A 57,671-nucleotide genomic window follows, 5' to 3' on the forward strand; every position below is an offset into this window, starting at 1 on the left:
TCTCGGCGTAGAGCCAGACGCCTTCGTCTGCCAGGTCGTCGCGGGCGACGCCGGTGACGGTGGCGTAGCGCAGGTTCATGGCCTGGACGGAGCGGGCGACCTTGGTGGGTTCGAACATGTCCACGGGGGAGGGTTTGCCGGTGTCGATCTGGCAGAAATCGCAGCGGCGGGTGCATTCGGAGCCGCCGATCAGGAAGGTCGCTTCCTTGTCTTCCCAGCACTCGAAGATGTTCGGGCAGCCGGCTTCCTCGCAGACGGTGTGCAGGCCTTCTTTTTTCACGAGGTTCTTCAGGCCCACGAATTCCGGTCCCATCTGGACCTTGGCCTTGATCCACTCGGGCTTGCGTTCGACCGGGACGGCTTTGTTGCGCTGTTCAACGCGCAGCAGCTTACGGCCTTCAGGTGCCAGGGTCACTGGAGTGCTCCTTCGGGGCTGGATACGAGTGCTTCTTCGTGCTTGCGGAACTCTTCCACGAAGCGCTCAGCAATGTCGGCCGGATTGATGGTCCTGCCGGTCTCAATGGACATGGTGGTGACGCTGGCGTCGGTGATGCCGCACGCGATGATCTGTGCGTAGGGCGCGAGGTCGTTGCTGCAGTTGATGGCCACGCCGTGCATGGTGACGCCGTCCAGGACGCGAATGCCGATTGCGGCGATCTTGCGGTCCGGACCCTTTTCGTCGGCGAGGACCCAGACGCCTGCCCGGCCTTTGACCCGCGTGGCCTTGATCCCGTAGTCCTCCATGATCGCGATCATGACGGCTTCGAGACGCTCGACGTAGTCACGGATCCCGGCACGGTTCTTCAACTTGAGGATGGGGTAGGCAATGAGCTGGCCCGGTCCGTGCCAGGTCAATTTGCCGCCACGGTCCACCGGAACGACGGGAGTGCCGTCAAACGGGCGCTCGTGGTCCTCCGTGAGCTTGCCTGCCGTGTAGACCGCGGCGTGCTCAAGGAGCAGGACGGTGCTGGGTTTCTCGCCGGCAACAACCTTGTTGTGGAGTTCGCGCTGGATATCCCAGCCCTGCATGTAGTCAACGAAATCCGGGGCAAGACCCAGCTGTGAAAACTCAAGAGTCATGGGGACAAGCTTAGACCCCGCCGGGCGCAGGCCATGATTTTGTGGCCAAGCTCTCAGTCGTACTCGGCCGGGTTGCGGGGCTCCGGTCCCTGGCCTGTGGATAACTTCTGCGGCAATCCGCGATTTCCGGTATTTGTTGAGGCATGGAGACTTTTTCGCCAGGCGGGAGCGGCCAAGACCAAGACGGGGCCGTGCCCTCCCAGGGGACCGAACCTTCCGAACCCGTGATCCCGGGTTTTCTTCCGGTCCGTGAGCTGGGCCGCGGAGGGAGCGCCACGGTGTGGCTCGCAACGGAGCAGCGGTCGGGAAACAATTTCGCCGTGAAATGCCTCGACCGGAAACCGCCGATTGTGGATTCATGCGAGTCCAAGTCATCCCTGCTCCGTGAAGTGCAGCTTCTGTCCAGGCTGGACCACGAGCACCTCGTGAAGGTCCGTGGCGTCGTTGAGTTGGCAGGATCCTTTGGCGGCGGCTTGGGCGTGGTCATGGACTACGCCCCCGGGGGATCGCTTGCGCAGTTGGTGTCCAGCAGGGGGCGTCTTGGCGTGGGCGAGACGGTGACTATCCTGACGCCCCTGGCGCAGGCCTTGGCCTATCTGCATCGCCAAGGCATGACACACTCCGATGTTTCGCCCGGAAATGTCCTCTTCACCGCCCAAGGGAAGCCGCTCCTCTCGGACATGGGCATTTCCCGCGTGGTGGGGGACGCCTCGGGGGTCCCAGACTCCGGAACCCCCGGATTCGTGGATCCTGATCCGATTATCCCGGGGACCGCGGAACTCCAGCCGCAACGCGACACCTACGCCCTCGCCGCCCTTGGCTGGTATTGCCTCACCGGCTCCGCGCCTGACACTGCGGCCCGCCGGCCGCCGCTGACATTGCTCGTGCCCGCGGTCCCCACAGCCCTTGCCGTCGCCATCGAGGCCGGGCTCCATCCCGACGGGGAGCAGCGGCCTTCTGCGGCCGAATTGGGTGTTGCCATCTACAGGAGCGCAGCGCCGGAAGCCGTGGACCTTTCTGCGTCGGTGCATGCGACGGTTGTTCCTGAACTGATGACCCGGCGTCGGGCTTCTGATCGCCGCTCGAAGCGCGCCCGCATCGCGGTGCTTTTCAGCCGCTCCCGCCCGCCGGGGGTGGGACACAGGCACCGGCGGGCGGTAGCTCCGGCTTCCGCCCGACGGCGGGTGGCGTCTCTTGTGCTCGCCCTCGGGATAGTTGTGGGCGCCGGATCAGGAGCCGCAGTGTGGTGGGCTGGCACAGTGTGGTGGGCCGGCGATCTGGGACCGGGAGCAGGGTCGCCGACGCCTGGCCCGGCGTCGACGACTGGCCAGGAAGACCGGAGCGCAAACGAACCGCGCAATACCCGGCAGGGAACCGTCCTTGACGGGATTCCCACGGCGGTACTGGGCCAGATCCGATCCGAAAACCCCGAGGAAGCCATCAGGGGGCTGTCTGCGATCCGGGACACAGCGTTGAGTTCCGGCAAGTTCGAGCTGCTGGACCTCGTCAATGTACAGGGCTCAGCGGCTGCCGCCTCGGATGGAAAGCTCAGGGACGAATTGATCGGCGCCGGCTTGGTTCTCGCGGGCTTTTCCACCATCTTGACGAGCGTGAGAGTGGAAGGCGTTCCCGGCCCGGACCGGGCGACGGTTGCTGTCACGGTGGCAACCTCGGCTTATGAAGAACGGGACGCCGCGGGGACGGTCGTCCGGGCGCGTCCCCCGGGCAAGCCACAGGAACTCAGGCTGGTCCTCCAGCGCGGCGGGGACTCGTGGCGGATCACGGAGATCCTGGCCAAGCAGCCTTAGGGGCTCATTTGCCGCCGTTTGCCACCCATCGGGCGGCGTCCGCCAGCGCGGGGTGCTGCCAGGCAAAGCCTGAGTCCATCAGCCTTGCCGGTTCCATGCGCTGGTTGGCAAGGACAAGTTCCTCTGCCAGATGGCTCCCAAGGGCGAGGCGCAGGGCCGGGGCGGGTACGCGCAGGAACGCCGGCCGGTGCAGGGCAGCCGCCAGTTGCGCAACGATCGCGTTGACATCCGCGCTTTCGGGGGCGCACACGTTGACGGGACCTTCAAGCGACGAGTTAAGCAGGTATTCGAAGGCGGAAACTTCATCCACCAGGGAAATCCACGGCCAATATTGCCGGCCGTTTCCCAACGGTCCGCCCACACCCATCTTCAGCAACGGAAGGAGCGGCCCCAACGCTCCGCCATCAGGGCTGAGGACCACCCCGGTACGCGGCGTCACCACCCGTACGCCGGCAGGTGCCGTATGGGCGGCGGCCTCCCAATCGACGCACAGGGTGGCCAGCATGCCTTTGCCTGGCCCTGCGTCCTCCCGGAGCAGGCCGGCGCGGGACGAACCGTAGTAACCCGACGCCGACTGGCTCAGGAACGTTCCGGGCGGAGTGCCCAGCCGTCCCATGGCCGCCGTGAGCGTTTTTGTTGTCCGCAAGCGTGAGTCGATGATGTCCCGCACGCGCGCCTTGCTCCAGCGGCGCTCCCCGATGCCTGCCCCGGAGAGGTTGACCACGGCGCCTGCGCCGTCGAGTACCGCCTCATCCAGTTGGCCCGCGGCCGGATCCCAAAATGCCTCATTTGCCCCTGCAGGCGGACGGCGGACCAACCGCACGACGTCGTGCCCGCTGCCGAGGAGACGCGCGGAAAGCGCGGTTCCAATGAATCCTGAAGCACCCGATATCACGATTCGCATGCCTCATCTCATCATGGCGAGCGTCACTTCGGCATTACGGCAGGCCTCAAAAGGCTCGCTTCACCTTTGACTATGATCGAACAATGACCTCCTCCAGCTACTTCCGTTTCCCGCATTTGCACGGTGATTTGATCACTTTCGTGGCCGAAGACGACGTTTGGATTGCGCCCGTGGCCGGAGGCCGCGCGTGGCGGATTTCGGCCCAGCAGCTCCCTGCACGCAATCCCCGCTTCACCCCGGACGGCAAGCGGCTCGTCTGGACGACGATCGTGGGGGCCGCTCCCGAGGTGGTGACAGCGAATGTCGACGGCGGCGGGTACCGGCAGTTGAGCTACTTCGGCCACAGCACCACCCGGGTCAAGGGATTCACCTCCGCAGGCGACGTTGTGGTCACCACGGCCTTCGAACAAGCCGAGGGGCGGCACACGCACGCCTACGCCTTGCCGCTCGACGGCGGCCCCGCCGTTGAGCTTCCCTTCGGCCCCGTCGAATCAGTGGCATTCGGCCCGGAAGTGGGGGACGAGCGTCCCGTGGTCCTTGCCAGCGTGCTTTCCCGCGAGCCTGCCTGGTGGAAGCGGTACCGCGGCGGCACTGCCGGAAAACTGTGGATCGACGCCGACGGGAACGGCGAGTTCGCCCGCTTGGTTCCCGCGCTCGACGGGAACCTCGCGGACCCGCTGTGGGTAGGCGGACGGATCGCCTTCCTTTCGGACCACGAGGGCTACGCGAATCTCTACTCGCTGCAGCCGGACGGTTCGGACCTGCGCCGGCACACCGATCACGAGGACTTCTACGTCCGGCACGCTGCGAGCGACGGCAAGCGGGTCATCTTCGAATCGGCGGGTGAGTTGTGGATCCTGCCGACGCTCGAGGCCGACGCCGAAGCGGTACGGCTGGACGTCAGCCTGGGCTCGGCATCCCAGTCGCGCCGGCCCGCACCCCTCAAAGTCGCCGCCCATCTCGGCGAAGTCTTCCCCAACGCCACCGGTTCGGCCAGTGCGGTGGAATCCCACGGAACCATCCACTGGCTGCGCCACAAAGACGGACCGTCCCGCGTGGTCGAAGCGACTCCCGGCGTGCGGGCAAGGCTTCCCCGGCCCCTCATTGACGGTCGCATCGCCTATGTAGCAGACCACGACGGCGTCGATTCCATCTATATCAAGAGGATTGCCCCGCGTTTCTCACGGCCGGCCGTCGAGGCGCCAGTCAAGGACGCAGTACCGGCGCCACACGAAGCTGAAGAAGCCGCGGCCGGACAACTGCCCCGCCCGGTCTCGGCATCAGCCATTGCGGGACAGCCCGCGACGTCCGAGGTTCGGGTGCCGCAGCCGCACACGGAGATCGCTACGGCGTCCGCGGATGGTGAGGCCGCCCCTGTCAGCACCACAAGTGGCGGGGCCGAAGAATCACAGATCGATTTCCTGCGGATCGATTTTCCCAGGGCGGCCCGTCCAAGCGCCCTCGAAGCCAGTCCCGATGGCCGGTGGCTTGCCGTGGGTACCGCGTTCGGAGACGTCTACCTGGCCGACACTGCCAGCGGCACCTTGTCGCCGCTTGTCAGCGTGGGGGATGGCAGCATCGACAGCCTCGCATGGTCGCCGGACTCGCAATGGCTCGCATGGTCCGAGCCTGTGACATCCTTTGGCTCGCGGAGCAAGTTGCGCATGGTCAACATCGCCAGCCCGGAAGACATCGTGGATGTCACCGACGGCCGCTTCTGCGACGAATCGCCGGCATTCACTCCCGACGGCAAATTCCTGGCGTTCCTCTCGAACCGCAGCTTTGATCCCGTCTACGACGGCCATGCCTTCGACTTGTCGTTCCCCAGCCCCATCAAGCCGTACCTCGTGGCACTCGCCGCAGCCACTCCATCTCCCTTCGGCCCGGTAGTGGATCTGCTGGACGAGGATGAAGACGCACCACCCGCACAGACGAACGGCGCGAAGGACGGTGTGGGAGATGGTGCCGGGGCGACCGTCAGGGTCCATGTGGACCGTGAAGGGCTGCCCTTGCGCGTCATCGGCGTCCCCGTGCCGCAGGGCAACTACTCGGCGCTTTCGGCTTCCAGCGGCGCATTGCTGTGGCTCGACACCCCGCTCTCAGGTGTCACGGGAGACGGCCGCGGCAAGGTGCAGGACAAGGCACCCGCTCCGGCTTTGGTCCGCTACGAGCTTTCGAAGCAGAAGCAGGCCACATTAGCCTCCGCGGTTGAGCGTTACCGACTGTCCGGAGACGGCAAGAAACTGGTCTTCGTGAACGACAAGCAGGTTATCGCCGTACCGTCCGATACCAAGGTTGAAGAAGAATCGGGCGAGCTCGTCAAGGTTGAGCTGAACCGGATCCGGGTAGTCATGGATCCTTTGGCGGTGTGGGGGCAGGCCTTCGACGAAGCGTGGCGGCTGCAGCGGGACTTCTTCTGGACGGAAGACATGGCGGGCCAGGACTGGGATTCGGTGCACGCACGGTACCGGCCCGTCGTCGAACGCCTCGGCTCGCACGACGACTTGGTGGACCTTCTGTGGGAACTGCACGGTGAGCTGGGCACTTCCCACGCTTACGTGCGTCCGGCGGCCGTGGGCGAACCCGGGAGCAATGGACAGGGCCGGCTCGGCGCCGACCTCAAGCTCACGGAGGCCGGCTGGGAGATCACGCGGATCCTCGCCGGAGACTCTTCCGACCCCCTCGCCAACTCGCCGCTGACGCGGCCGGGATCCGACGCGAAGGTGGGCGACGTTGTCCTGGCGATCGACGGCGTCGGGCTCTCCGCAGACCGTACTCCCGCCAAACAACTGGTGGGCGCAGCGGGCCGGACCGTGGAACTCACGCTCCTGAATGGCGCTGGGCACGGCGAGGCGGCTGGCCAGCAGCGGCGGATCGCTGTTGTTCCGGTAAAGGACGAGGAACGCTTGCGGTACCAGGAATGGGTGCACGCCAACAGGCGCACTGTGCGCGAGGCCTCGGACGGAAAGTTCGGCTATCTGCATGTTCCGGACATGATGGCCAACGGCTGGGCGCAGCTTCACAGGGATCTTGATACCGAGACCGCGCTGGACGGCTTGATTGTCGACGTACGCCGGAACCGTGGCGGCCACACCTCCCAGCTCGTGGCTGAACTGATCGGCCGCAAGGTCACCGGCTGGAGCATGCCCCGCGGCGAAAAGCCGCGTACTTATCCGCATCACGCTCCGCGCGGCCCCGTCATTATCCTCGCCGACGAATTCGCCGGCTCGGACGGTGACATCATCACGCAGGTGTCCAAACTCCGCGGCATCGGCCCGGTCATCGGCACCCGGACCTGGGGCGGCGTCGTGGGCATCGACAACCGTTTCGCCTTGGCTGACGGCACCGGCGTGACCCAGCCTCGCTATGCCACGTGGTTCTCCGGTGGCATCGGGTGGAGCGTGGAGAACTTCGGGGTTGAGCCTGACATCGAAGTGGTGTTCCCGCCCCACGCCTATGCGGCCGGCACCGATCCCCAGTTGGAGTACGGGATCGGGGCCCTCAAGGAAATGGTGCAGGAGCTACCCACAGACCGGCCACCCCTGCGTGCAGGCTACCGCAAGCTCCGCCCGGCTGCGTTGCCCGCGCGGCCGCAAAAGGGCTAGCCGGAGGCCCACAAGACGAAGTCCCCGCCCTTCCGGAAGGAAAGGCGGGGACTCGCTTTTTGGACAGGTTTCGGACGTGGTGCCGCTAGGAAGCGAGCGTGGCATCCAGCGTGATCGGCGTTGCCCGGAGTGCCTGGGATACCGGGCAGTTGACCTTGGCGTCTTCGGCGAGGCGCTGGAACTCTTCTTCGGAGACACCCGGGATGCGTGCGCTCACGGTCAGGTGGATGCCCGTGATGCCTTCGCCTGGCTGGAAGGTGACATCGGCCTTGGTGTTGACCTCTTCCGGCGTGAAGCCTGCGCCTGCGACGCCGTTGCTGAAGGCCATCGAGTAGCATGCCGAGTGTGCGGCAGCAATCAGCTCTTCGGGGCTCGTCTTGCCCTCTGCGGACTCCGCGCGGGCCTTCCAGGTGACGTTGAAGGTTCCGAGCCCGGAGCTGTCCAGCGTGGTGTTGCCGGCGCCTTCGATCAGGTTGCCGTTCCATACGGTGTGTGCGGTGCGTGTTGTTGCCATGTCCACTCCTCAGCGTCGTTGCGAATTGGCATCCGGATACCGGATGCCACCGGGTTCAATCCTAGGGAGTCGACGGCGGCGGCGCACCGCTTGTCCGCTCTCAGAGGATTGTGACTGCCACGGTTCAAGCGGTAACGGCTTAAGCGGCAACGGCCGCCCGGACGAAAGGTCCAGGCGGCCGCTCAGTTTGCTCCAGCCAGCGATTATCCGGGATTACTGCCAGATCGTGGCGATGGCGATGTTGATCAAAGCCAGGCCGCCGACGCCGTGGGCCAATCCCGTAGAGACCGGTTCGCCCTTCTTGACCTTGCGTGAGCCAATGACGGCGAGAACGGCCACGGCGAGGCCGATCGCGAACTTGATGCCGAGCTTGAAGTAGTTGGGATCGGCATTGGGCAGCATGGGCAGGATTCCCATCATGGCAACACCGGTGATCAGCTGCACGAAGGCGCCATCGCGCTGACGCGGGTGAACGGTCGGCTGCTTCATGGTGGCGATCCAAAAACCCACGATCATGGCTGCGCCGACGATGTGCAAGAACAGCAGGACGTTGAAGAGGATAGTCATGGCTCCAGCTTAGCCAGAATCTTCTACGTGCCGTAGCAAAGCCACGGAGCAATATCCTGGCATGAAAAACGGGAAGGCCCCGGCGGTTTCCCGTCGGGACCTTCCCGTCGTCGTGATCCGCACCGTCAGGAGGTACGGGTCGCTATATGTTCGCTGGAATCAGAGGCCCAGGTCGGCTTCGAACGCGCCTTCCTCAAGGCGGGCCTTGAGGGTCTGGAGGAAGCGGCCGGCGTCAGCACCGTCAACCAGGCGGTGGTCGTACGTCAGGGACAGGTACATCATGGAGCGGATGGCGATCGAGTCATCGCCGTTCGCGTCGGCAACCACGACCGGTCGCTTGACGATGGCACCGGTGCCGAGGATACCCACCTGCGGCTGGTTGATGATCGGCGTGTCGAACAGTGCGCCGACAGAACCGATGTTGGTGATGCTGAAGGTACCGCCGGACAACTCGTCCGGACCGATCTTCCCCTGGCGGGTACGGCCGGCGACGTCGGCGATCTTGCCGGCCAGGCCGGCAAGGTTCAGGTTGCCTGCGTCGGAAATGACCGGGACCAGCAGGCCCTTGTCGGTGTCCACCGCGATCGCGAGGTGTTCCGCGTTGTGGTAAGTGATTTCCTGCTTGCCTTCGTCGTACGCGGCGTTCAGCTTGGGGTGCTGCTTCAGGGCTTCGGCCACGGCCTTGGCGATGAACGGCAGGAAGGTCAGCTTGACGCCGTTCTGGGCCTCGAAGGAGCCCTTGGCCTTGAGGCGGAGCTTGGCGATCTTGGTCATGTCGACCTCGTGCACCTGGGTCAGCTGCGTTGAGGTTTCGAGGGACTCGCGCATGCGGCGGGCGATGACCTGGCGGATGCGGGGAGCCTTCTCCACGGTTCCGCGGAGCGAGGAGGCCGCCACGGGGGCGGCAGCAGGCTTGCTCGCGGCTGCGGGAGCTGCCGGGGCGGGTGCGGCGGCTGCTGCTTTCATTGCGTCGGCCGCGGCGAGCACGTCCTGCTTCCGGATACGGCCACCGACGCCGGTGCCCGCCACGGTGGTGATGTCGACACCGTTCTGGTTGGCAAGCTTCCGGACGAGCGGGGTGACGTAGCCCGACTCGGTCGAAGACGCTGTGGGTGCGGCAGCCGGCGCCGGAGCTGCGGGCGCCGCGGCAGCCGGTGCTGCTGCTGGTGCGGGGGCCGCCGGTGCCGGTACGGATTCAACAACCGGTGCCGCTGCGGCGGGTGCTGCTGCTACGGGTGCCGGTGCAGCCGCGGGTGCCGGTGCTGCCGCGGCGGGCGCCCCGGAGCCGATGACGGCAAGAACGGAGCCGACCTCGGCTGTGTCGTCCTCGTTGACGCGGATCTCGAGCAAAGTGCCGGCCACGGGGGAGGGGATCTCGGTGTCGACCTTGTCGGTGGAGACCTCGAGGAGCGGCTCGTCCACCTCGACGGTGTCGCCGACGGCCTTGAGCCAGCGGGTTACGGTGCCTTCGGTGACGCTTTCGCCCAGGGCGGGGAGAGTCACGTCGTGACCCGATGCCTCACCGGAAGCTGCGGCGGGGGCGGGGGCGTCTTCGGCTGCGGGAGCCGGCGCAGCTGCGGGAGCCGGTGCGGCTTCAGGGGCCGGTGCTGGTTCCGGAGCTGCCGGTGCTTCTTCCACCGGTGCGGCTGCAGGCGCGGCAGCGCCGTTGCTGCCGCTGCCGATCCGAACCAGGGGAGCGCCGACTTCGGCTGTCTCGTCTTCAGCTACGAGGATTTCTTCGATGATGCCGGCAATAGGAGACGGGATTTCAGTGTCTACTTTGTCGGTGGAAACTTCGAGCAGGGGCTCGTCGACTTCCACTCGGTCACCAACCTGCTTGAGCCAGCGAGTGACGGTGCCTTCGGTGACGCTTTCACCAAGGGCGGGCAAGTTAACGGATTCAGACATGTCGTCCCCGTTCTCCTTATTGATCTTTAGTGCGGATGAGTGTTGCCTGCTGGGGTCCTGCGCCCGCAGTTCGTGCGGGCGCAGGACCGGGTGTCTTGCGTAAAGACTTAGCCGTGGAGCGGCTTGCCTGCCAGCGCGAGGTGGACTTCGCCCAGGGTCTCGTTCTGCGTCGGGTGTGCGTGGATGAACTGGGCCACGTCCTCCGGGTGTGCTTCCCAGTTGACGATCAGCTGTGCTTCGCCGATCTGCTCGCCCATGCGGGAACCGATCATGTGGATACCGACGACGGGACCGTCCTTCTGGCGGACGACCTTCACGATGCCGCCGGTGCCCAGGATGGAGCTCTTGCCGTTGCCGGCCAGGTTGTATTCCTGGGTCTGGACCTGGTCCTCGCCGAACTTCTCCTTGGCGCCCTTTTCGGTGTAGCCAACGGTGGCGATTTCAGGTTCGCAGAAGGTGACCTTCGGGATGTTCACGTCTTCGACGACCACCGGGTTCAGGCCGGCGATCTCTTCGGCGACGAAGATGCCCTGCTGGTACCCGCGATGGGCCAGCTGAACGCCCGGGACGATGTCGCCGACGGCGTAGACGTTGCCGACGCCGGTGTGCAGGCGTTCGTTGGTGATGACGAAGCCGCGGTCGATGGTGACCCCTGCCTCTTCGTAACCAAGGTTGGCGGTGACGGGGCCACGGCCTACGGCAACCAGGAGAAGATCGGCTTCGAAGGTCTGGCCGTCGACCAAGGTGACCTTCACGCCGTTGTCGTCCTGCTCGACGCCCTGGAAGAAGACGCCGGTGCTGAACTTGATGCCGCGCTTCTTGAAGGCGCGCTCAAGGTTCTTGACGATGGCGGTGTCTTCGTTGGGAACGAGGGAGGGGAGGCCCTCGACGATGGTGACGTCGACGCCGAAGGACTTCCACACGGAAGCGAATTCGACGCCGATGACGCCGCCGCCGAGGACGATGACGCTCTTGGGGATGTAGTCCATGGTCAGCGCTTCATCGGACGTGATGACGCGGCCGCCGATTTCCAGGCCGGGGAGGGAACGGGAGTAGGAACCCGTGGCCAGGACGATGTTCTTGCCCTTGTAGGCTGTGCCGTTCACGACGACGGTGTCGGTGCCCTGCAGCTTGCCTTCGCCTTCGATGACCGTGATGCCCTTGGACTTGATGAGTCCCTGCAGGCCCTTGTACTTACCGGCGACGATTCCGTCCTTGTAAGAGTTCACGGCTGTGATGTCGATGCTGTCCAACGTGACGTTGACGCCGTACTTGGCGGAATCGCGTGCGTGGTCGGCCAGTTCGGCCGAGTGCAGCAGTGCCTTGGTGGGGATACACCCGTTGTGCAGGCAGGTGCCGCCGAGCTTTCCCTTCTCGACGAGACCAACGGTGAAACCAAGCTGAACGGCACGCAGAGCCGTGGCGTAGCCGCCGCTGCCGCCACCGAGTACCAGGATGTCGAATTCTTGCGCAGTTGCCTGATCGGCCACTAGGACGCTCCCTCGCGTGAGCGATGACACGCGACTACGCGTCATCTGGTCTTGGAACTTGTACTGCCGCGATTATGCCAGCACCGAAGTTCTCTTGCATTTGTGACTACCGTGGTTCACCTTAGCGAACCACTTATCCATGCTCCACCCTGCCGAGGCTTTTGTGGGGCGCTTGTGGCCAGACTCACGTCGGGCCGTGGGGCCGGTCATAAACCGGCCCCACTTGGGGACTTGCTTAGGCCGTCGCCAGCACGTCTTCGACGTAGGCGAGCAGCGTCCTGACGGTGCAGCCGGTGCCTTGCTTGGGCGTGTAGCCGTAGGGGCTGCCGTTGTTGAAGGACGGGCCGGCGATGTCGACGTGTGCCCAGGGGATCTGCTTGCCCTCGGCATCCTTGCCGACGAACTCTCGCAGGAACACGGCCGCGGTCATCATTCCGCCATGGCGTTCGCCGATGTTGGCGATGTCAGCAACCTGCGAGTCAAGGCTTGCCCGCAGTTCTTCCGGCAGCGGCATCGGCCAGATGAGCTCGCCCGCGCGGTCTGCCGCGGACTTGAGGGCGCCCGTGACGGCGTCGGAACCCATGACACCGGCAGTGCGGTCGCCGAGGGCGATCAGCTGGGCGCCTGTCAGAGTCGCGACGTCGATGATGGCATCCGGCTGCTCGAGGCTCGCCGCGACCAGTCCGTCCGCCATGACCAGGCGTCCCTCGGCATCGGTGTTAAGGACCTCGACCGTCTTGCCGCCGTACACGGTGAGGACGTCTGCCGGCCGCTGTGCAGCGCCGGACGGCATGTTCTCGGCGATGCAGAGCCATGCGGTCACCTTGACGGGCAACCCGAGTCCCGCGACTGCCAGGACAGTATTAAGTACGACGGCGGCGCCCGCCATGTCGCTCTTCATGTCGCCCATGCCGAGGGCCGGCTTGATGGAAATGCCGCCCGTGTCAAAAGTGATGCCCTTGCCGACAAGAGCGATCTTCTTGGTGGCCTTGGCCGGGGAATATTCCACCTTGACGAGGCGGGGCTGGCGGGTTGAACCCTTTCCAACGCCAAGGATTCCGCCGAAACCGTCCTTTTCGAGGCGCTTTTCGTCCCACACGGTTACCTTCACGGGCAAACCCTTGGAGAGTTCCTTGGCAGCTTCGGCAAAGGACTCCGGGTAAAGGTGGCTCGGAGGCTGGTTGACCAGGGTGCGGGTGGCGTTGACCGCGCGTCCGACGAGCAATGCCCGATCGAGCGCGGGCTGGACATCCTTGCCGTCAAATGCCGTGTGGATCAGGACCTTGCCGACCGGATCCTTGAGGCCATCCTTGCTGGAGCGGTGCTCCGTATAGGAATAGGAACCCAGCACAGCGCCTTCGGCGACGGCCGCGACGTCGGCGAGGGACGCCGTCGGGAGGGCCAGCGTCACGGACGACAAACCGGCCAATTGGCGGACGGCCGATCCTGCGGCCCGGCGCAGGGTTTCCTCTGGGAGGAGGGCGTCGTCGGCGACCTTGCCGACACCTGCCAGGACGAGGACGCCCGAACCGGTCTCCGGAAGACCCGGCAGACGGTGTACCTGATCGGCTGCTCCCGTGATGCCGAGGAGGCCCAATGAAGCCGCGAGGGTTTCCGCGGCCTTCGCCCCCAGCGGGTTCCCGAGCAGTACCGGTCCGCCTTCCCCCTGTCCGACGGCTATCACGAGTGCGTCGCTGGGCGACTTCTTCAGGTCCTTGGCGATAGTGCCAAGGGTGATGTCTGTAGTCTTCACCACGAGGATTTGTCCTCATCTCTCTCTGCATGGCTTGGCCGGGCTGCATGTTAGGCGCCCGGCCCTGGTACCCGTCCGTTTGTCCGCTTGTGACAACGTCCGTCGTTGCTTGGGTCCGCACACGGCGGCACGTCTCGATCGTAGTCTGTCTGCCGCGCCGGAAAGCAATTAAATGAGAGTTGCGGCACATTGGCCGACAGGAATGCGCGGCCCGTCCGGGGCGTTGTACCAATACATGGAGCGTGGCCGGCCGCCGAGGCATCTGCCGCGGTGTGCAGCCGCCTGCTCCTCCAAGAACTTGAAACTGCGAAAGGAACATGCCGTGTTTGAACGGATTTCCGGCTCACTCCTTGACCCTGAGTCGCTCTACGCGAGCAACATCGAGCTCTTCCACAGCCCGGAAATCAGGGGCCTCAACATGCTGATGGGCTTCACGGGATTCGCTGATGCCGGCCATGTGGTCCAGCAGATCAACCGGGAACTGCTGGATACGCTCGAAGTCGAAACGGTGGCTGTGTTCGACGCCGACCAGCTCATCGACTACCGCACGCGCCGTCCCCACATCAGCTTTGTCGAAGACCACCTTGAGGACTACAAAGCACCCCAACTGGCGCTTTACAAGCTGAATGACGGCTTGGGCGAGCCGTTCCTGTTGCTTGCCGGTTTTGAACCGGACCTCCAATGGGAGCGTTTCGCGCGCGCCGTCGTAGGGATCGTGGAGAAACTGGACGTCAACCTGGTGACCTGGATCCACTCCATTCCCATGCCGGTTCCGCACACCCGCCCGGTCGGCGTAACCGTGCACGGAAACCGCCCGGAACTCATCGAGGGCATTTCCACATGGAAGCCGACTGTCGAGGTTCCTTCGGCCATTGGCCACATCCTGGAACTGAGGCTCATCGAAGCCGGGCGGAAAGTGGCCGGGTACGTCATCCACGTTCCGCACTACCTCGCGGATGCCGAGTACCCGCCCGCTGCGGTGGCGGGACTGGAATACCTGGGGGCGGCCACGTCCCTGATGTTGCCGACGGACCGCCTTCGTGAGGCCGGCAGGGAAGTGGGCAGGCAGATCGCAGAACAAGTGGAAGCATCCGAGGACGTCCAACACGTGGTTTCAAAGCTGGAGTCCCGCTACGACGACAAGGCCGAGGGAACCGTGCGCCGTTCCCTGCTCGCCGACGAGAACGACGAACTGCCCAACGCCGAGGACCTGGGCGCGGCCGTTGAGGCGTATCTCGCACGTAAAGATGCGCGCCCATAAAGCAGCTTTAATGCAGCCCCGGGCATAATGGAAGGGTGAACGCACCCCGCGCCTGGCTCATTTGGACGATAGGGGTGCTTGCCTACCTCGTGGCAGTCGCCCAGCGCACATCCTTTGGTGTGTCCGGACTGGAGGCTACCGAACGGTTCCATGCCAGCGCGGCGGCTATTTCTTTCTTCACTGTGCTTCAGCTGCTGGTTTATGCGGGCCTCCAGATACCGGTCGGACTCTTGGTTGACCGGTTCGGCTCGCGCGCCATGATTGCCAGCGGTGCCGTGCTCATGGGCCTCGGCCAACTCCAGTTGGCTTATGCCGACGCTGTTCCGGCGGGCGTACTCGGCCGGGTTCTCGTAGGCGCCGGTGATGCGATGACCTTCGTCTCCGTGATCCGCCTTGTGCCGATCTGGTTCGCGCCGGCAAGGGTTCCGCTCGTCACACAGCTGACCGGAATGTCGGGCCAGCTCGGCCAGCTCATCAGTGTGGTGCCGTTCGCCCTGGTCCTTCATTCGGCCGGCTGGAATACGGCCTTCCTCGCGTTGAGCTCGTTGTCCGCGCTTGCGGTCGTCCTTGTCCTCGCCTTGCTCAGGGACGTTCCGCCGGGTCACCCGCCCCGGGAGAGCACCCAAGGGCTACGCGCCACAGGGGTGACCCTGGCCCGTGCATGGCGGCAGCCCGGGACGCGTCTGGGACTTTGGTGCCATTTCACTGTCCAGTTCAGCGGTAACGTCTTCGCCATGTCCTGGGGCTACCCGTTCCTGGTGTCGGCGCAGGGCCTGAACCCGGCCACCGTGTCAGCCCTGATGGGGCTGTTCGTCGTCACCAGCATTCTTGTGGGGCCCTTGTTTGGAACCTTCGTGGCCCGGCACCCGATGCGGCGCTCGGCCATGGTCCTCCTGATTACGGCGGCTACCGCCCTTGCCTGGGCTGCGGTCCTGCTGTTGCCGAGCAGGGCGCCCCTGTGGTTGCTTGGCTTGCTGGTGGTCGCCCTGGCCATCGGTGGTCCCGGGTCCATGATCGGATTCGATTTTGCCCGGACATTCAATCCTTCCCACAGGATCGGTACCGCCACGGGAATCGTCAACGTGGGCGGCTTCGTTGCGGCGCTCCTGACGATCTACTTGGTGGGGCTCATCCTCGACATTCTCCATACCAGCGGTTTCTCGGGCGGGGAGCTGTACGGCCTGGCGTCCTTCCGCATCGCATTGAGCGTGCAGTTCGTGTTCCTGCTCGTGGGTACGGTCTTGATCCTCATGACCCGCCGCAAAGTACGCCGCCAGATGGCGGCCCAGGGCGTACACGTCCCGCCGCTCCTCGTGTCGCTGGCGAACCAGCGCCGGCGCCGCGTGGCTTTGCGCCGCGAACGGCTCGCAAAGCAGCGAAGCTCCACGCCGTAGCCTGCTTCCGCGGTGTTCCTCCACAGGCACTGACGGACACCTTTGTCCACATACGGCAATTGAGGCCTGCCGTCGCCCGCTCTTGATGCCGATGCTGGATTCATGACAGCAGACAACCGTGTGACCATCTCCCGGCCCGAGGACATCCTCGGCTTCATTCCCCACGCCTTGGGACTTTGGCCGAAGGAGAGCCTCGTCGCGATCACAATGCGCGGGCAGACGCTTGGTGCCACCCTCCGTTTGGACCTTCCTCCCGAGAGATCCGAACGTGTGCTTGCCGGGTACTCACGGAGGATCGGTGAGTATCTGGAAGCGGACCCTGACGCAGACGGCGTGCTTTTGGCAATCTTCAGCGACGACGGTTGGGACGATGACGGCGTCATGCGCGGCCACTTGCGGCTCCTGGAGGCCCTGGACCCCGTCCTGGCCCACCGAGGCGTGGCGCTGCGGGATGCCTGGTTCATCGGCTCCGACTACTGGCGGAGCGCATTCTGCACCGACCTGGAATGCTGTCCTCTTCCCGGGCGTCCCGTGGACCAGATCCTGGACAGCCGGCTCAACGCGGAAATGGTGTTCAGGGGAAGCAACGTCAGGAAATCGCCCCGGTTGCTGGGGCCAGGGGACCAACCTGTCCATGATCCGGAGTTTATGCGAGTGGAAGCCGCCGTGCTTGAGGAGTTGCTCCGGCGGTGGCGGAGCCGGAAGGCATTCGCAGAAATGCTGGATGTGTGGACGTGGGTCCTCGATTCGAGCTGTCGAGGGGAGTTCGACGGCGAGGCTGCGGCGTTCCTCCGGGCGAGCCTGCGGGTCCCCGCCTGGCGGGACGCCGTGGTGGTCCTGGCTGCTGCCGGGAAAGCTGTCGCGTGCGGCGGCGCGGAAGCCTTCGGCTTCTTTGACCATGCGGACGATGGAGAGGGCGATGAAGAGGATGCCTTGGTCATTCCGCCGGGGCTCCGTTCCCCGTCGCCGGCGGTGGCCGGCAAGCCGACTGAGGCGGAGGATCTCAGTGTCTTGCGTTATGGAGACGTGCTGCTGGGGCTCTACCCGGAGAACCCTGACTGGAACCGGTTGACGAGCCTGGACCAGGTTCTGGCGAGCCTCTCCCGTCACGGCGGTGGGGAGGCACGCGCCGCTGCGCTCACGATCCGGGGATGGATTCAGTGGTGCCGGGGGAGCGGTTCGTTCGCCGACGAGCTCCTTTCGCATGCTGAAGGTGAACACCAGGGCTATCGGCTCGCGGAGCTGCTTGCCGAGGTGGTGAGGCGCGGAACGGTGTGCGGCTGGGCCAAAAGCAAGTCGTCCGCGTGGCGGAAGTTCGGCGGGGAGGTGGCGTGACCCGAAGCCTGGAGGTGACTCCGGAGCGTGCCAATGAGGGAAATCCGTGCGGTACGTAATTGTCCGCGCGGTAGCGGGATATCGACCCCCGGAATTCAAAACCGTGAGACAATGGTTGCCGAGACCCGGTTGGGTCCGTGTTTCAAGTGCCGTAAACGTCCCCTGAATTCAGGGAACATTAAGGCGCCGTCGGGAGTTTTACCTAAAGACTCTGCGGTCGGCGATGGCACTTGATGTTACAGCGGACTTGACAGGGTCATAGTGGTGTTGCCCCCATGGTGATTCCACAGACCGCCGCTAGAAAGGTTTTCTGTGACCCCGTCTTCCGCCGAGAAGGAACCCGCCGCCCTGGCCGAACTGTCCGCCGAAGAAAAGAAGGCGGCTCCAGCTGCGAAGCGTGCGGCAACGCGTGCTGCCAACACTTCGACTGCAGGTGCAGAGAAGCCGGCACCCAAGAAGCGCGGGCCCAAGCCCGGCGCCAAGGCCGCTGCCGAAGCAGCCAACAAGTCCGCCGGCGCCGACGAGGACTCCGAAGAAGAAGTCGAGGATTTTGACGCCGTCGTTCCCGACGAAGCAGAGCTCACTGAGGAAGTCGAAGAAGGCGAAGAGGGCAAGAAGCCGGCCGCGACCGGTTCCGGCTTTGTCTACTCGGATGCCGACGACGACGACGCGCCTGTCCAGCAGGTCATGTCTGCAGGCGCCACGGCCGACCCCGTCAAGGACTATCTGAAGCAGATCGGCAAGGTTGCCCTGCTGAATGCGGAGCAGGAAGTCGACCTTGCGCTCCGCATTGAAGCCGGCCTCTTCGCCGAAGAGAAGATCAACGCCGATGACGGCTCCATGGACCCGAAGCTCAAGCGTGAGCTCGAGTTCATCATCCACGACGGCAAGAGGGCCAAGAACCACCTCCTCGAAGCCAACCTGCGCCTCGTGGTCTCCCTGGCCAAGCGCTACACCGGCCGCGGCATGCTGTTCCTGGACCTCATCCAGGAAGGCAACCTGGGCCTGATCCGTGCAGTGGAGAAGTTCGACTACACCAAGGGCTTCAAGTTCTCCACCTACGCCACATGGTGGATCCGCCAGGCGATCACCCGCGCCATGGCTGACCAGGCCCGTACCATCCGCATCCCCGTGCACATGGTTGAAGTCATCAACAAGCTGGCACGCGTTCAGCGCCAGATGCTGCAGGACCTTGGACGTGAACCTACGCCTGAGGAATTGGCCCTCGAACTGGACATGACTCCCGAGAAGGTCGTTGAAGTCCAGAAGTACGGCCGCGAGCCCATCTCGCTGCACACCCCGCTTGGCGAAGACGGCGATTCCGAATTCGGCGACCTCATCGAGGACTCCGAAGCCGTTGTACCGGCAGACGCCGTGAGCTTCACGCTCCTCCAGGAGCAGTTGCACTCGGTGCTCGATACCCTGTCCGAGCGCGAAGCAGGCGTCGTCGCGATGCGATTCGGCCTTACCGACGGCCAGCCGAAGACTTTAGACGAAATCGGCAAGGTCTATGGAGTCACCCGCGAACGCATCCGTCAGATCGAATCGAAGACGATGTCCAAGCTGCGCCACCCCTCGCGGTCGCAGGTCCTGCGCGACTACCTTGACTAAAGCAAGGGACGTGCCTTAACCGGCACAGCCCGTCAAAAAAGTGGACCTCCGGAATTCCCGGGGTCCACTTTTTGCATCTAAGGGCTGTTCCGTTCGAGCGCTTGGCCGAGGATGCGGGCACCTTCCGGGAAGGCGGAGGGGTTGGGTCCTGCGTAGTTGAGACGGATGAACGGGCCCGCCGATTCGGCCGGGAACCATTCGGTACCGACCGCGATCATCACCCCGGCGCTCTCGCAATCACGGGTCAGCTTTTCGAGGTCCGTGCCGTCGGGCAGGCGTGCCCAGAGGTTCAGCCCTCCCTTGGGGATGAGGCTGAGGTGCGCCTGCGGCACGTGCTCGCGCAGGCTCGTGACAAGGAGGTCGCGGCGTGACTGGAGCTGATGGCGGAGGCTGCGCAGATGCGTCTGCCAGGCCGGCTGTGTGACGACATCGAGTGCCGCGGCCTGCAGCAATCCGCTGACATACATCGACTCGGCCGCGCGGTCCGCAAGGATGCGTTCGCGGGCGGGGCCGCGCGCGATGACGGCGGCAACGCGGATGGCGGGTGAAACACTTTTCGTGAGGGAACGTAGATAGACCACGTGGCCGGAGTCGTCACGTGCGGCGATGGGAACGGGCGTCGACGTGATGCCGAAGTCGTGGGCCCAGTCGTCCTCGACGAGGAACGCGCCGTACTCCCGGACGACGTCCAGGACTTCCTCACCCCGACGGGTGGACCATTGCGCTCCGGTGGGATTGGCATAGTTCGGCTGGGCGTAGAACAACCGTGCGCCCGTCTCCTCAAAGGCCCTGGCCAATTCTTCCGGGTCCGGCCCATCGGCTCCGCTGGGCACCGGGACGATGCGGACTCCGGCTTGCGTCGCGGCCAGGATGGCTCCCCAGTAGCTCGGGGATTCCATCAGGAGGGGCTGCCCATGGCCGACCAACGCGGTGAAGATGGAGCTGAGGCCGCCTTGGCTACCCGGCAGCACGATGACGTCGCTCGGTGTCGGCGGGGTGAGCCCTGCCGGCGTCGCGGTGCCGAGTTCGTGCGCGAACCAGGACTGCAACTCGGGAAGCCCTGCAGCGGGTGGCCGGGACAAAGCAGCATCGCCCCGGGCCGCCCGGGCGAGAGCGGCCCGCACAAGCCGCTCCGGCAGGAGTTCGCGGTCAGGGTATCCGGAGTGGAAGGCGATGGTGTCATTTGAGGTGTTGCGCATCGTGCTAGAGGCCGAGCGGGGAGGCGCCTGCGGTGCTCGGAGCGCCGCAGTCTGCCAGCCGTAGTCCGAGGGGCGGGCCGTCCGGACGGCTCGTACGAAGGTCCCGACGCCGGGCCGGCTCTCGATCAAGCCCTGCGAAGTGAGCGCTTGCAAGGCTTTCTGCACCGTCACGGGACTGGCCTGGTACTCGGCAACGAGAGACCGTGTGGACGGCAATCGGGATCCCGGCGCGGCCCGGGCGATCCATTCACGCAGTCGCGCCGCAATCCTGGAACTGCTATCGTTGTTCATGAGATACAATAGTAGCGCTACTACGCTTATTCGCCCAGTGATACCGTCCAGCTCCGCCACGGGCCTTTGGTGGGGCCTCCTGGGAGTAGCGGCGTTCTCGTTCACCGTTCCCTTCACTCGTGTGGCGGTTGGTGGCTTGTCGCCCCTGTTCATCGGCTCCGGCCGTGCCGTCGTCGCGGCGATACTCGCTGCATTCGCCCTCTCGCTCACCAGGCAGCGCCTTCCGCGAGGCAAGCAATGGGCGCGGCTCGCGGTGGTCGCCGCCGGTATTGTTATCGGCTTTCCGTTGCTCACGTCGTTCGCGCTGACGACGGCGCCGGCCAGTCATGGTGCCGTCGTCATCGCCCTGCTGCCGGCAGCAACGGCAACCGCCGCAGTGATTCGCGGGCGTGAGCATCCGCCTGTCGCTTTCTGGCTGGTCACAGCCGTAGGGGCCGTTGCGGCCATTGCATTCGCATTTGCCCAGTCCGGTGGGTTCGGGCAACTCAACTGGGCGGATGTGCTGCTCCTCGGTGCTGTCATTGCCGCGGCGATCGGTTACGCGGAGGGTGGCCTGCTCGCCCGCGAACTAGGTGCATGGCAGACCGTATCTTGGGCGCTTGTCCTGGCGTTGCCGTTGATGGCCGGCCTGACAGCGCTCTCCATGGCCCAGCAGCCGCCGTCAGCCTCGCCGGTCCAGTGGGCTGCTTTTGCATACCTCGGAGTCGTCAGCATGTTCTTCGGCTTCTTCGCCTGGTACCGGGGCCTCGCCATTGGACCCATGGCCAAGGTCAGCCAGGTACAACTCATCCAGCCCGTGCTGAGCATTCTTTGGGCAGGGCTGCTGCTCGGCGAATCCCTGGGCTGGGCCACGATTATCGGTGGGCTGGCTGTCATCGTCTGCGCCGGCGTCGCTGTCCGGGTCCGGCTCAATCCGCAGCCCGCGGAACAAAGCCGCTGAAGCCCAACAGAACCCCAAAACCGCACGTCACATAACCGCACGTCACAAAATAGGAAGAATAGAACCCATGTACATCCCAGCGCATTTCGCGGCCGGTCCTGACGTGATCCACGACCTCCTGACGCGGCCAAGTGCGGCGAATCTGGTCACCATGTCGCCGCAGGGCCTGCTTGCCACGTTCCTGCCGCTCATCTACGATCCCGCGATCGGTGAACACGGTGCACTCCACGGACATCTCGCCCGGACCAACCCGCAATGGTCCGAGCCGGCGATCGGGGAATCGCTCGTGATCATCCAGGGTGCGGACGCCTACATCTCGCCCTCTTGGTACGCATCGAAGGAAGAACATGGACGCGTCGTCCCGACCTGGAATTACTCCACGGCGCACGTCTACGGCAAGCTTGCCGTCCACGATGATGCGGCGTGGCTCGGGAACCATGTCAGGCGCCTGACCGAGCTCAACGAAGCCCGTTCCGAGCGGCCGTGGTCCGCGGACGACGCGCCGGAGCGCTACGTCTCCGGCCAGTTGCGTGCCATCGTCGGCATAGAACTGGTGATCACCCGCATCGAAGCGAAAGCCAAACTGAGCCAGAACCGGCCGGACGCGGACATCGACGGGGTCGTGGCAGGGCTCGACGCCCAAGGCCACAAGGAGATCGCAGCCGACGTTGCCCGCGCCCGGCAGGTAAGACCGCGCCGGGACGCCGGCCGCGTCTAGGCAACGCCCTCCGCCTAGGCAATTCCCTCGCCTAGGCGGGGGAGCTCCCCCTTAACGCAACGGCCCCCTCCGTCCGGAGGGGGCCGTTGTCTCTATGAAGTTTTGTCAGCCGGGTGGCCGTTGGGGCCAGCCATTTAGGCTAGTCAGCCAGGACGGGTTCCTTCTCCTGAAGGCGACTCGTCTCGTCGTGCCAGTCCGAGGTCATCGGCCGCAGCGTGGCCTCTACTGCACGTGCGTGGTGGCCGCAGAACAGCAGCTCACCGCCGGAGGACTCGAGTACAACGCGGACATATGCCTGGGCCCCGCAACGGTCGCACCGGTCGAGTGCATTGAGTGTGCGGTCTGCAACTGCTGTTGTCATGTTCGGCCTCCTTAGTAGTTCTGTGTATCCATATAACCAGCATTCGAAGCAAAACCATGGCAAGGATGGGTCACGTTCGCTGTCCGCGTATCACATGTGCGTAACACCGGGAAGTGGCGTCCAGCACGATTGGGAGTGGCAGCTCTCGTCCGGGCTCCGGGGCAGCTAGCCTAGGAGGAGTGTTTTTTGCCTCTGTTACACCCCCGAAGGAGCGCCCCGCCCGTGGCACCGAGTTCTGAATACAACGCCCGGCACCTTTCAGTTTTGGAAGGCCTGGAGGCCGTCCGCAAGCGTCCGGGCATGTACATCGGTTCCACCGACTCACGCGGCCTCATGCACTGCTTGTGGGAGATCATCGACAACTCCGTGGACGAAGCGCTGGCGGGCTTCGGGCACGACATCCAGATCATCCTCCACGCGGACAATTCAGTGGAAATCCACGACGACGGCCGCGGCATCCCCGTGGACCTGGAACCCAAGACCGGGCTCACCGGCGTCGAAGTTGTCTTCACGAAACTTCACGCGGGCGGAAAGTTCGGTGGCGGTTCCTACACGGCGTCCGGCGGTCTGCACGGCGTTGGCGCGTCCGTGGTGAACGCGCTCTCGGCCCGTCTGGACGTGCAGGTGGACCGCGGCGGAAAGACATACCAGATGTCTTTCCGCCGGGGCGAGCCCGGACGATTCAAGGACATCGGCTCGAAGCCCAGCCCGACGTCCGTCTTCGAACCGTTCGTCGAGAACTCGGTGCTCGACGTCGTGGGCAAGGCCAAGCGGGGCGTCACCGGCACCCGCATCCGCTACTGGGCGGACCGGCAGATCTTCACCCCGGATGCGAAGTTTGCCTACGAGGATCTGGCGGCGCGCGCCCGCCAAACGTCTTTCCTTGTTCCGGGACTCAAGCTCACGGTCCGTGACGAGCGCCGGCTCCCCGGCACGCCCGGCGAGAGCGGCCCGCACCAAGAGGTCTTCCACCACGACGGCGGCATTTCCGAATTCGTCGACTTCCTCGCCGCGGATTCGGGCGTCACGGATATTTGGCGGCTCCATGGCGCGGGCAAGTTCAAGGAAACAGTTCCGGTCCTTGACGAAAACGGGCACAGCAAGATCGCCGAAGTGGAGCGCGACTGTGAAGTGGACATCGCGCTCCGCTGGGGGATCGGCTACGAAACCACCATGCGTAGCTTCGTCAACATCATCGCCACGCCCAAGGGCGGCACGCACCAGGCAGGCTTCGAACAGGCCCTCCTGAAGACCTTCCGCAAGGCAGTCGAAACGAACGCACGCAAGCTCAAAGCGGGCAACGACAAGATTGAGAAGGACGACGTCCTCGCCGGCCTCACGGCAGTCCTGACGGTCCGCTTGGCGGAGCCGCAATTCGAGGGCCAGACCAAGGAAATCCTGGGCACTTCGGCCGTCAGGGCGATCGTTGCCAAGGTGGTCGAGGATGAGATCACCGCGCGCCTGAACTCGGCGAACCGCAACGACAAAGCCCAGTCCGCCCTGCTGCTCGAGAAAATCGTCAGCGAGATGAAGTCCCGCATCTCGGCACGCGTCCACAAGGAGACGCAGCGCCGGAAGAATGCGCTGGAAACCTCGTCGATGCCCACCAAGCTGGCAGATTGCCGCACGGACGACGTCGGGCGCTCCGAGTTGTTCATCGTGGAAGGTGACTCTGCCCTCGGCACCGCCAAGCTGGCGCGGTCCTCGGACTTCCAAGCTCTGTTGCCGATCCGTGGCAAGATCCTGAACGTGCAGAAAGCCTCGGTGGGTGACATGCTCTCCAACGCGGAGTGCGCAGCGCTCATCCAGGTGGTGGGTGCCGGTTCGGGCCGGAGCTTCGACATCGATGCCGCCCGGTACGGCAAGGTGATCCTGATGACCGATGCAGACGTCGACGGCGCCCACATCCGTACGCTGCTGCTCACCTTGTTCTTCCGGTACATGCGTCCCATGATCGACGAGGGCCGGGTATACGCGGCAGTGCCGCCGCTGCACCGGGTGGAAGTCATCAACGCGGGCCAGAAGGCCAACGAGATGATCTACACCTACTCGGAAGCCGAACTGCACGTTCTGCTGGCCAGGCTCGCCAAGGAAGGCAAGCGCTACAAGGAGCCGATCCAGCGCTACAAGGGCCTCGGTGAAATGGATGCCGAGCAGCTCGCCGAGACCACCATGGACCCGCGCCACCGCACCCTCCGCAAGGTGGGCATCGAGAACGCCAAGATGGCCGAGGACACCTTCGACCTGCTGATGGGATCGGACGTCGCCCCGCGCAAGGACTTCATTATCGCCGGCGCTGCGGACCTGGACCGGGAACGCATCGACGCCTGATCCAGCTGGCCTGCGTTCAGCAGGCTCACCGAGCCCTTCAGGCCTGCCGGGCGTTCAGCCGAGCAAGCCCGGCACAATCAGCAGGCCTGTCGGCACGGCGAGCAACATGGCCGACGCCGCAAGGACCAGGGCGCGCTGGGCTGCCGGAAGCGGCGGCTTGGGTGAGAGCAGCCGGCTGACGCGCGACGCCGTCGTGCGGGGTGAATCGGCACCGCCCGTGCCGCTCAAGGTGCTGTCTTCGGGGGAAGCGTCCTGACCGCTTGTTCGGGGAGGCGCGAATTGCTCCACGGGACGGGCGGAACCGCTGGCCACGATCGCGATCGCTTTGATGAGTGTCCCCTTGCTCTCGGTGCGCAGGGCCACGTCATCGGCGAGCATTTCGATCAAGGAGTTGACCGCGACCTGGGCGAGGCGCGTGGTGGGGAACCAAGGCAGTGCCTGGCGCCACGCCGCGAAGGCCCACAAGAGAAGGTCGTGGCGTTGCGAGAGGTGGGCATTCTCGTGGATGAGGACGGCCCGGAGTTCGGCAGGCTCCAGGGCAGCCATCAGGCCGTCGGACAAGACGGTCACGGACCTTGCGCCGCCGGGCAGGCAATAGGCAACGGGGGAGTCGTGGTTGATGACCACGGTGCCGGTGCCGTCGTCGGACGGTGAGGCCAGAAGCGCGAGGAGTTCGCGGTGCCTCCGGCGCTGCCGTTCGATCTTGACGTAGGTGAGCAGCAGGGTGAAGACGAGATGGGCGCTCAGCAGTGCCGCGGCGGACAAAGCGAACAAGTGCCAGAAGCCCAGTGCCGTGGTGGGCTCGTTGTGAAGCACCATGCCGGCCAGGGAACGCAGGCCCGCAATGAGGTTGTCGCCGATAGGCTCAAGCCCGTAGACGAGCATGGCCCCGATCATGGACAGGCCACCGGCGAGTGCGATGGCTTGCCAGAGGACCATGGCCATGAAAGGCGCGCGCGACGGCCATTCGGCGCGCGACAAGAGGACAGGAACCGGCCAAGCCAGCACCAAAGCAAGGACCGCCAGAAAATATGAGGTCCAGAACATGGGTGGTTAGTTTTTGCCGAGCAGCTTGCGCAGCGTGGCAGCTTCACTCTCGCTCACGGAACCGATGAACCGGGCCAGCACGGCCTCGCGGTCCGGGGCGGAGCCGAGGGCCTCGTGCATGAGGTCCGCTGTGTGGTCCGCGCGGCTCGAAACAGCCTGGTAGCGGTGCGGGCGGGTGCCGCGTTCGCGCTCCACGAGGCCCTTCTTCTCAAGACGGGACAAGACCGTCAGCACTGTGGTGACTGCGAGGTCCTTGCCTTGGTGTCCTGCAATGCCATCCGTGGCGGCAGAATCCTGCGCCAGCAGATCACGAAGTTTGTTGGCTGTCGCAGCCTCCTGGCCCGCCCAAAGGAGATCCATGACCGCCCGTTCCAGTTCGCCAAGACTTGCCATCAATGCATCCCTACTTTCCGCACTTGCCGCCCGTCGTATGGGCCGGGGGAAGTGCGATGATCCAACATTCCACCCTCAATCTACCGCTTTTTAGGCGACGATTCTACGTGAGGTAGAACATGCGGCGCGTCGTGTCCTTGCGGCACTGTGACGCCACTGGAAGAGTGGTGAGCACATCGCAAGGGAGTGTTCTACACTGTGTAGAAGTAGTTGTTTCTACGCAACGTAGAAAATGGACGCCGCAAGCGGGCGGCGGGACAATAAGGACAGCCATGGACGCCTTGGAAATCGCACGCTGGCAATTCGGAATCACCACGGTCTACCACTTCATGATGGTGCCGTTGACCATCGGGCTGGGGCTTGTCGTGGCAGTCATCCAGACTCTTTGGTATCGCACGGGCAAGGTTGAATACCTGCGGATGACCAAGTTCTGGGGCAAGCTCTTCCTCATCAACTTCATCATGGGCGTGGCCACGGGCATCGTGCAGGAATTCCAATTCGGCATGGCCTGGAGCGAATACAGCCGATTCGTCGGTGACGTGTTCGGTGCGCCCCTGGCCCTGGAGGCGCTGCTGGCCTTCTTCGTGGAATCGACCTTCCTGGGACTCTGGATCTTCGGCTGGAAGCAACTCAAGCGTGGCGTCCACCTCGCGTGCCTCTGGATCGCCGTGATCGGCTCGGTCTTCTCGGCGTACTTCATCATCGTGGCCAACTCCTGGATGCAGCACCCCGTCGGCGTCACGATGGTCAACGGGCGTCCCGTCATGACCGACGCCTGGGCAGTCTTCACCAACAACACCGCCATGGTGGCCGTACCCCACACGCTCTTCGGCGCGCTGGCGGTTGCCGGTGCGTTCCTTCTGGGCATCGCCTGGTACCACCTCTGGCGCCGCCGGCACGACGGTATCGACACCGTCGGAGCGGATGGCCGGGCCGTCGCGGGCGAAGCCGACATTCCCGGACGCGACAAGGCCGACTACAAGGTGTGGATCACCTCCCTGCGGATCGGCGCCGTCGTCGCCATGATCTCCTTCGCCGGAACCGCCATCACCGGCGATCTGCAAGGCAAACTGATGTTCGAACAACAGCCCATGAAGATGGCCGCGGCCGAGGCCGCCTGCCACGACGGAACCGGCTTCTCCGTGCTGAGCATCGGCAACCTCGGGTCCAAGAACTGCAACGACATCGTGGCCGTGATCGAGGTCCCCGGCATCCTTTCTTTCCTGGCCAAGGGCGATTTCACCACGGAAGTGAAGGGCGTCAACAGCCTCCTGGACGAATACAAGGCCAAGTACGGCACCCACCTGCCGGACAATCCCCTCTACGGCGATCGGGCAGGCCAGGACATCCAGTACGTACCGGTCATGGAAGTCACCTACTGGGGCTTCCGGATGATGATCGGCTTCGGCGGGATCGCTGCCCTTGCCGCTTTGCTCGCCCTATGGGTCACGCGCAAGGGCATGGTCCCGCAATCCCGCTGGATCATGCGCCTGGCGGTGTTCGGTATCCTGGCTCCCTTCGGCGCCAACGCCGCCGGCTGGATCTTCACCGAAATGGGCCGGCAGCCGTTCGTCGTCGCGCCCAATCCGGACGCCAGCGGAGTCGACCAAGTGTTCATGTTCACGGCCGCCGCCGTCTCACCAGGCGTCTCCCCCGCCGAGCTCATCACCTCGCTGGTGGTGTTGGCCTCCATCTACGCGGTCCTGCTGGTGGTGGAAGTCCGGCTACTGGTCAAATACGCCCGCGGAGGCGTGGTGTCCGCGATGCCGGAGCTCGCCGAAGCGCATGACAAGAAAAAGAAGGACGACGACGGCGGGACCCCGGGTGCACCGGGCCAGCCCGGCGACAGCGACGACGTCCTGGCATTCGCCTACTAGGAAGCAGAGGGATCTTTCGAATGGAACTGTTGCCTACCGTCTGGTTCGTGGCTATCGCCGTGCTGTGGACGGGTTACCTCTTCCTGGAGGGCTTCGACCTCGGAGTCGGAATGCTCATGAAGCTCTTCGCCCGGAACAACACTGACCGCCGGGTGCTGCTGAACACGATCGGCCCGGTGTGGGACGGGAACGAAGTGTGGCTGCTGACCGCGGCCGGTGCCACCTTCGCGGCCTTCCCGCTGTGGTACGCCTCGCTGTTTTCGGCGCTCTACCTGCCGCTGCTGATTGTCCTGGTGGCCCTGATCCTCCGGGCGGTGGCTTTCGAGTACAGGGGCAAAGTGGACACCGCGCGCTGGCGGACCGTCTGGGACTGGGCCATCGCCTTGGGCTCGTTCACGGCTGCGTTCGGCATCGGCGCCGCGCTGGCGTTGACCACTACCGGGCTGCCGATCGACTCGAACGGCGACCGCCAGGGCGGCCCCTTTGCCTGGTTCAGCGGATATGCCGTGCTGGGCGGTATCGCCGTCGTCGCGTTCGCCCTGGTGCACGCACTGGCGTTCCTGGCCCTGAAGACCGACGGCGAAGTGCGCCACCGTGCGCGCCGCTGGTTTGTGCGACTCGCCCCGTTGGCCCTCCTGCCGCTGCTGGCATGGATGGTGGCCGTGCAGCTGCTCAGCGGCAAGCCGTTGACGTGGATCCTGGTGGTCCTCGGAGTCGTGGCGGCGGCAGGGGCATGGGTCCTCGCCCGAAAGGGTGCTGAGGGCAAGGCGTTCGGAGCCCTGGGTGCGTTCCTGGTGTGCGCCACTGCTTCCATCTTCGGCGCGGCGTTCCCCGTGGTCATCCCGTCCACTTTGAACCCTGCCTTCAACCTCACCATTTCCAACGCCTCGTCCTCCGCCTACACCCTGGGGCTGATGAGCATCGTGGCCGCCGTCGGCTTGCCCCTCGTCATCGCCTACCAGGCCTGGACCTACTGGGTGTTCCGCCGCCGCGTAAGTGCCGCACATATTCCCGCAGCACATGGTTTCCTCCCGGCCATCGCGGCCAAGGTCCTGGTGGGCCATGCGGCGTCGGGCGGACCAGCTGCCAAACACGCACCCCACGACGCCGGCGAGTAACGGATGAAGCCCCAGCTGCCCGCAGGACCCGCCACCCGATCCGCCTTGTACTTCCTTGGCCTGCTGTCCGCACTCAAGGCTTTGTCCCTGGTCCTGATTGCGCAGGCCATCGCGGGGATGCTGTCCGGACTTGCGGCGGGCGGCATGGGGTGGCGCGAAGGACTCCTGTGGGGTGCCGCCGGAGCGGTCCTGCGCTCCCTGACGGTCTGGGGCCAGGGAGTCGCGGCGCGCCGCGCGGCCCTCGGGGTCAAGGAAGAGCTGAGGTCCAGGCTGCTGGGACGCGCCCTTGGCCCCGGTGCTGCGGGACGAGTCGGCGAAGTGAACGACGGCGGGCTCGCTGTGCTTGCCACCCGCGGACTTGACGCATTGGACAACTATTACACCCAGTTCCTGCCCGCCTTGGTCAATTGCGCCGCTCTGCCTTTGCTCCTCGGCGCGCGGATCCTCATTGCGGACTGGGTCAGTGCCGTGATCGTGGTGCTGACCTTGCCACTGGTCCCGCTGTTCATGGTCCTGATCGGCCGCCATACCGAGGACAGGGTCCACGAAGCCCAATCCTCGCTGCGGAAGCTCTCGGGGCACATCCTGGAGTTGGCCAAGGGACTTCCCGTGCTGGTGGGGCTGGGCCGCGCGGGAGAACAGCGCGCAGCCCTTGAGGACCTCTCCGAGGAATACCGCTCGCGCACCATGGGAACCCTGCGGACTGCCTTCTTGTCCGCCCTCGCCCTTGAGCTGATAGCCACCATCTCCGTAGCCGTCGTGGCCGTCTTCATCGGCGTGCGACTTGTGGCGGGCGACATGGGCCTGGAAGCAGGCCTGCTGGCCCTCATCCTCGCCCCCGATTGCTATCTTCCCCTGCGCGAGCTGGGCACGTCCCACCACGCCAGCGACGACGGGCGCGAAGCGTTGGCAGCAGCCAACGCCGTGCTGGACTCGCCTGCGGGACGCCCGCTGAATGACGGGTACGACGCCGCCGCGCCAGCCAGCAACGCCGCGCCAGCCGGCAACGGCGGGCCAGCCGGCAACGGGGCGCCGGCCGGCGTCGTGGTCACCGGACTGACGGTGACGTACGCGGGAAGGGTGGCTGCCGCCGTCGGGCCCATCGACTTCAAGGCTCCGGCCGGGCAGATCACCGCGCTTGACGGCCGCAGCGGTTCGGGCAAGAGCACCATCCTGGGTGTCCTCGCCGGCACGATCGGCGACGGTCCGCTGGCAACCATCGAAGGTTCCGTCACCGGCGTGGGCGCCGGCGCGGTGGCTTGGGTTCCGCAACATCCCGTCATGGTTGCCGGCACGGTGCTGGACGAGGTGGTCCTTTACCTGAACGGCCGCAATCCCGGCCCCGGGTCCCAGATCGATGCGTCGATGGACCCCGGATCCACCGCCGATGCGGACACCGCGAGGGCCATGAGCTGCCTGGAGCAGGCCGCCGCGGAGCACCTCGCGTTCAAACATCCCGCCGAGTTGAGCCCCGGCGAAGTGCGTCGGGTGGCCGTGGCGCGCGGCTTGGCGCGCCTCGACGCGGGTGCCACGGTCCTGCTGCTCGACGAACCCACCGCACACCTGGACGTCGCGTCCGCGGACGCCATCCGTGCGGCCATCGCGCGGCTGCGGGGGGCCGCGACTGTCATCCTGGTGGCCCACGACGCCACCACCCGGAAGCTGGCGGACAACGTAGTGAAGGTCGACGGCGGGGAGATCGACCGAAGGGCGGCGCAGGAGCAAGCAGGCCCCGCAGGGCTGGAATCCGCCGCACCCGCGTCAGCTCAGCTTCCACGGGACACGAATCCCGCAACCGCACCGGCGGGGGGAATTGAACCCCCCACCGGCATCTCCACGCTCAAGGCCCTGGCGCGGATCCTGGCGCCCGTCCGCTACAAGTTCGCCGGTGCCACGCTCCTCGCGGCGCTCGCAGCCTTGTTTGCCGTGGCGTTGTCCGGGCTCTCCGGCTGGCTCATTATCCGGGCCAGCGAACAACCGCCCATCCTGTACTTGCTTGGAGCGATCGTTGGAGTCAGGTTCTTCGGCATAGGCCGGGCGGTGCTGCGGTACGCCGAACGCCTCGTCGTCCACGACACAGTCTTCGCCGCGATGACAAGGCTCCGGGGCGCGCTCTGGGCGAATCTCAGCGCGCGTGCCCTGTCCTTGCGGCGGCTCCTGCAGGGCGGCAATGTCCTCGGAGCGGTGGTGGACGACGTCGACACGCTGCGGGACGTGCTGCCGCGCGTCGTGCTTCCCCCGCTGTCCGCACTCGCCGTCGCCGTGTCGGCGATGGTCGCCTCGGCGCTGCTGGTTCCCGCCACCGTACCGGCGGTTGCCGCGACCGCCGTGGTTGGCCTGGTCCTGGCTCCTCTTCTTGCACTGGTGGCGGACCGGAACGCGGCACGCGCCGAGCAGCAACTGCGCTCACTCGTGCTGCGCGACGTTGCCCTGGCCCTCGACGCGCGCGCGGAGCTCAGCGCCAACGGCGTCGCCGGCCCGGTCCTGTCATCCCTGACCCGGAGGGACACTGCGGCCACGGCGGCCGCGCAGCGTTCCGCGTGGGCTGACGGAATCGGCCAAGGGTTGACCGTGCTTGCCTGCACCCTGGGAGCCCTGGCGGCCGGCCTTCTCGCCGCACCTTCGGTGCAAGCCGGAACTGTCGCGCCGGCCGTCCTGGCCGTCGTCGTCCTTGTTCAGCTGGCCCTCGCGGAACCCTACGGGGCGGCAGTGTCCGCCGTGCGGCAGGGTCCGGCTTTGGCCGCGGTACTGCGGCGGATCGCCCGGTCAGGGGCCTTCGATACGCCGGAAGCCGACGGCGGTGTGCTGACGTTGCCGGAGCGACCCGACGGCTCCGCGGGGATGCTGCTGGATGGCCTCGAAGCGTCCTGGCCCGGCGGCGCGCCGGTGTTCAGCGGGCTCAGCGCCGAAGCGGCCCCCGGACACTGGCTCGCGGTCACCGGCCCCTCCGGCTCGGGGAAATCCACGCTGCTCTCCGTGCTTCTTGGCTTCCTGCCGGCATCATCCGGGGGGGCCAGCGTCAGCGGGAGGGCCGCTTGGTGTCCCCAAGAGGCCCACCTCTTCGACTCCACGATTCGCGGCAATTTGCTGCTCGCCCGCCCGGCCGGCAGCAAGCCTTCCGAAGCGGACATGTACAAGGCCTTGGGCGCCGTCGGGCTTTCCGGAGTGGTATCCGGGCTCCCCGGTGGCCTCGATAGCCGCATAGGTCCCTCGGGTTCGTTCCTGAGCGGCGGCGAACGCCAACGGCTCGCCATGGCCCGCACGCTCCTCACCGGGGCAGCTGTCCTGCTCCTGGACGAGCCAACTGCCCATCTCGACGCCGAGGCCGGGCGCCTCATGATGGCGGAGCTGCGCGCCGGGCTAAAAGACGTCACAGTGGTCTTGGTGACCCACAACCCGGCCGACATCGCCGGGGGAGATTCCCGGCTGGATCTCGGCTCGCCGTCGGCGCTCCCGGAGCTGGTGCGCGGGAACTAGCCCGAAGTTACGTTTGTCCGAGCCGCCCGAGGGTGGCGTCCACCGACTCGACGATTTTGCCCACGAGTTTCCGCGCGTCGTCCTCCCGGATGAGCGGCGTGGATTGGCCGGCCCACAGCGACATCAGGTCCGGGATTCCCTGTTCGGCCGCGGCGGGCCGGAATTTGCCGGTCAGCCAGTTCTGGATCGGGAACGGGGCATGCGCGGAAGGATCGGCGAGCTCCGCGATGATCCGGTTGGGGATGCCGCGTGCCAAGCGGCCGCTGAGGGCGCGGGTCAGGACGGTGTGGGCGGCGTCGGGTCCGCGCATCGCGGCCAGGTGTGCGGGACTGATGGCTGACTGCCGCGTGGCCAGGAAGGCCGAACCGATCTGGACCGCGTCCGCGCCAAGCGCCAAGGCTGCAGCGACCCCACGGCCGTCGGAGATGCCGCCAGCGGCGATGACCGGGACCGAGACGGCATCCACCACCTGGGGTACCAGGGCCATGGTCCCCACGAGCGAGTCCTCCGGGGCGCGCAGGAAGGAAACCCGGTGTCCGCCCGCCTCCATCCCCGAGGCGACGATGGCGTCCACGCCGCCGGCATCCAAGGCCACGGCTTCGTCAACCATGGTCGCGGTACCGACCACCACGATGCCGTTCTTGTGAGCCTCCTCGATGACAGCCCCGGACGGAACACCGAACACGAAGCTCAGCACGGCTGGTCGGGCGTCGACGGCCGCTTGAATCTGTTCCTGCAGATCGGGCAGGTAGGTTTCCGGTTGCGCGGGTGGCTCCACGCCCACCAGTTCGAAATACGGCCGGAGGATGTCCACAAAGGCGGCGAACTGCCGGGCATCCGCGGTTGGCGGCTCTTCGCCCTCGATGGGGAGCCAGAGATTCAGTGCGAACGGTTTCCCGGTGGCCGTCCTGAGTTCGCGGGCCGTGGCGGCAATCCGTTCCGCATCGTATCCGTAGAGGCCGTAGGAACCCAGCCCGCCCGCCTCGCTGACCGTGGCCGATAGCTCCACCGACGACAGGCCACCGAAAGGACCGAGGACGATGGGCAGGTCAATATTGAAGAGGCGGGTTGCCCGCGTGTCTTTCCACGACATCGCGGCGCCTAGCCGTCCACGTCGTGCAGGTGATGGACGACGTCGTGCAGGAAGTACTGGGCAAACGTCAACACGGTGAACGTCGAGCCGTTGCTCCGGACCCCCGTGCGGGGCCACTCGTCTTCGTGGACAGCGGCGAAGGAGTTGGCAATTTGAGTGCCCTCGGTGGCCAGCTGCGCAGTGACTTCCGCGGGGTCCGCATTGGCGTAGTCGCCGTCGATCGCGGCCTTGTCCTGGTCCCAGTTGGCGAAGTGCGCGTCGTCCTCCCGCAGCATCAGGTTCAGGCGCTGGTCGAAGAGGCTAAAGACGTCCCGCACGTGGCAGGCATACTCCAAGGGCGACCACGTGTGCTCGTCCGGGCGCGTGGACGCGTCTTCCCGGCGCAGAACGGCCCGCCAACGCGGCAGCATGTTGAGGACTGTCCCCGGGACAGTGGACGGGGTCACAGTGGCGGCGTCGAAGCCGCATTCGGGACAGGGCGTGGACAGGACCCAGGTCCAGTCCTTGTCATCGGGAATGATCGGCATGGCAGTAGTCTAGGGCCCGGATTACCGATCCGGGCACACTGCCCGGCGAGCGGTCCATCCCAGGTCTGATCAGACCGATCAGGAGTAAAGTTTGTGCTGGGGAAGCCTGGAAAGTGAAATTGCCATGCTTAAGGATCTAAACGTCGCCGGAGTGCTCCCTGCCAGCGATATCGCCCGCGCCCGCGACTTCTACCGCGACAAGCTCGGCCTCGAACCGGACAACCCGGAGGCCACAGACAACCTGATGTACAAGTGCGCCAACGGCACCGCGTTCCTGCTCTACGAGACGCCGAACGCCGGGACCGCCAAGAACACCCAGTTGGGATTCCAGAGCACGGACCTGGACCAGGACATGGCCGACCTCAGGGAACGCGGAGTTGTCTTCGAAGAGTACGACTTCCCGGGCCTGAAAACCGAAAACGGCGTAGCCACCATGCCGAGCGGAGAACGGGGAGCCTGGTTCCTCGACACGGAAGGAAACATCCTCAGCATCTCGACGATGTAGCCCGGCATAGTCAGGCCCAAGCACAGCCGCGACGTAACAGTCAAAGCCTACTTCCGGTCAATTTTCCCCGGGGTTCCCTTCTTCCCACGCCATGCTCGCACCGATGGCATCTACAGGCTGGGAGAGGGGAACGCCGGAGCCGTCGCGGCGGCCGTGCTCCTGTGGGAGGGCCCGGGCAACGCCGGCGCTGGATGACGCCTTCGCCGGGCCGTGGCCCGCCCACCCGAGCAGGAGCGTGTCTTCACCCTTGAGGAAACGGTGGGCCCGCACGCCTCCCGTCGCCCGGCCCTTGGCCGGATACTCCTCGAACGGGGTGATCTTCGCCGTGCCCGGAGCGGTCCCCGGCAGAGCGCCGTTGCTGCCCGCGATCGTCACGACGACGGCGGCAGGGTCGTTGGCGCGCACCGCGCCGAAGTGGATGACGTCGTCGTCGTCCCCCAGCTTGATACCCGCCATGCCGCCAGCGGTGCGGCCCTGCGGCCGAACGGCGGAGGCGCTGAAACGCAGTAGCTGCGCAAGCCGGGTCACGAAGACCAGGTCGACGTCGTCGTCCTGGGCCGGCTCCACGCCCACCACAGTGTCCTTGTCCTTGAGCGCGATGACTTCCCAGTCTTCGCGGTTCAGCGGGTAGTCGGGCTGGACGCGCTTGACGACGCCCTGGACCGTGCCGATGGCCAACACGGCATCCAGCGGCACGAACGCCACGAGCGATTCGCCCTTGAGCAGGGTGATGAAGTCCTTTGCCGCGACGCCCCCGGCAAGATTGGGCAGGCCGGAAACGGGCGGCAGCGCCGGCATGTCCATGACCTGTACCCGGAGCATGCGTCCCTGCGAGGTGACCGCGCCGATCTCGCCGCGCGCGGTTGTCTTGACCACGGAGCGGTAGACATCATGCTTGCTCCGCGGCCCGGATTCGGCCAGCGGCTCCTGGTTGGAGGTCCGCGCGATCTGGCCGGAAGTGCTGAGGAGCGCCCAGCAGGGGTCGTCGGGGATCTCGAGCGGGAGCGCGGCGGCCTTGCCCTTGCCCGCCGGGACGGCTGCCGCGAGCGCTGCGGCGACGGTGGGGGAGACTGCCTCGGACTCGAGGAGAACCGTGCGCCGCGGTGTGCCGTACTTCTCAGCCACCTCGGCCAATTCCCCGGATACCAGCTCGCGCAGGAGCACGTCGGACGCGAGGATCGCCTCGAGCTCGGCGATCTCCCGGCGAAGTTCTTCCTGCTCTTTCTCGAGTTCGATGCGCGAGTATTTGGTCAGTTGGCGCAGGCGGAGTTCCAGGATGTAGTTGGCCTGGATCTCGGACAGGTCGTAGATGGACATCAGCCGTTCGCGGGCCGCCGATGCCTCGTCGGAGGAGCGGATGATCTGGATGACCTCGTCGATATCGACGATCGCGATCAACAGGCCCTCCACCAGGTGGAGGCGGTCCTTTTTCTTGCCCAAGCGGAAGGCCGTGCGACGGCGTACGACGGACAGGCGGTGGCCGACGTAGACCTGCAGGAGCTGGAGCAAGCCCAAGGTCTGCGGCTGCCCATCCACCAGGGTCACATTGTTGATGCCGAAGGAGTCTTCCATCGGGGTGAACCGGTAGAGCTGCTGCAGCACGGCGTTGGGGTTGAAGCCGTTCTTGATCTCGATCACGAGGCGCAGCCCGTGCTTGCGGTCCGTGAGGTCCATGACATCGCTGATACCTGTCAGCTTTTTGGCGTTGACGGCATCCTTGATCTTCTCGATGACCTTCTCCGGGCCCACCATGTAGGGGAGTTCGGTCACCACCAAGCCGGTGCGGCGGGCGGTCAGCTGTTCGATTTCCACCTTGGCGCGGGTCTTGAACGAACCGCGACCCGTGGCATAGGCATCACGGATTCCGTCCAGCCCCACGATCCGGCCGCCTGTGGGCAAGTCCGGGCCGGGCACGAACCGCATGACGTCTTCCAGCGTGGCGTCCGGATTGGCGATGAGGTACCGGGCGGCCGCGATGACTTCCACGAGGTTGTGGGGAGCCATGTTGGTGGCCATGCCGACTGCAATGCCCGTGGTGCCGTTGACGAGCAAATTGGGGAAGGCCGCGGGCAGGACGTCCGGCTGGGTGAGTTGGTTGTCGTAGTTGGGGACGAAGTCCACCACGTCTTCGTCGAGGTGCTCGGTCATCGTCATCGCAGCCGCGGCGAGCCGGGCTTCCGTGTAACGCGGTGCTGCCGGGCCGTCGTCGAGCGAACCGAAGTTGCCGTGCCCGTCAATCAGGGGCAAGCGCAGCGAGAAGTCCTGTGCCATGCGCACCATGGCGTCATAGATGGCCGCGTCACCGTGGGGGTGCAGCTTTCCCATGACTTCGCCCACCACTCGGGCGCTCTTGACGTGCCCGCGGTCCGGGCGCAGGCCCATGTCGCTCATCATGTACAAAATGCGCCGCTGGACGGGTTTGAGGCCGTCGCGCGCATCGGGGAGCGCGCGGGAATAGATCACCGAATACGCGTACTCCAGGAAGGAGCCCTCCATCTCGGAAGTGACGTCGATATCGATGATGTTCTCGGTGAAGTCCCCGTCGACGGCGGCCGGGGCCGCGTTCGAGCGGGAGGGACTTTGGCTTCGTGCCATGGAGTCGGTGGATCCTTAGACGTGTACTGCGGAAGACTTAGCTAGGCTAAGCCTATGGTGGATCAGGCCGGCGCCGGCGTATATCCGGAATATTGGGAGGCCGATGTCGTGCTTCGCGACGGCGGAACGGCCCACTTGAGACCTATCTCACCCGAAGACGCCGATGCGCTGCAGGCATTCCACACCGCGCAGTCCGAGACGTCCATCTACATGCGGTTCTTCTCGTTCAAGTCGAGGCTCTCCAGCAAGGAACTGCGCCGCTTCACCGAGGTGGACCACAAGGACCGGGTGGCGTTCGTCATCACCATCGGCGGAGAGATCGTGGGCGTCGGCCGCTACGACCGGCTCGATGATCCCGCCGAGGCCGAAGTGGCCTTCAATATTTCCGATGTCCAGCAGGGCCGCGGCATCGGCTCCATCCTGCTCGAACACTTGGCTGCGGCTGCCCGGGAGAACGGCATCCGCCGCTTCACCGCCGAGGTCCTGCCGGAGAACCGCAAAATGCTCCGGGTGTTCGCCGATGCCGGCTACGAGCTTGCGCGCAAATTCGACGACGGCGTCGTCAGCGTCGAATTCAACATCGACCCCACCGAAAAATCCCTCGCCGTCATGGAGTCGCGGGAGCACCGCGCCGAGGCCCGCAGCGTGCGGGACTTGCTGGCGCCGTCGTCGATCGCCGTGGTGGGTGCCAGCCGCCGGTGGGGGACCGTAGGGCACCAGTTGCTTGAGCACATCCTGGAGGGTGGCTTCACTGGCGCGGTCTATGCCGTCAACTCTGAAGCGTTCGAGCTGGCTGGCATGAAGTCCTTCGCCCGGATTGCCGACGTCCCCGGGCCGGTACAGCTCGCCATCATTGCCGTGCCTTACGAGGAAGTGCCGAAAGTCGTGGCCGAGTGCGGAGCGGCCGGGGTCAAAGGCCTTGTGGTCGCCACCGCCGGGTATGCCGACGACGGCGAGCGGGGGCTGCGGAGGCAGCGGGAGCTGGTGCGCCGGGCCAGGTCCTATGGGATGCGCGTGATCGGCCCCGAATCGTTGGGGATTGTGAATACGAACCCGGACGTTTCCCTCAATGCCTCCATGGCCCCGAGCCTGCCCCGGCGCGGGGGACTGGGGCTGTTCACGCAGTCAGCGGCCATTGGGGTTTCCGTCTACGCCGCCGCGAGCCGCCGCGGCCTGGGCATTTCCTCGTTCCTCTCCGCAGGCAACCGCGCCGATGTCTCAGGCAACGACGTCATGCAGTTCTGGGAGGACGACCCCGATACTGTCGCCGTCGGGCTCTACCTGGAGTCGATCGGCAACCCGCGCAAGTTCTCCCGACTGGCCCGCCGCTTGTCGCGCAGCAAGCCGGTCATCGTTGCCAAATCGGATGTCACCGGGCTGCGCCTTCCGCCGGGGCATGTGGTGAGGACCACGTTGGCGCCCGCCGCCGCGTTGGACGCGATGATGCGCCAAGCCGGGGTCATCGCCGTCGAAACCATTGAACAGCTCATGGACGTGGCGCAGATCGTCTCCAGCCAGCCTTTGCCCAAGGGCCCGGCGCTCGCCGTCTACAGCAATTCCGCGGCCTTCGGGAAGGTCGTGGCGGACAACGCGGCGCCCCAAGGACTCGTCGTCGACAGGATCGTCACCGACGTGGACCTCGACGCGGGGATGTCCGCAGCGCAGGAGCAGCTGCGGAGCAGCCTCCGGAAGAATCTCGCGGACGATTCCGTGCATGCGGTGGTGGCGGCCATGGTGCCGTCCCGCAGCCTCACGATGGAAGCGATCGCCGGAGTGCTTGCCGAATGCGCAGCGGAGGCCGGCAAGCCCGTCGTAGCGGCCTTCACGGGGATCCTTGACGCTTCCGTGCAGCTGGATGGCGTGCTTGCTCCAAACGGCGAGTCCGGGCCATCCCTTCCTTGCTACTCGAGCGCGGGCAGCGCAGTGGCGGCCCTGGCGGCAGTGGTCCGATACGCGAAGTGGCTGGACCGGGACCAGGGCATGTTCGTGGAGCCTCCGGGTTGCGACCGCGAGGGTACCCGCCAACACATCGAACGGCTCCTGGCTTCCGTCACGGGGGAGCAATTGGTGCGGCTCGACGACGGCGAAGGTGCGGCCTTGCTGTCACGCTACGGCATCCCTGTGGTGCCGTCGGTTGCGTTCGAGAACGACGACGACGCCGTGGCCGCGGCTGAACTGCTCGGCTGGCCCGTGGTGCTCAAGACCACGGATCCCGCCCTCCGACACCGACTGGACCTCGGGGGTGTGCGGTTGGACATCGAGGATGCGGACTCGCTGCGTCGCAACATCGCGCAGATGCGTCACGGCCTTGAGCCTTACGGTTCGCCCGCCATCGAGGTCCAGGCGATGGCTCCCGTGGGTCAGGCCTGCACGTTCCGCGCCATCGAGGATCCGCTCCTGGGGCCGGTGGTGTCCTTCGGATTGGCGGGAGACGCCGTGAACCTCTTGGACGATTGGGCGCACCGGGTACCTCCGTTGTCCTCTGCCGATCTCCACGACTTCATCAGGGCCCCTCGCGCTTCCCTTAAATTGTTCGGCTACCAAGGGCTGCCTGCCGTGGACGTGGCTGCCCTCGAGGACCTGGGGGCACGGCTGGTCCGCCTCAAGGATGAACACCCTGAGATTGCCTTGGTGGAGTTCAATCCCGTCCTGGCCGGGACCCGGGGCGCGAAAATCCTTGCAGCCGAAGTGTGGATCGGGAACGCCGCACATCGCACGGACAGTGCCCGCCGTGCGATGCTCAGCTGAGCTGACGGTTGACCGCCAGAGGGCCGGACGGTTATGAAGTCCCCAGCCGATCTGTGAAAATGGGGGAATGAGCTCGAAGTCCCCGACGCCTCCGTCCGGTCCGGCTACCACCGGGCACCACGCAGCACACAACCACAGCTCGCAGGGGCAGAGCCTGGACCAGGCACTTCAACGGGCCGGTTTCTATCCTGTCCTTGTTGCCGATGTTGTGGCCGATGCCTTGGACGGGCGTGACTGCCTTGCGCACCTGGTGCATTTGGAAACACATTTCGACCGTGCCGAGGTCCGGCGGCACATCACGGTCCTGGTCCTCACCGAGGACATGCTGGTGATCACCCACGTCGATGACCAGCAGCTTGACGAAGCCGGCGAGCAGATCGTCGCCCAGATTTCCACGGAGTCCGTGCCCGTGGCACAGATCCGCTCGGTGGTCCTCAGTTACATGTATGCCCAGCCGCAGAACTACACTCCAAGCGACCCCGTCAGGGAGCTGACCCTGTCCATTGCCTGGTCCGGAGGCCAGCGACTGGATGTCGGACCCGCCAGCTGCGGCGATCCCCAGTGCGAAGCCGACCATGGGTACACGGGCACCATCTCCCAGGAGGACATCGTGCTGCGGATCAGCTCCGAGGCCGACGGACCCAGGGCTGTCCAGGACGCGAAGATCTTCGCCCGCGCGCTGCGGGCAGTGAACACCGGCGCTCCCGGCCCTTCGGTCCACACCGGTTCCATCTCGGCTCCGCGCCTCCGCTCGGGCGTTTTCGGCAACCGGCTGAGCCGTGGGCACCAGCGCTGATGGCGACGTCGGAACCCGTCGCCCAGGACACCGTCCCCGTTTCCAGCACCGTCCCTGAGCTTCCCGGCGCGCCGCTTTATGGGAGCAAGTCGATCGCCGAGGTCTTCACGAGCGCTGCGGCGAGCATGGGGCTGCCCGGTTTCGAAAACAAACTGCAATTGCCTGCATCGCAACGTGTGTGCGTCGTTCTCGCTGATGGACTGGGACGCAACCTCCTGAAGCAGAAGGCTGCCCACACCCCGTTTCTGAGGTCAATTGCGAATGCGGGCCAGGGAGCTGTTCCCGTGTGGCTTGATTCGGCTTTTCCTTCCACCACGGCATCGTCCTTGGCCAGCCTTGGAACCGGCCGTACGCCCGGTGAACACGGCATGGTGGGCTATGACGTCCTGGATCCTGCCCAGGACAAGGTGGTCAACCTGCTCGGCAATTGGGACGCCGGAGTCGACCCCCTGCGCTGGCAGCCGTTCCCGACAATTTTCGAACGCGTTGCTGCTGACGCCGACGTCGTCACGGTGAGCCTGCCCCAGTTCGGCGCGTCACCGATGACCCGCGCGGCGCTCCGCGGAAGCCGGTTCGTAGGCGGCACCTCGCTCCATGCCCGAACGACAGCAGCGGGGGAGGAAATGGCCGCGGGAACCCGCTCGCTCATGTACTTCTACGTCAACGAACTGGACAAGGCCGGGCACCGCTACGGCTGCCAGTCCGATCGCTGGGAGCACCAGCTCGAAGAAATCGATTCGACGGTCAAGAGGCTCTCTGCGTCACTGCCGGCGGGGACAACCATCCTGCTCACCGGCGACCATGGAATGCTGGACGTCCCGGAGTCACAGCGCATCGACTACTCCGCCGATCCTGCCCTTATTGCCGGGGTCCGGCATACGGCGGGCGAGCCACGCATGGTCCACCTGTACCTCGAACCCGACGCCGGACAGCGTCACCGGGAAGCCCTGTTGGATGCCTGGCGCACCCGCTTCGGCGAGCGGATCTGGGCCTTCACCCGCGAGCAGGCCCTTGAGGCAGGTCTCTTCGGGGACCTGCGAGCTGAGGTTTCCCCCCGGATCGGGGATGTCATGATCGCCGCCCGCGACGCTTTGGCGCTCTACGATGTCCGCCGCGTCCGCCCGACTGCCTTGGAAGTGGTGGGGCAGCACGGTTCGCTGACCAAGTCGGAGCGCGAAGTTCCGCTGCTTTGCTTCCAAGCCGGAGGTCCCAAGGGCCGCCGTGGCTGAACTCATTTTCTTCTCCGGAACCATGGACTGCGGCAAGTCCACCCTCGCTTTGCAGATGGACTACAACCACCGTGCGCGCGGGCGGGGCGGGGTCCGCTTCAGTTGCAACGACCGGGCCGGCGGTTCCGTCATTTCCAGCCGGCTCGGGCTCCAGACGGATGCGGTGGAGGTCATTGACACTACCGATTTCTGGGACGAGGTTGTCCGACGCAGGACAACCGGCCTCAAGGTGGACTACCTGATTTGTGATGAAGCCCAGTTCTACTCACCCGAACAAGTGGAACAGCTGGCGCGGGTGGTCGATGAGATGGGCGTAGACGTATTCGCTTTCGGAATCACGTCCGACTTCCGTACCCGGCTGTTCCCCGGATCCCAGCGTTTGGTGGAGCTCGCGGACAGGGTGCAGGTCCTGCAGGTCGAAGCGCTTTGCTGGTGCGGCCGCCGGGCAACACACAATGCGCGGACCGTGGACGGCATCATGGTGGTCGAAGGCGAGCAGGTCGTGGTGGGAGACGTTGCCATGGAGGCCGGCCGGGTGGAGGCTACCCCGGAGCACATCCAAGCGTCGGAACCGGTCGTCGGGTACGAGACCCTATGCCGCAGGCACTACATGCGCCGGGTCACGGCACACGGGGCCAACCTCATGGCGAGCCGCGACCAGTTGCTGCCGTTCGACGTCGACGCTTGCCTTTGGCACGGCGCCAGCTGAAGCTGCCGGGAACTGGAAGCTTCCTAGTCCCCGCGTGTTCCGAACAGGATGTCATCCCAGCTCGGGATGCTGGAGCGCTTTGGCCTTGACGGCTGGCGCTCGGCCGCCGCCGCATCTGAAGGTTCTTCATCCTTCTGGCCGGAAGGGGTTGGCCTCGGCTCTTCGCGTTCCCGCCGGGGAGCTCCGCCAAGCAGTTCGTCCAGGCCTGCCCGCGGTGCTGTTGCTTCCCGGGCCGTGGATTCGTCGTGGCCGGTCTGGGCATCATTGTCGGTCCGGGCGTCGTTGTCGTTCCTGCCGCGCAGCACGGTCACGGGGCGCAGCGGACTTGGGATCACCGTGATCTCCCGCGTATCCGTGCTCACGCCATCGTGAAGATGGAGGGAGTCGTTTTCCTCGTCGTCGTGCTTCGGGGCCAGGCTTAGCCGCGAGAGCATGGACGCACGCGCGTCACGGCGGCTGGCGGCGGGTTCGGATTCCACCTGCTCGTCCGTGTCCGTGTCGGCTGACTCTTTGTCAGCTGTTTCCGTATCCCCGGGTCCGTCTTCGATGTCGCCGTGCCGCGGATGCGCAGCCGGAACGCCGCTGCTGAGTAGCAGCGCCAAAGCGTCGTCGCTGTCCTCGTCAAGTCCCAGCCTCTGTCCGCGACGTGAGCGCAGCATGTCGAGGAGCCCGTCGGCTTCCCTGGTGGCAGCGGCAGCGGCCACACGGGCGGCGGTCCCGGCGTCGGCCTCGAAGTCAAAGGGCCGGTCGGAGACGGCCGCGAGTCGCCGTGCCGGTACGGGGCCGTCGAGGGGTTCCAGTTCGCTCAGCTGCTGGGCCCAGCGGTTGGCGTTCTGGATGGATTTGCGGGCGGGATGGAACGTCCACATCGCGGGTGGCTCTTCGCCGATGGTCTCCAGGCTTCCCGGCTTGGTTTCGAAGCGTGCGACGACGGTCCACGAGCCATCGGTCCGACGCCAGGAGTCCCATTCCACCGCAGAGGAATCGATCCCGTGGGCCGTGAGCCGGTGTGCGACCATCTCTCCCAGGCTTGCAGGTTCGTCGCCGAACGCCGCGCGGTAGGCGTCCTGGCCGGGGGCCGGGGCGGCGACTTCGATTTTGCGGGCTTGCTGGGCGATGTACTCGCGCTCGGCAAGCACGGGCCCCTCATACCGCTGCACGTTGGCGAGCGGCAGCCCTGAGAGCTCCGCCACCTCCGCGGCCGTAGCGCCGCTGCGGATACGTGACTGAATGTCACGGGGGGACATGGCGACGGGCGTGATCGAGGCACGTGCGGCCACCTGGGCAGGTGTCCGGCTCGCTGCAACGCGCAACGCCTCATCAATCGGAAGCTGGAACATCTCGCCGCCGGTACCGCTCAACAGGAGATGTCCGCCGTCGTCGTGGACGCCAACCAGCCGTAGATCCCGCATAAAATCCTCCACCATGGCCTATCTGACATTCGAAACTCTGCCACCCGGTAGGGCCTTTTCCTACTAGGACAAAGGGCGCGCCGCGATATTCCGCGATTTTCCGGCATTCGCTTGCGTGGGCGATCGTTGCCGGGGGTATGGACATTCGAGTCTGCCGGGAGGACAATCTGCCCGATATCGGGCACAAAAATGCGGCCTGCTGCGTTACATCCTTAGACCGGAGCAGGTTCTGGTCGACAGGACCGCAAGCCCTGCGTGGAGCACAAGGGAGAACGAAGAAGGGACCATGGCAACGGACTACGATGCCCCTCGGAAGACGGAAGAAGACACCGAGGACTCGATCGAGGAACTCAAGTCGCATCGCACCGAGAAACAGTCATCATCGGCTGTTGACATCGATGAGACTGATTTGGCCGATGCCTACGAGCTCCCCGGGGCGGACTTGTCTGGCGAAGAGCTGCTGGTCCGCGTCCTGCCTCCGCAGGCGGACGAATTTACTTGCTTCAATTGCTTCCTGGTCAAACACCGCTCCCAGATTGCGCGGGAGAAAGACGGGCATTTGTACTGCAAGGAATGCGAAAGCTAGCCTCGGGAGGCCTGCTTGGACAGCGCTGCCAGCAGTTCGTCGGGGCGGCGCGTTGACGTCAGCCAGTACGGAGTGCGGTCCGCCGGGTCGGTGATTTCAATGCGAACCACGGGATCAATCCAGCCGCGGAGGCACAGGAACGCCAGCCCGTGGAGCCGGGTACCGCGCTCCGCGGTGGCTTCGTCCTTGCGATATGCGGTGACTGCGCCGACAAATTCGCGCTGGATAGTGGCACGTCCTACTTGGACAGTGTCTTGGTCCACCACAATCGCAGGAGTGGACAACACCAGCATGGTGGTCATGACCGCGAAGAGGACCAGCGCGGCGATAATGCCCGCGGTAATGCTGATCGGCGCGAACATCAGGATGCCCGCGGCGGACAAGCCGACCACGACAATCCAGATCCAAAGGGAGGGCCAGAGCTTTTCCGTAAACAGGACGCCCGTTCCACTCGAGGAATGGTGCGGCACGGGTACGGAAGCAGTCGATTCAGGCATGCCACCAGCTTATCGGGACTGTGGCCCCTGGAATTAACCCGCCTGATGCCCTGCGACTGCAACGGTGGCAGTACCCCGCGGACGATAGAATATGTGACTGTGAGCCACGAAACAGCAGTAGCCAACCCCGCAGACACCTTCGCCGAATACGGTGCGCCGACCCTTCAGGTCCAACTGAAAATGCTCGACGCCGGTTTGGAAGCGCCGTCGTACGCCCACCCCGGTGATGCCGGTGCGGACTTGCGGGCCCGCGCGGACGTATCACTCGCCCCGGGAGAGCGGAAGCTCGTTCCTACGGGCGTCTCAATCGCGTTGCCAAACGGCTTTGTCGCGTTGATACACCCGCGGTCAGGGCTGGCCACCAAGCACGGACTCACTGTGGTGAACGCTCCCGGGACGGTTGATGCCGGCTACCGAGGTGAAATTTCCGTGACGCTTTTGAATACGGACAAAAACCAGGCAATCGAACTCAAGCGCGGCGATAGAATTGCTCAAATGGTGATCCAGCGCGTCGAGTACGCGCAGTTCGTTTCCGTGGAGGAGTTGTCCGACACCTCGCGCGGCACCGGCGGCTTTGGATCCACCGGAGGCTTCGCGCCGGCCGTGAGCTAGCAACAACCCCCGACAATCTGCACCGTACAGAGCTGATTGCCATGCTGCCCGCGAGTTGACGGGCAGTCTGCGGTTTACTGGGGGGTAGACCACTACTAAGGAGACAACCCGATGCTTTTTGGGCGCGGAAAGAAGTCCAAGGCCGAGCAGCCGAAAGACAACGGTACTGAGCAGGCCGATGCCGCGACGACGCGGCAGGACGCGGGCACGGTAACCACCGGAGCCGCCAAGGGCGACTTCCGTCTGTCCAAGGGGCCGTTGGATGCCAGCGAAATCGATAGCCAAGATGGCTACGTGGACCTTGGCGCCCTGCTGATCGAACCTTCCGAGGGCCTTCAACTGCGCCTTGAGGTAGAAGAGGCAACCCAGCGGGTAGTAGCGGTCACCATGGACCTCGATGGCTCGAGCCTCCAGCTCCAGGCGTTTGCCGCTCCACGTTCCGAAGGGCTGTGGGACGAGATCCGCGAACAAATCGGCCAGTCCGTAGCCAGCCAGGGAGGCGAAGTCGAGGAAATCGTCGGCACCTTCGGCACGGAACTCATCGCCAAACTTCCTACCGAATCCGCCGACGGCGGACGTGGCTTCCGGGCTGCCCGGTTCATGGGCGTGGATGGACCCCGTTGGTTCCTCCGCGGCGTCATCGGCGGCCAGGCGGCTTTGGACAGGGACGCGGCCGAAGGACTGGAGAACCTCTTCCGCAAGGTTGTGGTCATTCGCGGAGACAACCCCATGCCGCCCCGCGAGTTGCTTCAGCTGAAGCTCCCCAAGGACGCCGTAGCCCCCGGGCAGCACGGAGCTCCCCAAGAAACGCCGGAGCTTCAGCGGCCCGAACGCGGCCCGGAGATCACCCAGATTGGCTGACAAAGCGGCCCAAGCCGCTGCCGCCCATGGCGGCCCGGCGCCCCTGCCCCTTACTGAGCTCCCCATCCGGGGACGGGTCGACTGCACGGGTTTCATCGAGTCGGTGACCTACCAGCCGGCCAACGAGCAAGCACACTTCTCGGCGATCGTCGTCGACCGGATTGCGCACAGGGGCGATACGGGTCCGTTGACCCGCTTGCGTGTCATCTGGCTCGGGCGCCGCAAAGTGCCCGGCATCGAACCCGGGACTGTCCTGCGGCTCGAAGGCATGGTTACCCAGCGGGACGGGATGCCCACCATGTTCAATCCGCGCTACGAAATCCTCTCCCGGCAGGAGCACCAATGACCGTCGCCAACGGATCCGACCCCCAGGAAAAGCCAATCCAGGAAAAGCCCGGCCCGGCAGGGGATTCCGGGCAGGGAACCCAGGGGCCGAGCATTGCGGACCTCGCCGCAGGCTATGCCGAAAAAGCCGGGCTCCAACGCAACAGCCACGGACACGTCGACATCCTCAAATCGGCCGGGGGTATCCAGGGGATCGCCGAGAGCATCGTGCCCGGCCTCGTCTTCCTGATCGCTTTCATGGTCACCCGCGACCTTCCGGCTTCCCTGATTGCCTCCCTCGCGGCGGCAGCCGTCTTCACCGTGGTCCGCCTGGTCCAACGGCGCCCGTTGACCCAGGCTCTTGCCGGGATCGCCGGCGTCGCCATCTCCGCTTGGCTCGCGAACACCACCGGCAAGGCCGAGGATTTCTATGTCCTGGGCTTCTATACGAATATCGCGTACATCGTGGGAATGATGCTGTCGATCCTGCTCAAGTGGCCGATCGCCGGTCTGCTGTTCGGATTCGTCCGCAACGAAGGCTTCGAATGGCGGAAGAACCCGGAGCGCTTGCGGGCCTATGCCATCGGCACGTGGGTGGTCATTGGGGTACTGGCACTACGGCTTGTGGTCCAGGTGCCCTTGTATTTCATGGGCGACCCGGGCCTCGCCGCGCTCGCTACCATGAGGCTGATCATGGGCGCTCCGCTATACATCCTGGGTCTCTGGATTGCCTGGCTCCTGACCCGGCCGACGCCAGGCCAGAAGCCGAACAAGGATCCTCAGCCGTCGAAGCCGTCGTCGTCGGACTGATCCGCAAACTCTTCCTCGACCTCAACTGAGCCGTGGTCGGCCGCGGACGGGGACAACAAGGCCCTGAGCCCGTCTTCGGCGGCAATGGTCGTGACGAAGAACAGTTCGTCGCCGCCGTCGATCACGTCGTCGCGGCTCGGGGTGATGGGAGCATGGTCCCGCAGGATCGCCACCAGGGTGGCGTCTTCGGGCCATTCGGTGCCGCCAACGGTGCTGCCGATGATGTGCGAGTCGTGGGGAACCGTGAATTCCACGAGCGAGGACACGCCCGTCTGCAAGGTCAGCAAGCGGACGAGGTCACCGATTTCCACGGCTTCTTCCACGAGCGCCGTCATGAGCTGCGGAGTGTTGACAGCGACGTCGACGCCCCACGAATCGTTGAACATCCAGTCGTTCTTGGGATTGTTCACGCGGCCCACCGTGCGGCCCACGCCGAACTCGGTCTTGGCCAGCAAGGACACCACAAGGTTGACTTTGTCGTCGCCGGTCGCCGACACGACGACGTCGGCCCCTTCCAACTTCGCCTCCTGCAGCGTGCTCAATTCGCATGCATCGCCCACGAGCCAGCGGGCCCCACGGAGCCCGCTGCGCCCAATGACCTCCGGTTTGAGGTCGATCAGCATGATCTCGTGTTTGTGGGCGAGCAGTTCCCGCGCGATCGATGAACCGACGCTGCCTGCGCCGACAATAACGACTTTCACTCAGACTCCTTGGCAGGTGCGCTGGAAAGGATGCGCGCCACCTCGGCGCTGCGGTCCAGATTCAACATGGCGTGCACGGTGTCGCCCTCCTGGTACGCCGTTCCGGCCTGGGGCAGGACGCCCTCACCAAAGCGGGTGAGGAAAGCGATGCGGATTCCGGACGCTGCTTCGATGGCAGTCAACGGGTGCCCGATCCAGCCTTGGTCAAGGTCGACTTCGGACAAAACAAGCCGGCCGGAGGGTTCGCGGTAATCGCCTGCCAGGTGTTGTTCGGGCAGGATCCGGCGCAGGACCTGGTCCGCGCTCCAACGCACGGCGGCCACCGTGGGGATGCCCAGGCGCTGGTAGATTTCGGCGCGGCCGGGATCGTAGATGCGGGCTACAACATGCGAAACATGGAAAGTCTCACGGGCTACCCGGGTGGCGAGGATATTGGAGTTGTCACCGCTGGAGACGGCGGCGAAGGCGTACGCTTCCTCGCAACCTGCCTGCTTGAGGGTGTCCCGGTCAAAGCCGACGCCGGTGACTTTCCTGCCGGTGAATCCGCTGCGCAAGCGGCGGAAGGCACGGTCGTCCTGGTCGATGATTGCCACTGAATGGCCGGCGTCTTCCAAGGTGTGCGCCAACGTTGCGCCAACTCGTCCGCAACCCATGATCACAAAGTGAGCCACGGTTTCTCCTTCACTCTTATGCATGCCGCTCGGTAAGACTCTACCGGGGCAAGTCGCGGAAGCCAGTCCGCCGTCATGACATCGCGTTCGATTCAGAGTAGCTTTGCGGAGTGCTGACAATTCTCAACGCCGCGAAGCGGGTTTTGGTGGGGCGGCCGTTCCGGAACGACCGTCTGGCCCACACCCTGCTTCCCAAGCGCATTGCGCTGCCGATTTTCGCCTCGGACGCCCTGTCCTCCGTGGCGTACGCCCCTGACGAAATCCTGCTGACGCTGGCCCTCGCGGGTGTGAGTGCCGTGGCCATTTCGCCGCTCGTAGGCCTCGCGGTCATGGTGGTCTTGCTCACGGTAGTTGCCTCGTACCGGCAGAATGTCCACGCTTACCCTTCCGGTGGCGGAGACTACGAAATCGCCAACGTCAACCTGGGGAAGTTCGCGGGCCTGACCGTCGCCGCCGCCTTGTTGGTGGACTACGTCCTCACCGTCGCCGTGTCGATGTCCTCCGCAGCGGCGTACCTGACCACCGCGATCCCGTCGATGCATGGGCAGCAGGCGCTCATCGCCACTGTCGGCGTCGTCATCCTGGCCCTCGTGAACCTGCGCGGAATCAAGGAAGCGGGCAGTGTCTTCGCGGTTCCCACGTACATCTTCATGTTCTCCATCCTGGGCATGACGGCCGTCGGTATCTTCCAGGCGGCCACAGGCCAACTCGGCCAGGCTCCCTCGGCGGCCTTCACGATCGTCCCGCAAGAGGGATTCGACCAGGGACTCGTGGGCTTGGCCGGGGCGTTCCTGCTCCTGCGGGCCTTCTCCTCCGGTGCGGCCGCACTGACCGGCGTGGAGGCCATCAGCAACGGTGTGCCGAACTTCAAGAAGCCCAAGAGCAAGAACGCGGCCACCACTCTGTTGCTGCTCGGAGTGATCGCCTCGGCGATGCTCGCAGGCATCATCTACCTTGCCAACGCCACCAAGGTCCACATTGTGCTGGATCCTGCCAAAGAATTCCTCCTGCATGGCCAGCCGCTGCCGGACGACTACATCCAGAATCCGGCCATCAGCCAGATTGCGCAGACCATCTTTGGAGCAGGGTCCGTCCCGTTCTATATCGTGGTCGCCGCCACCGGTGTCATCTTGGTCTTCGCATCCAACACGGCATTCAACGGATTTCCGGTCCTCGGCTCGATCCTCGCCCAGGACGGCTACCTTCCCCGCCAGCTCCGGACCCGCGGAGACCGTCTGGCCTTCAGCAACGGCGTCCTTGCCCTTGCGGCCGGGGCCCTGGTCCTCATCATTTCGTTCAACGCCGATGTCACCAAGCTCATCCAGCTGTACATCGTTGGCGTCTTCATTTCCTTCACCATGAGCCAGCTGGGCATGGTGCGGCACTGGGGCAGGGAACTCAAACTCGCGCAGGACAAGGCCGTCCGCCGCAGGATCGTGAAGTCCCGCACCATCAACATGCTTGGATTCGCCATGACAGCGCTGGTGCTGACCATTGTGCTGATCACCAAGTTCGAACAAGGCGCCTGGATCGCCCTCCTGGCGATGTTCGTCCTGTTCCTCATCATGTGGAGCATCCGCGCCCATTACGACAATGTGGCGAAGGAACTGGCCGTTGACGAGGATTCGTCCCCGCGTGCGTTGCCTACCCGGGTCCACGCCGTGCTCCTGGTGTCCCATGTCCGCAAACCGGTGCTGCGGGCCCTCGCCTACGCCCGGGCGTCGAGGCCGTCGCGGCTGGACGCCATCATCGTCGACATCGACCACGAGGAAACGGCGCACACCGTCGAGGCCTGGGACAAACTGGACATTCCGGTCCCGTTGACCGTTTTGGCGAGCCCGTACCGCGAAACCGTCACGCCCATCCTGGACTACGTCAAGAACATGCGCCGCGATTCCCCGCGCGACCTGATCGTCGTATACATTCCGGAGTACGTTGTCGGCAAGTGGTGGGAACAGCTCGTCCACAACCAGACCGCATTGCGCATCAAGGCCCGGCTCCACTTTGAACCCGGCGTCATGGTGGCCAGCGTTCCATGGCAATTGAAGTCCTCCGAAGAAGCAAAGGCATTGCAGGATACCTAATGACCCACCCCAGCAACACCCAATCCAGCTCGCCGACGGCCCAGGACGGAGCTGCCACGGAGCTGGTGGTGGACGTCGGCCCCATCGCCCATGGCGGCCACTTTGTCGCACGGCACGAAGGCCGGGTCATTTTTGTCCGGCACGGCATCCCGGGGGAGAAGGTCCGGGTCCGGTTGACCGACGCGGGAGAGTCTTCCCGTTTCTGGCGCGCCGACGTCGTCGACGTCCTGGAAGCGTCCGACGACCGGACCCGCCATTTCTGGCCGCTCGCCGACTCGCTTGCGGCTTGGAGCAAGGGCGGTCCGCCCGTGGGCGGCGCCGAACTCGGGCACGTAACACTGGAACGGCAGCGCCTGCTTAAATCCGAAGTGCTCGCCGAGCAACTGAAGCGGCTCGCCGGCGTCGAACTCAATGTCGAGGTGGAGCCGGCGGCCGCGGGTGACCCGGGCCCCGGCGGCGTTACAGGGTCCGACGGCGATAAGGGGCTTGGCTGGCGGACCCGTGCCAGCTTTGCCGTCACCCCCGAGGGCCGGCTGGGGATGCATGCCCACCGCTCCGACGTCGTCATTCCGGTCCACGAGATGCCCTTGGCACTGCCGGGCATCAACGAGTTGCGGCTTTGGGACATCGACCTGCGGGGGATATCGCGGGTGGAAGTGGCCGCGCCTGCCAATGGATCGCGTCCGCTCGTCCTTCTTGCCCCGGAAGAAGGCACCGATGCCCGGCGCCTCAACCGGATCCTGGGCCAGCTCCCGCATGAGGTGTCAGTGGCATCCTTCGACCCCGTCCGCGGAGAAGTCCTGCAGCTGCGCGGCAGGACGTGGGTCCAGGAATCGGCCGCCGGTCACGAATACCGTGTGACGGGAGAAGGGTTCTGGCAGATCCACAAGGATGCGCCCGGGACCCTGGTGGGGGCGGTGACAGGATTCCTGCACGACGGCGGATACCTCCTTCCGGGATCGGCCGTGGCCGATCTTTACGCCGGAGCCGGATTGTTTACGGCGCCCTTGGCGGATGCGGTGGGGATCACCGGTTCGGTACTGTCCGTCGAAGGATCGCCCGGGACCAGCAGGGATGCCCGCAAGAATCTGCACGGAGAGACCCAGGTGGAAATCGTCCAGGGCAGGGTGGAGCGTGTCCTCCGGCAGCGCCCCCGGAGCTTCGACGCGTTGGTGATCGACCCGCCGCGGGCGGGTGCCGGCAAAGCCGTGGTCAGCCAGCTCATTGAGTCCGGGCCGCGGGCAATCGCCTATGTCTCGTGTGATCCGGCCTCTTTCGCGCGTGATCTGGGGTACTTCCGGAACGGCGGATGGCGGCTTGAATCCGTCCGGGCCTTTGACCTGTATCCGCACACGCATCACTTGGAGACCGTTGCGTTGCTGGTGCCCGCGGCATAGCCGACACTACGATGGTGGAGAAGTCCTACGTCGCGCTTCACTTCTCTACCGACCGGCACGGCGCTCAGATTAGGTTTGCCTAACTAGCTAGCGGTCAACCACGCGACAAAGATGAAAGCTGTTGCGAGAGGAGTCCTGCCATGAGCACTGTGGACAGCTTCGGTTCCAAAGGCGTACTGAATGTAGCCGGCACCGATTATGAAATTTTCCGGTTGAACTCCGTTGAGGGCGCAGACAGCCTTCCGTTCAGCCTTAAGGTATTGCTTGAAAACCTCCTGCGGACGGAAGATGGCGCCAATATCACGGCCGACCACGTCCGCGCCCTGGCCGGCTGGGATCCGAATGCCCAGCCAGACACCGAGATCCAGTTCACCCCGGCCCGAGTCATCATGCAGGACTTCACCGGGGTTCCCTGTGTGGTTGACCTTGCCACCATGCGTGAAGCCATCAAGGACCTCGGAGGCGACCCCAAGCGCGTCAACCCGCTGGCTCCTGCTGAGATGGTCATCGACCACTCCGTGCAGATCGACGCCTTCGGCAACTCCGGTGCCCTCGAGCGCAACATGGAGATCGAATACCAGCGCAACGGCGAGCGTTACCAGTTCCTGCGCTGGGGCCAGACTGCTTTCGACGACTTCAAGGTTGTTCCCCCGGGAACCGGCATCGTCCACCAGGTCAACATCGAATACCTGGCACGCACGGTCATGACCCGTGAAGTTGACGGCGTCCTCCGCGCCTACCCCGACACTTGCGTCGGCACGGACTCCCACACCACCATGGTCAACGGCCTGGGCGTGCTGGGCTGGGGCGTTGGCGGCATCGAAGCCGAGGCTGCCATGCTGGGCCAGCCGGTCTCCATGCTGATCCCGCGCGTTGTCGGTTTCAAGCTCACGGGCTCCATCCCGGCCGGCGCTACCGCAACCGACGTCGTCCTGACCATCACCGAGCAGCTGCGCAACCACGGTGTGGTCGGCAAGTTCGTGGAGTTCTACGGCGAAGGCGTTGCGGCCGTGCCGCTGGCCAACCGCGCCACCATCGGCAACATGAGCCCCGAGTTCGGTTCCACGGCAGCGATGTTCCCGATCGACGACGTCACGCTCGACTACTTGCGCCTCACCGGCCGCTCCGAGCAGAACGTCGCCCTCGTCGAGGCGTACGCGAAGGAACAGGGCCTCTGGCACGACCCCTCGCACGAGATCAAGTTCTCCGAGTACCTCGAGCTCGACCTGTCCACGGTTGTTCCCTCCATCTCGGGCCCGAAGCGTCCCCAGGACCGCATCATCCTCACGGAGTCCAAGGCCCAGTTCCGCGAGGACCTGCGCAACTACGTGAAGGAAGACCTGGCCGACGGAAGCCTGGACGAAGCGATTGACGAGAGCTTCCCGGCCTCCGATTCGCCGTCGTTCACCGCCTCCGCGTCGCACTTGGCGGACGTAGCTCCGCACGCACACGGACCGAAGTCCAACGGTCGCCCGTCGAACAAGGTGGGCGTCACAACAGCTGACGGCCGCGAATTCGAACTGGACCACGGTGCCGTCTCGATCGCTTCGATCACGTCCTGCACCAACACGTCCAACCCCTCCGTGATGCTGGCTGCCGCGCTGCTCGCCCGCAACGCCGTGGACAAGGGCCTCGCCTCCAAGCCGTGGGTCAAGACTTCGGTCGCTCCCGGCTCCAAGGTTGTCACCGACTACTACGAGAAGTCCGGCCTGACTCCCTACCTGGAGAAGCTCGGCTTCTACATCGTGGGCTATGGCTGCGCAACCTGCATCGGCAACTCCGGACCGCTCGACGCCGAAATCTCCGAGGCCATCCAGGCCAACGACCTTTCCGTCACGGCTGTCCTCTCCGGCAACCGCAACTTCGAAGGCCGCATCAACCCGGACGTCAAGATGAACTACCTGGCCTCCCCGCCGCTGGTCATCGCCTACGCCCTGGCCGGAACCATGGACTTCGACTTCGACGCCGATCCCCTGGGCCAGGACCAGGACGGCAACGACGTCTTCTTGAAGGACATCTGGCCGAACCCCGTCGAGGTCCAGAAGGTCATCGATTCCTCGATCGACAAGGAAATGTTCGCCCGCGGCTACGAAGGCGTCTTCGACGGCGACGACCGCTGGAAGGCACTCGACACCCCGGCAGGCGACACCTTCGCTTGGGACGCCAAGTCCACGTACGTGCGGAAGCCCCCGTACTTCGAAGGCATGAAGGCGCAGCCGGAACCGGTAACCGACATCGCCGGAGCCCGCGTGCTGCTGAAGCTGGGCGACTCCGTCACCACGGACCACATCTCCCCGGCCGGCTCCTTCAAATCGGACACCCCGGCAGGCCAGTACCTTCTGGCCAATGGTGTGGAGCGCAAGGACTTCAACTCCTACGGTTCACGCCGTGGCAACCACGAGGTCATGATCCGCGGAACCTTCGCGAACATCCGCATCAAGAACCAGCTGCTCGCTGACTTCAACGACGGTGCGGGCGTCGAGGGTGGCTTCACCCGCGACTTCACCCAGGCGGACGGCCCCCAGGCCTACGTCTACGACGCTGCCCAGAACTACCAGGCAGCCGGCACCCCCCTGGTGGTCCTGGCCGGCAAGGAGTACGGCTCCGGCTCATCCCGTGACTGGGCTGCCAAGGGAACCGCGCTGCTGGGCGTCAAGGCTGTCATCGCCGAAAGCTACGAGCGCATCCACCGCTCCAACCTCATCGGCATGGGCGTCCTCCCGCTGCAGTACCCGGCCGGCGAATCCGCTGCGTCGCTGGGCCTGCTCGGCACGGAAGCGTTCTCCGTCGAGGGCGTCACCGAGCTGAACAACGGCACGACGCCGAGGACGCTCAAGGTCAGCGCAACGGCAGAGGACGGCAGCACCAAGTCCTTTGACGCCGTGCTGCGCATCGATACCCCGGGCGAAGCGGACTACTACCGCAACGGCGGCATCCTGCAGTACGTGCTGCGGCAAATTAGCGGTAGTTGAGCTGATCGGCTCGTATACCAGAGAATCTGGTCGCTGACGCGCTCTCACCGGCGGTCACACTAGAGTCTCGCACAGGTGCCCCGCCAGGCTTCGGTCTGGCGGGGCGCTAGCGTTTTGTTGTTGCGTCTCCCGCGTGTATTGCCGGAGTACCTGGCGCTGGTGATCGCGTCTACGGATGCCCCCGACGGCGGCCGGCATGCCTCCAACGAGTAACCATGATGAAGCGTCCCTGAAGAGTGAGTGTCGGCCATCTACGTGTGCTGATAGAAGCTATGCCGTTCGGACGCCGAGGACTGCGCGAAGATCCGGAGACCTAGCCAAATTCTTGGGACAAGCGCTGGGTCGAGTAGTCGGCGTATTCCCGGAGACGCCGACGCCTTTGCATGGTACCTACCGGGGCGTGCTAGCATCGCCCGCAGAGAGACGCCGGGAGCGAATTAACGGGCTGTGGCAGAAAGGCAGATACGACGCAATGAGTCTCGGCCCCACGCACCATGGCTACTTCTATCAAGACTTAATCACCGCAGTGGCCTTGGTAGATCTCCTCCTGGGCACCGCGGAAACGATCACGGTTGACACAAAGGGCTTCGACACGGATCGGTTCGATGATGTCAACATCACCTACGCCGACACGACCCGACTCCGTCTGCAAATCAAACATACGACCTCCGATCGCCGGCTCTCGAAAGAGACGTTCTCCCAAGACGGCCGAAACCTGAAGCTTAACAAGGTCCTCGATTCCCTCCTCAAGGACCTCGCCACGTCCCCAGCGACCACTTACCGAATCGTCGTCCGAGACCAAGAACCCGACGACTCCCTCGCAGTCGTCTTGGTGCCCGTTGACCCGTCAGTCCGACCGGCCGACCCGCTCCCGGGCATCACAACTGCGAAGTACCGGTTCGACCCCGTCGCGCTGCGCGCCAACCAGCCCTGGGCCGACCTGGTCAAGCATCTCAGCGACAACGACCTCCGTAGCGCTTGCAACCGTCTCATAGTTGACGCGGGTGCACCGGCGTCAACCATCAGCTTCGCCGACCCTGGACCTGCCGAACGTTCCCTCCTCCGACGTGTCCGGGAAGATCTTGGAGCAGGACGCACCCCAAACACTGACGTCACCCCCGAGTTCGCGGCACATGCACTCGTTCAAGCTGCAACGTCTGCTCGCGTAGTCGATACCGGAGTCGTGCGACGCGACCTCATCGAACCTCGACTCGGGCTGCGCGTTGACTTCGGAGCCGTCGCCGCAGGACACCCCATCGAACCTGAAGTCGCCGTTGCTCGCGTCGGAGCAGCGACAGAGGTCAGCAAACACATCGACAGCACAGTGACGGGTGGGGGACGAGTCGTCGTCGTAGGCGAGCCAGGCGTCGGGAAATCATGGCTGTGCGAAGAGCTTACAGTTCGGTACCGGGACAACGGCTGGACAGTCGCGCGCCACCACTGCTGGCTCGGCTCAAGCGACGACCACATGCAGGAACGAGTCCTCACCGAAGTCGTCATCGGCAGTCTCCTCGACCAGCTCGGACAAGCAGTCCCTGAAGCAACCAAGGATCTCCGCCC

General features: G+C 65.1%; 44 protein-coding genes and 1 pseudogene (1 of these 45 running past the window's edge). 26 read left to right on the forward strand and 19 right to left on the reverse strand.

The genetic code is table 11. From position 1 onward, the window contains the following. Both QRN52_RS06800 and lipB read right to left on the reverse strand, forming a co-directional pair. Positions 1-415, reverse strand: a pseudogene (locus tag QRN52_RS06800) (lipoyl synthase); the annotation flags it as partial. Next, a complete protein-coding gene (lipB, locus tag QRN52_RS06805) occupies positions 412-1,080 on the reverse strand; it encodes a lipoyl(octanoyl) transferase LipB (RefSeq protein ID WP_284751989.1) in 669 nt (222 codons plus the stop codon). The gene lipB and the pseudogene QRN52_RS06800, both read right to left, overlap by 4 nt. Positions 1,081-1,304: 224 nt before the next feature. Here lipB and QRN52_RS06810 point away from each other — a divergent pair, with 224 nt between their 5' ends. After that, a complete protein-coding gene (locus QRN52_RS06810) occupies positions 1,305-2,888 on the forward strand; it encodes a serine/threonine-protein kinase (protein ID WP_284752201.1) in 1,584 nt (527 codons plus the stop codon). Between the two features lie 4 nt (positions 2,889-2,892). Here the strand turns inward: QRN52_RS06810 and QRN52_RS06815 are convergent, their stop codons facing one another. Continuing rightward, positions 2,893-3,792, reverse strand: coding sequence for a TIGR01777 family oxidoreductase (locus tag QRN52_RS06815; protein WP_284751990.1), 900 nt, complete (start codon positions 3,790-3,792; stop codon positions 2,893-2,895). A gap of 83 nt (positions 3,793-3,875) precedes the next feature. On the opposite strand from QRN52_RS06815, the gene QRN52_RS06820 reads away from it, so the two are divergent. After that, positions 3,876-7,397, forward strand: a complete 3,522-nt coding sequence (locus QRN52_RS06820; protein ID WP_284751991.1) for a S41 family peptidase — start codon at positions 3,876-3,878, stop codon at positions 7,395-7,397. 85 nt (positions 7,398-7,482) lie between these two features. Here the strand turns inward: QRN52_RS06820 and QRN52_RS06825 are convergent, their stop codons facing one another. The 5 genes from QRN52_RS06825 to QRN52_RS06845 all read right to left on the reverse strand — a co-directional run bounded on the left by QRN52_RS06825 (position 7,483) and on the right by QRN52_RS06845 (position 13,632). Further along, positions 7,483-7,911, reverse strand: coding sequence for an OsmC family protein (locus QRN52_RS06825; RefSeq protein ID WP_284751992.1), 429 nt, complete (start codon positions 7,909-7,911; stop codon positions 7,483-7,485). A gap of 213 nt (positions 7,912-8,124) precedes the next feature. Then, positions 8,125-8,478: a hypothetical protein gene (locus QRN52_RS06830; protein ID WP_284751993.1), complete on the reverse strand. Its 354-nt coding sequence runs from the start codon at positions 8,476-8,478 to the stop codon at positions 8,125-8,127. Between the two features lie 159 nt (positions 8,479-8,637). Then, positions 8,638-10,386 carry a 2-oxoglutarate dehydrogenase, E2 component, dihydrolipoamide succinyltransferase gene (sucB, locus tag QRN52_RS06835; protein ID WP_284751994.1) on the reverse strand — a complete coding sequence of 583 codons (1,749 nt, stop codon included), beginning with the start codon at positions 10,384-10,386 and terminating at the stop codon, positions 8,638-8,640. A 107-nt stretch (positions 10,387-10,493) separates the two neighbouring features. Beyond that, positions 10,494-11,876, reverse strand: a complete 1,383-nt coding sequence (gene lpdA / locus QRN52_RS06840) for a dihydrolipoyl dehydrogenase (protein WP_284751995.1) — start codon at positions 11,874-11,876, stop codon at positions 10,494-10,496. A gap of 235 nt (positions 11,877-12,111) precedes the next feature. Next, positions 12,112-13,632, reverse strand: coding sequence for a leucyl aminopeptidase (locus QRN52_RS06845; protein WP_284751996.1), 1,521 nt, complete (start codon positions 13,630-13,632; stop codon positions 12,112-12,114). A gap of 319 nt (positions 13,633-13,951) precedes the next feature. Here QRN52_RS06845 and QRN52_RS06850 point away from each other — a divergent pair, with 319 nt between their 5' ends. The 4 genes from QRN52_RS06850 to QRN52_RS06865 all read left to right on the forward strand — a co-directional run bounded on the left by QRN52_RS06850 (position 13,952) and on the right by QRN52_RS06865 (position 19,230). Further along, a complete protein-coding gene (locus tag QRN52_RS06850) occupies positions 13,952-14,890 on the forward strand; it encodes a proteasome assembly chaperone family protein (RefSeq protein ID WP_284751997.1) in 939 nt (312 codons plus the stop codon). A gap of 35 nt (positions 14,891-14,925) precedes the next feature. Beyond that, entirely contained in the window at positions 14,926-16,284 is a 1,359-nt protein-coding gene (locus tag QRN52_RS06855; RefSeq protein WP_284751998.1) for an MFS transporter, read from the forward strand. A 102-nt stretch (positions 16,285-16,386) separates the two neighbouring features. Then, entirely contained in the window at positions 16,387-17,619 is a 1,233-nt protein-coding gene (locus QRN52_RS06860) for a DUF4192 domain-containing protein (RefSeq protein WP_284751999.1), read from the forward strand. A 312-nt stretch (positions 17,620-17,931) separates the two neighbouring features. Next, positions 17,932-19,230, forward strand: a complete 1,299-nt coding sequence (locus tag QRN52_RS06865; protein WP_284752000.1) for an RNA polymerase sigma factor — start codon at positions 17,932-17,934, stop codon at positions 19,228-19,230. Between the two features lie 77 nt (positions 19,231-19,307). Here QRN52_RS06865 and QRN52_RS06870 read toward each other — a convergent pair whose 3' ends face one another. Continuing rightward, positions 19,308-20,720 (reverse strand): aminotransferase-like domain-containing protein, encoded by a 1,413-nt coding sequence (locus tag QRN52_RS06870; RefSeq protein ID WP_284752001.1) that lies wholly within the window; start codon positions 20,718-20,720, stop codon positions 19,308-19,310. On the opposite strand from QRN52_RS06870, the gene QRN52_RS06875 reads away from it, so the two are divergent. Both QRN52_RS06875 and QRN52_RS06880 read left to right on the forward strand, forming a co-directional pair. Continuing rightward, the gene (locus QRN52_RS06875; RefSeq protein ID WP_284752002.1) at positions 20,719-21,660 is read left to right on the forward strand and encodes a DMT family transporter; all 942 of its coding nucleotides are present in this window, start codon (positions 20,719-20,721) and stop codon (positions 21,658-21,660) included. The genes QRN52_RS06870 and QRN52_RS06875 overlap by 2 nt on opposite strands. Before the next feature lie 67 nt (positions 21,661-21,727). Continuing rightward, positions 21,728-22,378 carry an FMN-binding negative transcriptional regulator gene (locus QRN52_RS06880; RefSeq protein ID WP_284752003.1) on the forward strand — a complete coding sequence of 217 codons (651 nt, stop codon included), beginning with the start codon at positions 21,728-21,730 and terminating at the stop codon, positions 22,376-22,378. 139 nt (positions 22,379-22,517) lie between these two features. Here QRN52_RS06880 and QRN52_RS06885 read toward each other — a convergent pair whose 3' ends face one another. Further along, positions 22,518-22,739: a DUF7455 domain-containing protein gene (locus tag QRN52_RS06885; RefSeq protein ID WP_284752004.1), complete on the reverse strand. Its 222-nt coding sequence runs from the start codon at positions 22,737-22,739 to the stop codon at positions 22,518-22,520. 222 nt (positions 22,740-22,961) lie between these two features. On the opposite strand from QRN52_RS06885, the gene QRN52_RS06890 reads away from it, so the two are divergent. Further along, entirely contained in the window at positions 22,962-25,070 is a 2,109-nt protein-coding gene (locus tag QRN52_RS06890) for a DNA gyrase/topoisomerase IV subunit B (protein ID WP_284752005.1), read from the forward strand. A gap of 54 nt (positions 25,071-25,124) precedes the next feature. Here the strand turns inward: QRN52_RS06890 and QRN52_RS06895 are convergent, their stop codons facing one another. Both QRN52_RS06895 and QRN52_RS06900 read right to left on the reverse strand, forming a co-directional pair. Next, positions 25,125-26,117 carry a M56 family metallopeptidase gene (locus QRN52_RS06895; RefSeq protein ID WP_284752006.1) on the reverse strand — a complete coding sequence of 331 codons (993 nt, stop codon included), beginning with the start codon at positions 26,115-26,117 and terminating at the stop codon, positions 25,125-25,127. 6 nt (positions 26,118-26,123) lie between these two features. Further along, on the reverse strand, positions 26,124-26,510 hold the full coding sequence (locus QRN52_RS06900; RefSeq protein ID WP_078105520.1) for a BlaI/MecI/CopY family transcriptional regulator: 387 nt from the start codon (positions 26,508-26,510) through the stop codon (positions 26,124-26,126). Positions 26,511-26,782: 272 nt separating this feature from the next. Between QRN52_RS06900 and QRN52_RS06905 the strand changes: the two genes are divergently transcribed. The 3 genes from QRN52_RS06905 to cydD are packed head-to-tail and all read left to right on the forward strand — an operon-like array spanning position 26,783 to position 32,982. Next, entirely contained in the window at positions 26,783-28,387 is a 1,605-nt protein-coding gene (locus QRN52_RS06905) for a cytochrome ubiquinol oxidase subunit I (protein WP_284752007.1), read from the forward strand. Positions 28,388-28,407: 20 nt separating this feature from the next. After that, positions 28,408-29,505: a cytochrome d ubiquinol oxidase subunit II gene (gene cydB / locus QRN52_RS06910; RefSeq protein ID WP_284752008.1), complete on the forward strand. Its 1,098-nt coding sequence runs from the start codon at positions 28,408-28,410 to the stop codon at positions 29,503-29,505. 3 nt (positions 29,506-29,508) lie between these two features. Then, on the forward strand, positions 29,509-32,982 hold the full coding sequence (gene cydD / locus QRN52_RS06915; RefSeq protein WP_284752009.1) for a thiol reductant ABC exporter subunit CydD: 3,474 nt from the start codon (positions 29,509-29,511) through the stop codon (positions 32,980-32,982). A 7-nt stretch (positions 32,983-32,989) separates the two neighbouring features. On the opposite strand, the gene QRN52_RS06920 is transcribed toward cydD, so the two are convergent. Both QRN52_RS06920 and QRN52_RS06925 read right to left on the reverse strand, forming a co-directional pair. Next, entirely contained in the window at positions 32,990-34,075 is a 1,086-nt protein-coding gene (locus tag QRN52_RS06920; protein ID WP_284752010.1) for an NAD(P)H-dependent flavin oxidoreductase, read from the reverse strand. A gap of 8 nt (positions 34,076-34,083) precedes the next feature. Beyond that, positions 34,084-34,602, reverse strand: a complete 519-nt coding sequence (locus tag QRN52_RS06925; RefSeq protein WP_284752011.1) for a DinB family protein — start codon at positions 34,600-34,602, stop codon at positions 34,084-34,086. 124 nt (positions 34,603-34,726) lie between these two features. Between QRN52_RS06925 and QRN52_RS06930 the strand changes: the two genes are divergently transcribed. Further along, a complete protein-coding gene (locus tag QRN52_RS06930) occupies positions 34,727-35,107 on the forward strand; it encodes a VOC family protein (protein ID WP_284752012.1) in 381 nt (126 codons plus the stop codon). A gap of 57 nt (positions 35,108-35,164) precedes the next feature. On the opposite strand, the gene QRN52_RS06935 is transcribed toward QRN52_RS06930, so the two are convergent. Next, entirely contained in the window at positions 35,165-37,702 is a 2,538-nt protein-coding gene (locus QRN52_RS06935; RefSeq protein WP_284752013.1) for a DNA gyrase/topoisomerase IV subunit A, read from the reverse strand. Between the two features lie 54 nt (positions 37,703-37,756). Between QRN52_RS06935 and QRN52_RS06940 the strand changes: the two genes are divergently transcribed. The 4 genes from QRN52_RS06940 to QRN52_RS06955 all read left to right on the forward strand — a co-directional run bounded on the left by QRN52_RS06940 (position 37,757) and on the right by QRN52_RS06955 (position 43,184). After that, positions 37,757-40,450, forward strand: a complete 2,694-nt coding sequence (locus tag QRN52_RS06940; protein WP_284752014.1) for a bifunctional acetate--CoA ligase family protein/GNAT family N-acetyltransferase — start codon at positions 37,757-37,759, stop codon at positions 40,448-40,450. A gap of 67 nt (positions 40,451-40,517) precedes the next feature. Then, the gene (locus QRN52_RS06945; RefSeq protein ID WP_284752015.1) at positions 40,518-41,246 is read left to right on the forward strand and encodes a DUF5998 family protein; all 729 of its coding nucleotides are present in this window, start codon (positions 40,518-40,520) and stop codon (positions 41,244-41,246) included. Beyond that, on the forward strand, positions 41,246-42,475 hold the full coding sequence (locus QRN52_RS06950; protein WP_284752016.1) for an alkaline phosphatase family protein: 1,230 nt from the start codon (positions 41,246-41,248) through the stop codon (positions 42,473-42,475). Before QRN52_RS06945 ends, QRN52_RS06950 begins: the two co-directional genes overlap by 1 nt. Continuing rightward, complete coding sequence (locus tag QRN52_RS06955; protein ID WP_284752017.1) at positions 42,468-43,184, forward strand: thymidine kinase; 717 nt, start codon at positions 42,468-42,470, stop codon at positions 43,182-43,184. The genes QRN52_RS06950 and QRN52_RS06955 overlap by 8 nt, the downstream gene beginning before the upstream one ends. A 23-nt stretch (positions 43,185-43,207) precedes the next feature. Here the strand turns inward: QRN52_RS06955 and sepH are convergent, their stop codons facing one another. Next, positions 43,208-44,596, reverse strand: a complete 1,389-nt coding sequence (gene sepH / locus QRN52_RS06960; protein ID WP_284752202.1) for a septation protein SepH — start codon at positions 44,594-44,596, stop codon at positions 43,208-43,210. A 286-nt stretch (positions 44,597-44,882) separates the two neighbouring features. Between sepH and QRN52_RS06965 the strand changes: the two genes are divergently transcribed. Next, a complete protein-coding gene (locus QRN52_RS06965; RefSeq protein WP_078105507.1) occupies positions 44,883-45,182 on the forward strand; it encodes a DUF4193 domain-containing protein in 300 nt (99 codons plus the stop codon). Here QRN52_RS06965 and QRN52_RS06970 read toward each other — a convergent pair. Continuing rightward, the gene (locus QRN52_RS06970; protein ID WP_284752018.1) at positions 45,179-45,679 is read right to left on the reverse strand and encodes a DUF3093 domain-containing protein; all 501 of its coding nucleotides are present in this window, start codon (positions 45,677-45,679) and stop codon (positions 45,179-45,181) included. The two genes, QRN52_RS06965 and QRN52_RS06970, sit on opposite strands and share 4 nt — an antisense overlap. Positions 45,680-45,778: 99 nt before the next feature. On the opposite strand from QRN52_RS06970, the gene dut reads away from it, so the two are divergent. The 4 genes from dut to QRN52_RS06990 all read left to right on the forward strand — a co-directional run bounded on the left by dut (position 45,779) and on the right by QRN52_RS06990 (position 48,286). Beyond that, a complete protein-coding gene (gene dut, locus QRN52_RS06975) occupies positions 45,779-46,291 on the forward strand; it encodes a dUTP diphosphatase (protein ID WP_284752019.1) in 513 nt (170 codons plus the stop codon). Positions 46,292-46,402: 111 nt separating this feature from the next. Continuing rightward, positions 46,403-47,152 (forward strand): DUF3710 domain-containing protein, encoded by a 750-nt coding sequence (locus QRN52_RS06980; RefSeq protein ID WP_284752020.1) that lies wholly within the window; start codon positions 46,403-46,405, stop codon positions 47,150-47,152. Then, a complete protein-coding gene (locus QRN52_RS06985; protein WP_284752021.1) occupies positions 47,145-47,498 on the forward strand; it encodes a single stranded DNA-binding domain-containing protein in 354 nt (117 codons plus the stop codon). Before QRN52_RS06980 ends, QRN52_RS06985 begins: the two co-directional genes overlap by 8 nt. Next, positions 47,495-48,286 carry a DUF3159 domain-containing protein gene (locus QRN52_RS06990; protein ID WP_284752022.1) on the forward strand — a complete coding sequence of 264 codons (792 nt, stop codon included), beginning with the start codon at positions 47,495-47,497 and terminating at the stop codon, positions 48,284-48,286. The genes QRN52_RS06985 and QRN52_RS06990 overlap by 4 nt, the downstream gene beginning before the upstream one ends. Here the strand turns inward: QRN52_RS06990 and QRN52_RS06995 are convergent. Next, positions 48,256-48,987: a potassium channel family protein gene (locus QRN52_RS06995; RefSeq protein ID WP_284752023.1), complete on the reverse strand. Its 732-nt coding sequence runs from the start codon at positions 48,985-48,987 to the stop codon at positions 48,256-48,258. The genes QRN52_RS06990 and QRN52_RS06995 overlap by 31 nt on opposite strands. Next, a complete protein-coding gene (locus tag QRN52_RS07000) occupies positions 48,984-49,658 on the reverse strand; it encodes a potassium channel family protein (RefSeq protein WP_284752024.1) in 675 nt (224 codons plus the stop codon). Before QRN52_RS07000 ends, QRN52_RS06995 begins: the two co-directional genes overlap by 4 nt. Positions 49,659-49,768: 110 nt before the next feature. Here QRN52_RS07000 and QRN52_RS07005 point away from each other — a divergent pair, with 110 nt between their 5' ends. The 4 genes from QRN52_RS07005 to QRN52_RS07020 form a co-directional block, all read left to right on the forward strand. Then, positions 49,769-51,742: an APC family permease gene (locus tag QRN52_RS07005; protein ID WP_284752025.1), complete on the forward strand. Its 1,974-nt coding sequence runs from the start codon at positions 49,769-49,771 to the stop codon at positions 51,740-51,742. Beyond that, complete coding sequence (locus QRN52_RS07010) at positions 51,742-53,139, forward strand: class I SAM-dependent RNA methyltransferase (protein ID WP_284752026.1); 1,398 nt, start codon at positions 51,742-51,744, stop codon at positions 53,137-53,139. The genes QRN52_RS07005 and QRN52_RS07010 overlap by 1 nt, the downstream gene beginning before the upstream one ends. Before the next feature lie 140 nt (positions 53,140-53,279). After that, complete coding sequence (locus QRN52_RS07015) at positions 53,280-56,111, forward strand: aconitate hydratase (RefSeq protein WP_284752027.1); 2,832 nt, start codon at positions 53,280-53,282, stop codon at positions 56,109-56,111. A 472-nt stretch (positions 56,112-56,583) separates the two neighbouring features. Continuing rightward, on the forward strand, positions 56,584-57,671 hold the start of the coding sequence (locus QRN52_RS07020) for an AAA family ATPase (protein WP_284752028.1). The gene runs 4,123 nt beyond the window's last position; only the first 1,088 of its 5,211 coding nucleotides appear in the window; it begins with the start codon at positions 56,584-56,586; its stop codon lies off the right edge, out of view.

It is taken from the genome of Arthrobacter sp. efr-133-R2A-120 (assembly GCF_030209835.1).
Taxonomy (GTDB): domain Bacteria; phylum Actinomycetota; class Actinomycetes; order Actinomycetales; family Micrococcaceae; genus Arthrobacter.

Bases quoted from the DNA above. Each gene is read 5' to 3' on its own strand.
- lipB (WP_284751989.1), bottom strand. From the start codon at position 1,080: ATGACTCTTGAGTTTTCACAGCTGGGTCTTGCCCCGGATTTCGTTGAC.
- QRN52_RS06815 (WP_284751990.1), bottom strand. From the start codon at position 3,792: ATGCGAATCGTGATATCGGGTGCTTCAGGATTCATTGGAACCGCGCTT.
- QRN52_RS06820 (WP_284751991.1), top strand. From the start codon at position 3,876: ATGACCTCCTCCAGCTACTTCCGTTTCCCGCATTTGCACGGTGATTTG.
- QRN52_RS06825 (WP_284751992.1), bottom strand. From the start codon at position 7,911: ATGGCAACAACACGCACCGCACACACCGTATGGAACGGCAACCTGATC.
- QRN52_RS06830 (WP_284751993.1), bottom strand. From the start codon at position 8,478: ATGACTATCCTCTTCAACGTCCTGCTGTTCTTGCACATCGTCGGCGCA.
- sucB (WP_284751994.1), bottom strand. From the start codon at position 10,386: ATGTCTGAATCCGTTAACTTGCCCGCCCTTGGTGAAAGCGTCACCGAA.
- QRN52_RS06860 (WP_284751999.1), top strand. From the start codon at position 16,387: ATGACAGCAGACAACCGTGTGACCATCTCCCGGCCCGAGGACATCCTC.
- QRN52_RS06875 (WP_284752002.1), top strand. From the start codon at position 20,719: ATGAGATACAATAGTAGCGCTACTACGCTTATTCGCCCAGTGATACCG.
- QRN52_RS06870 (WP_284752001.1), bottom strand. From the start codon at position 20,720: ATGAACAACGATAGCAGTTCCAGGATTGCGGCGCGACTGCGTGAATGG.
- QRN52_RS06880 (WP_284752003.1), top strand. From the start codon at position 21,728: ATGTACATCCCAGCGCATTTCGCGGCCGGTCCTGACGTGATCCACGAC.
- QRN52_RS06885 (WP_284752004.1), bottom strand. From the start codon at position 22,739: ATGACAACAGCAGTTGCAGACCGCACACTCAATGCACTCGACCGGTGC.
- QRN52_RS06895 (WP_284752006.1), bottom strand. From the start codon at position 26,117: ATGTTCTGGACCTCATATTTTCTGGCGGTCCTTGCTTTGGTGCTGGCT.
- QRN52_RS06900 (WP_078105520.1), bottom strand. From the start codon at position 26,510: ATGGCAAGTCTTGGCGAACTGGAACGGGCGGTCATGGATCTCCTTTGG.
- QRN52_RS06905 (WP_284752007.1), top strand. From the start codon at position 26,783: ATGGACGCCTTGGAAATCGCACGCTGGCAATTCGGAATCACCACGGTC.
- cydB (WP_284752008.1), top strand. From the start codon at position 28,408: ATGGAACTGTTGCCTACCGTCTGGTTCGTGGCTATCGCCGTGCTGTGG.
- cydD (WP_284752009.1), top strand. From the start codon at position 29,509: ATGAAGCCCCAGCTGCCCGCAGGACCCGCCACCCGATCCGCCTTGTAC.
- QRN52_RS06920 (WP_284752010.1), bottom strand. From the start codon at position 34,075: ATGTCGTGGAAAGACACGCGGGCAACCCGCCTCTTCAATATTGACCTG.
- QRN52_RS06925 (WP_284752011.1), bottom strand. From the start codon at position 34,602: ATGCCGATCATTCCCGATGACAAGGACTGGACCTGGGTCCTGTCCACG.
- QRN52_RS06930 (WP_284752012.1), top strand. From the start codon at position 34,727: ATGCTTAAGGATCTAAACGTCGCCGGAGTGCTCCCTGCCAGCGATATC.
- QRN52_RS06935 (WP_284752013.1), bottom strand. From the start codon at position 37,702: ATGGCACGAAGCCAAAGTCCCTCCCGCTCGAACGCGGCCCCGGCCGCC.
- QRN52_RS06940 (WP_284752014.1), top strand. From the start codon at position 37,757: ATGGTGGATCAGGCCGGCGCCGGCGTATATCCGGAATATTGGGAGGCC.
- QRN52_RS06945 (WP_284752015.1), top strand. From the start codon at position 40,518: ATGAGCTCGAAGTCCCCGACGCCTCCGTCCGGTCCGGCTACCACCGGG.
- QRN52_RS06950 (WP_284752016.1), top strand. From the start codon at position 41,246: ATGGCGACGTCGGAACCCGTCGCCCAGGACACCGTCCCCGTTTCCAGC.
- sepH (WP_284752202.1), bottom strand. From the start codon at position 44,596: ATGCGGGATCTACGGCTGGTTGGCGTCCACGACGACGGCGGACATCTC.
- QRN52_RS06965 (WP_078105507.1), top strand. From the start codon at position 44,883: ATGGCAACGGACTACGATGCCCCTCGGAAGACGGAAGAAGACACCGAG.
- QRN52_RS06970 (WP_284752018.1), bottom strand. From the start codon at position 45,679: ATGCCTGAATCGACTGCTTCCGTACCCGTGCCGCACCATTCCTCGAGT.
- QRN52_RS06980 (WP_284752020.1), top strand. From the start codon at position 46,403: ATGCTTTTTGGGCGCGGAAAGAAGTCCAAGGCCGAGCAGCCGAAAGAC.
- QRN52_RS06990 (WP_284752022.1), top strand. From the start codon at position 47,495: ATGACCGTCGCCAACGGATCCGACCCCCAGGAAAAGCCAATCCAGGAA.
- QRN52_RS07010 (WP_284752026.1), top strand. From the start codon at position 51,742: ATGACCCACCCCAGCAACACCCAATCCAGCTCGCCGACGGCCCAGGAC.
- QRN52_RS07015 (WP_284752027.1), top strand. From the start codon at position 53,280: ATGAGCACTGTGGACAGCTTCGGTTCCAAAGGCGTACTGAATGTAGCC.